This window comes from Rahnella sp. ChDrAdgB13 (genome assembly GCF_017655185.1).
GTDB classification, from domain to species: Bacteria; Pseudomonadota; Gammaproteobacteria; order Enterobacterales; family Enterobacteriaceae; genus Rahnella; species Rahnella contaminans.
In genome coordinates this window covers 1-57,671 of sequence record NZ_JAEMGT010000030.1, presented here as the reverse complement: position 1 = coordinate 57,671, position 57,671 = coordinate 1, and the positions used below count along the sequence as shown (strand labels likewise).

At 54.6% G+C, this 57,671-nt stretch carries 47 protein-coding genes and 1 pseudogene (1 of these 48 running past the window's edge); 30 read left to right on the top strand and 18 right to left on the bottom strand.

Annotation, left to right across the window (positions count from 1 at the left end; genetic code table 11):
- The 3 genes in view from J8X26_RS10105 to J8X26_RS10095 are tightly spaced (at most 36 nt apart) and all read left to right on the top strand, a layout consistent with a single transcriptional unit that may run on beyond the window.
- Positions 1-274, top strand: the 3' end of a protein-coding gene (locus J8X26_RS10105; protein ID WP_208950824.1) for a cytochrome ubiquinol oxidase subunit I. 1,145 nt of this gene lie to the left of the window's left edge; 274 of the gene's 1,419 nt are visible here — the last part of the coding sequence; its start codon lies off the left edge, out of view; its stop codon occupies positions 272-274.
- Positions 275-276: 2 nt separating this feature from the next.
- Entirely contained in the window at positions 277-1,284 is a 1,008-nt protein-coding gene (gene cydB, locus J8X26_RS10100) for a cytochrome d ubiquinol oxidase subunit II (RefSeq protein WP_208950823.1), read from the top strand.
- A 36-nt stretch (positions 1,285-1,320) separates the two neighbouring features.
- Positions 1,321-1,467: a DUF2474 domain-containing protein gene (locus tag J8X26_RS10095; protein ID WP_152326361.1), complete on the top strand. Its 147-nt coding sequence runs from the start codon at positions 1,321-1,323 to the stop codon at positions 1,465-1,467.
- An 83-nt stretch (positions 1,468-1,550) separates the two neighbouring features.
- Here J8X26_RS10095 and J8X26_RS10090 read toward each other — a convergent pair whose 3' ends face one another.
- Positions 1,551-2,462: a cation diffusion facilitator family transporter gene (locus J8X26_RS10090; protein WP_152326058.1), complete on the bottom strand. Its 912-nt coding sequence runs from the start codon at positions 2,460-2,462 to the stop codon at positions 1,551-1,553.
- Positions 2,463-2,725: 263 nt separating this feature from the next.
- Between J8X26_RS10090 and J8X26_RS10085 the strand changes: the two genes are divergently transcribed.
- Genes J8X26_RS10085 through J8X26_RS10075 form a run of 3 tightly spaced genes read left to right on the top strand, consistent with a single transcriptional unit; the run spans position 2,726 to position 7,072 of the window.
- A complete protein-coding gene (locus J8X26_RS10085) occupies positions 2,726-3,916 on the top strand; it encodes an HlyD family secretion protein (RefSeq protein WP_208950822.1) in 1,191 nt (396 codons plus the stop codon).
- Positions 3,913-5,481: a DHA2 family efflux MFS transporter permease subunit gene (locus J8X26_RS10080; RefSeq protein ID WP_165057298.1), complete on the top strand. Its 1,569-nt coding sequence runs from the start codon at positions 3,913-3,915 to the stop codon at positions 5,479-5,481. The genes J8X26_RS10085 and J8X26_RS10080 overlap by 4 nt, the downstream gene beginning before the upstream one ends.
- On the top strand, positions 5,465-7,072 hold the full coding sequence (locus J8X26_RS10075; RefSeq protein ID WP_152326055.1) for an efflux transporter outer membrane subunit: 1,608 nt from the start codon (positions 5,465-5,467) through the stop codon (positions 7,070-7,072). Before J8X26_RS10080 ends, J8X26_RS10075 begins: the two co-directional genes overlap by 17 nt.
- 7 nt (positions 7,073-7,079) lie before the next feature.
- On the opposite strand, the gene J8X26_RS10070 is transcribed toward J8X26_RS10075, so the two are convergent.
- Positions 7,080-8,021, bottom strand: coding sequence for an AraC family transcriptional regulator (locus J8X26_RS10070; RefSeq protein WP_244370471.1), 942 nt, complete (start codon positions 8,019-8,021; stop codon positions 7,080-7,082).
- Between the two features lie 159 nt (positions 8,022-8,180).
- Here J8X26_RS10070 and J8X26_RS10065 point away from each other — a divergent pair, with 159 nt between their 5' ends.
- The 7 genes from J8X26_RS10065 to J8X26_RS10035 all read left to right on the top strand — a co-directional run bounded on the left by J8X26_RS10065 (position 8,181) and on the right by J8X26_RS10035 (position 16,834).
- The gene (locus tag J8X26_RS10065) at positions 8,181-9,014 is read left to right on the top strand and encodes an oxidoreductase (RefSeq protein ID WP_208950821.1); all 834 of its coding nucleotides are present in this window, start codon (positions 8,181-8,183) and stop codon (positions 9,012-9,014) included.
- A 120-nt stretch (positions 9,015-9,134) separates the two neighbouring features.
- Positions 9,135-10,142, top strand: coding sequence for a magnesium/cobalt transporter CorA (corA, locus tag J8X26_RS10060; protein ID WP_152326052.1), 1,008 nt, complete (start codon positions 9,135-9,137; stop codon positions 10,140-10,142).
- A 175-nt stretch (positions 10,143-10,317) separates the two neighbouring features.
- Entirely contained in the window at positions 10,318-10,737 is a 420-nt protein-coding gene (locus tag J8X26_RS10055; RefSeq protein WP_208950820.1) for a hypothetical protein, read from the top strand.
- A 175-nt stretch (positions 10,738-10,912) separates the two neighbouring features.
- Complete coding sequence (locus J8X26_RS10050) at positions 10,913-11,170, top strand: copper-binding protein (protein ID WP_244370469.1); 258 nt, start codon at positions 10,913-10,915, stop codon at positions 11,168-11,170.
- A gap of 14 nt (positions 11,171-11,184) precedes the next feature.
- A complete protein-coding gene (locus tag J8X26_RS10045) occupies positions 11,185-12,438 on the top strand; it encodes a TolC family protein (RefSeq protein ID WP_152326050.1) in 1,254 nt (417 codons plus the stop codon).
- Positions 12,438-13,688, top strand: a complete 1,251-nt coding sequence (locus tag J8X26_RS10040) for an efflux RND transporter periplasmic adaptor subunit (protein ID WP_208950818.1) — start codon at positions 12,438-12,440, stop codon at positions 13,686-13,688. Before J8X26_RS10045 ends, J8X26_RS10040 begins: the two co-directional genes overlap by 1 nt.
- A complete protein-coding gene (locus tag J8X26_RS10035) occupies positions 13,685-16,834 on the top strand; it encodes an efflux RND transporter permease subunit (RefSeq protein ID WP_208950817.1) in 3,150 nt (1,049 codons plus the stop codon). The genes J8X26_RS10040 and J8X26_RS10035 overlap by 4 nt, the downstream gene beginning before the upstream one ends.
- Positions 16,835-17,434: 600 nt before the next feature.
- On the opposite strand, the gene J8X26_RS10030 is transcribed toward J8X26_RS10035, so the two are convergent.
- From J8X26_RS10030 to J8X26_RS10020, 3 genes are all read right to left on the bottom strand, one after another.
- Positions 17,435-19,861, bottom strand: a complete 2,427-nt coding sequence (locus J8X26_RS10030; protein ID WP_208950816.1) for a DUF3772 domain-containing protein — start codon at positions 19,859-19,861, stop codon at positions 17,435-17,437.
- Positions 19,862-20,027: 166 nt separating this feature from the next.
- Positions 20,028-20,846, bottom strand: coding sequence for a hypothetical protein (locus J8X26_RS10025; protein WP_208950815.1), 819 nt, complete (start codon positions 20,844-20,846; stop codon positions 20,028-20,030).
- Between the two features lie 22 nt (positions 20,847-20,868).
- Complete coding sequence (locus J8X26_RS10020; protein WP_152326045.1) at positions 20,869-22,527, bottom strand: multidrug ABC transporter permease/ATP-binding protein; 1,659 nt, start codon at positions 22,525-22,527, stop codon at positions 20,869-20,871.
- Positions 22,528-22,699: 172 nt separating this feature from the next.
- Here J8X26_RS10020 and J8X26_RS10015 point away from each other — a divergent pair, with 172 nt between their 5' ends.
- Positions 22,700-23,986 (top strand): DUF445 domain-containing protein, encoded by a 1,287-nt coding sequence (locus J8X26_RS10015; RefSeq protein WP_152326044.1) that lies wholly within the window; start codon positions 22,700-22,702, stop codon positions 23,984-23,986.
- 57 nt (positions 23,987-24,043) lie between these two features.
- Here J8X26_RS10015 and J8X26_RS10010 read toward each other — a convergent pair whose 3' ends face one another.
- Positions 24,044-25,141: a glycerol dehydrogenase gene (locus J8X26_RS10010; protein ID WP_165057278.1), complete on the bottom strand. Its 1,098-nt coding sequence runs from the start codon at positions 25,139-25,141 to the stop codon at positions 24,044-24,046.
- A 382-nt stretch (positions 25,142-25,523) separates the two neighbouring features.
- Here J8X26_RS10010 and J8X26_RS10005 point away from each other — a divergent pair, with 382 nt between their 5' ends.
- Positions 25,524-25,706, top strand: coding sequence for a hypothetical protein (locus J8X26_RS10005; protein WP_152326042.1), 183 nt, complete (start codon positions 25,524-25,526; stop codon positions 25,704-25,706).
- Between the two features lie 281 nt (positions 25,707-25,987).
- Here the strand turns inward: J8X26_RS10005 and J8X26_RS10000 are convergent, their stop codons facing one another.
- Positions 25,988-27,646, bottom strand: a complete 1,659-nt coding sequence (locus tag J8X26_RS10000) for a glucan biosynthesis protein D (protein ID WP_152326041.1) — start codon at positions 27,644-27,646, stop codon at positions 25,988-25,990.
- 397 nt (positions 27,647-28,043) lie between these two features.
- On the opposite strand from J8X26_RS10000, the gene J8X26_RS09995 reads away from it, so the two are divergent.
- The gene (locus J8X26_RS09995; RefSeq protein ID WP_208950814.1) at positions 28,044-29,426 is read left to right on the top strand and encodes a CoA transferase; all 1,383 of its coding nucleotides are present in this window, start codon (positions 28,044-28,046) and stop codon (positions 29,424-29,426) included.
- Positions 29,427-29,535: 109 nt separating this feature from the next.
- Positions 29,536-30,968: pseudogene (locus J8X26_RS09990) on the top strand (aspartate aminotransferase family protein).
- A 16-nt stretch (positions 30,969-30,984) separates the two neighbouring features.
- On the opposite strand, the gene J8X26_RS09985 reads toward J8X26_RS09990, so the two are convergent.
- Positions 30,985-31,836 (bottom strand): AraC family transcriptional regulator, encoded by an 852-nt coding sequence (locus J8X26_RS09985; RefSeq protein ID WP_208950813.1) that lies wholly within the window; start codon positions 31,834-31,836, stop codon positions 30,985-30,987.
- Positions 31,837-32,101: 265 nt separating this feature from the next.
- Here J8X26_RS09985 and J8X26_RS09980 point away from each other — a divergent pair, with 265 nt between their 5' ends.
- The 5 genes from J8X26_RS09980 to J8X26_RS09960 all read left to right on the top strand — a co-directional run bounded on the left by J8X26_RS09980 (position 32,102) and on the right by J8X26_RS09960 (position 39,443).
- Positions 32,102-33,940, top strand: a complete 1,839-nt coding sequence (locus J8X26_RS09980) for a DUF2264 domain-containing protein (protein ID WP_208950812.1) — start codon at positions 32,102-32,104, stop codon at positions 33,938-33,940.
- Between the two features lie 52 nt (positions 33,941-33,992).
- Positions 33,993-35,279: an oligosaccharide MFS transporter gene (locus J8X26_RS09975; RefSeq protein WP_208950811.1), complete on the top strand. Its 1,287-nt coding sequence runs from the start codon at positions 33,993-33,995 to the stop codon at positions 35,277-35,279.
- 22 nt (positions 35,280-35,301) lie between these two features.
- Positions 35,302-36,492: a glycoside hydrolase family 88 protein gene (locus J8X26_RS09970; protein ID WP_208950810.1), complete on the top strand. Its 1,191-nt coding sequence runs from the start codon at positions 35,302-35,304 to the stop codon at positions 36,490-36,492.
- Positions 36,493-36,882: 390 nt separating this feature from the next.
- Positions 36,883-37,497, top strand: coding sequence for a transcriptional regulator RcsA (rcsA, locus tag J8X26_RS09965; protein ID WP_152326035.1), 615 nt, complete (start codon positions 36,883-36,885; stop codon positions 37,495-37,497).
- A 245-nt stretch (positions 37,498-37,742) separates the two neighbouring features.
- Positions 37,743-39,443 carry a methyl-accepting chemotaxis protein gene (locus J8X26_RS09960; RefSeq protein WP_208950809.1) on the top strand — a complete coding sequence of 567 codons (1,701 nt, stop codon included), beginning with the start codon at positions 37,743-37,745 and terminating at the stop codon, positions 39,441-39,443.
- 96 nt (positions 39,444-39,539) lie between these two features.
- Here J8X26_RS09960 and dsrB read toward each other — a convergent pair whose 3' ends face one another.
- The 6 genes from dsrB to J8X26_RS09930 form a co-directional block, all read right to left on the bottom strand.
- On the bottom strand, positions 39,540-39,737 hold the full coding sequence (gene dsrB, locus J8X26_RS09955; protein ID WP_015697634.1) for a protein DsrB: 198 nt from the start codon (positions 39,735-39,737) through the stop codon (positions 39,540-39,542).
- Positions 39,738-40,172: 435 nt separating this feature from the next.
- Positions 40,173-40,382, bottom strand: coding sequence for a transcription antiterminator/RNA stability regulator CspE (gene cspE / locus J8X26_RS09950; protein ID WP_013575246.1), 210 nt, complete (start codon positions 40,380-40,382; stop codon positions 40,173-40,175).
- Positions 40,383-40,680: 298 nt separating this feature from the next.
- On the bottom strand, positions 40,681-41,469 hold the full coding sequence (locus J8X26_RS09945; RefSeq protein WP_374101277.1) for an ion transporter: 789 nt from the start codon (positions 41,467-41,469) through the stop codon (positions 40,681-40,683).
- A gap of 238 nt (positions 41,470-41,707) precedes the next feature.
- The gene (locus tag J8X26_RS09940) at positions 41,708-42,046 is read right to left on the bottom strand and encodes a hypothetical protein (RefSeq protein ID WP_152326032.1); all 339 of its coding nucleotides are present in this window, start codon (positions 42,044-42,046) and stop codon (positions 41,708-41,710) included.
- A 165-nt stretch (positions 42,047-42,211) separates the two neighbouring features.
- Positions 42,212-43,273 (bottom strand): NAD(P)-dependent alcohol dehydrogenase, encoded by a 1,062-nt coding sequence (locus J8X26_RS09935; protein ID WP_152326031.1) that lies wholly within the window; start codon positions 43,271-43,273, stop codon positions 42,212-42,214.
- Positions 43,274-43,497: 224 nt separating this feature from the next.
- Positions 43,498-44,508, bottom strand: coding sequence for an AI-2E family transporter (locus tag J8X26_RS09930; protein WP_152326030.1), 1,011 nt, complete (start codon positions 44,506-44,508; stop codon positions 43,498-43,500).
- Positions 44,509-44,691: 183 nt separating this feature from the next.
- Between J8X26_RS09930 and J8X26_RS09925 the strand changes: the two genes are divergently transcribed.
- The 4 genes from J8X26_RS09925 to J8X26_RS09910 all read left to right on the top strand — a co-directional run bounded on the left by J8X26_RS09925 (position 44,692) and on the right by J8X26_RS09910 (position 48,378).
- Positions 44,692-45,351 carry an epoxyqueuosine reductase QueH gene (locus J8X26_RS09925; protein WP_152326029.1) on the top strand — a complete coding sequence of 220 codons (660 nt, stop codon included), beginning with the start codon at positions 44,692-44,694 and terminating at the stop codon, positions 45,349-45,351.
- 361 nt (positions 45,352-45,712) lie between these two features.
- Positions 45,713-46,402, top strand: coding sequence for a DUF969 domain-containing protein (locus J8X26_RS09920; protein WP_208950807.1), 690 nt, complete (start codon positions 45,713-45,715; stop codon positions 46,400-46,402).
- The gene (locus tag J8X26_RS09915) at positions 46,399-47,349 is read left to right on the top strand and encodes a DUF979 domain-containing protein (protein WP_208950806.1); all 951 of its coding nucleotides are present in this window, start codon (positions 46,399-46,401) and stop codon (positions 47,347-47,349) included. Before J8X26_RS09920 ends, J8X26_RS09915 begins: the two co-directional genes overlap by 4 nt.
- A 12-nt stretch (positions 47,350-47,361) precedes the next feature.
- Positions 47,362-48,378, top strand: a complete 1,017-nt coding sequence (locus tag J8X26_RS09910; RefSeq protein WP_208950805.1) for a DUF2891 domain-containing protein — start codon at positions 47,362-47,364, stop codon at positions 48,376-48,378.
- An 18-nt stretch (positions 48,379-48,396) separates the two neighbouring features.
- Here the strand turns inward: J8X26_RS09910 and lpxA are convergent, their stop codons facing one another.
- The gene (lpxA, locus tag J8X26_RS09905; RefSeq protein WP_235937306.1) at positions 48,397-49,185 is read right to left on the bottom strand and encodes an acyl-ACP--UDP-N-acetylglucosamine O-acyltransferase; all 789 of its coding nucleotides are present in this window, start codon (positions 49,183-49,185) and stop codon (positions 48,397-48,399) included.
- Between the two features lie 373 nt (positions 49,186-49,558).
- Between lpxA and J8X26_RS09900 the strand changes: the two genes are divergently transcribed.
- Positions 49,559-51,193, top strand: a complete 1,635-nt coding sequence (locus J8X26_RS09900; RefSeq protein ID WP_208950804.1) for a phosphoethanolamine transferase — start codon at positions 49,559-49,561, stop codon at positions 51,191-51,193.
- Positions 51,194-51,226: 33 nt separating this feature from the next.
- On the opposite strand, the gene J8X26_RS09895 is transcribed toward J8X26_RS09900, so the two are convergent.
- Positions 51,227-52,123, bottom strand: a complete 897-nt coding sequence (locus J8X26_RS09895) for a LysR family transcriptional regulator (protein WP_208950803.1) — start codon at positions 52,121-52,123, stop codon at positions 51,227-51,229.
- Positions 52,124-52,283: 160 nt separating this feature from the next.
- Here J8X26_RS09895 and J8X26_RS09890 point away from each other — a divergent pair, with 160 nt between their 5' ends.
- The gene (locus tag J8X26_RS09890) at positions 52,284-52,790 is read left to right on the top strand and encodes a phenolic acid decarboxylase (protein WP_152326023.1); all 507 of its coding nucleotides are present in this window, start codon (positions 52,284-52,286) and stop codon (positions 52,788-52,790) included.
- 76 nt (positions 52,791-52,866) lie between these two features.
- Here the strand turns inward: J8X26_RS09890 and J8X26_RS09885 are convergent, their stop codons facing one another.
- Both J8X26_RS09885 and aqpZ read right to left on the bottom strand, forming a co-directional pair.
- Positions 52,867-53,880 carry an alpha/beta fold hydrolase gene (locus tag J8X26_RS09885; protein ID WP_208950802.1) on the bottom strand — a complete coding sequence of 338 codons (1,014 nt, stop codon included), beginning with the start codon at positions 53,878-53,880 and terminating at the stop codon, positions 52,867-52,869.
- Positions 53,881-53,985: 105 nt separating this feature from the next.
- Complete coding sequence (aqpZ, locus tag J8X26_RS09880; protein ID WP_208950801.1) at positions 53,986-54,681, bottom strand: aquaporin Z; 696 nt, start codon at positions 54,679-54,681, stop codon at positions 53,986-53,988.
- Between the two features lie 271 nt (positions 54,682-54,952).
- Between aqpZ and J8X26_RS09875 the strand changes: the two genes are divergently transcribed.
- Positions 54,953-56,476 (top strand): EAL domain-containing protein, encoded by a 1,524-nt coding sequence (locus J8X26_RS09875; protein WP_208950800.1) that lies wholly within the window; start codon positions 54,953-54,955, stop codon positions 56,474-56,476.
- A 208-nt stretch (positions 56,477-56,684) separates the two neighbouring features.
- Positions 56,685-57,461, top strand: a complete 777-nt coding sequence (gene mtfA, locus J8X26_RS09870; protein ID WP_152326358.1) for a DgsA anti-repressor MtfA — start codon at positions 56,685-56,687, stop codon at positions 57,459-57,461.
- Positions 57,462-57,671 lie beyond the last annotated feature (210 nt).

The following is a 57,671-nucleotide window of genomic DNA, read 5'->3' as shown; positions in this document are numbered from 1 at the left end:
TGGCCGCCAGCCGTGGGTGGTTTATGGTCTGCTGCGCACGAAAGACGCCGTTTCCAGCCACGGCGAGATGCAGATGAGCATCAGCCTGCTGCTGTTCGTGGTGATTTATTCCTCGGTGTTTGGCGTCGGTTATCTCTACATGATGAAGCTTATCCGCAAAGGGCCGCAGCCGCATGAGGGTCAGAGTCAGGATCACGGCGGACCGGGGCAACATCGCACACCGGCGCGTCCGCTGTCGGCTATTAAAGAACCGCTGAACGACGAAGGAGTCTGAAAATGGGTATCGAACTTCCGCTGATTTGGTTTTTGATCATCGTCTTTGGCGTGATGATGTACGTGGTGATGGACGGCTTTGATCTGGGCATCGGCCTGTTGTTCCCGCTGGTGAAAGCAGAGCATGAGCGCGATGTGATGATGAACACCGTGGCGCCTGTCTGGGACGGTAACGAAACCTGGCTGGTACTCGGCGGTGCGGCGCTGTTTGGCGCGTTTCCTCTGGCGTATTCCGTGGTGCTCGACGCGCTGACTATTCCGCTCACATTAATGCTGTTCGGCCTGATTTTCCGCGGCGTGGCCTTTGAATTTCGCTTCAAAGCCAGTGCGGCAAAGCGCCACGTCTGGGACAAATCGTTTATCGCCGGTTCAGTGCTGGCAACGTTTTGTCAGGGCGTGGTGCTCGGCGCGGTCGTCGGCGGCATTCCGGTGGCTAACCGCGCCTATGCTGGTGGCGCGCTGGACTGGCTGACGCCGTTCAATCTGTTCTGCGGCTTCGGGCTGGTCGTGACCTACGCCCTGCTCGGCTGTACGTGGCTGATTATGAAAACCGAAGGTCGCTTGCAGGAAAGCATGCACCGCTGCGCAAAACCGCTGCTTTTCACCTTTCTGACCGTGCTGGTGATCATCAGTGTCTGGACGCCGCTGACGCACGCCGCCATCGCCACGCGCTGGTTCAGTGTGCCGAATCTGTTCTGGTTCCTGCCGGTTCCGGTGCTGGTGTTACTGGTGGCGTTCTGGATGTTGCGCGCGGTAAACCGTCAGGCACACCACTCGCCGTTCCTGCTGACGCTGGTGCTGATTTTCCTCGGATATACCGGCCTTGGGATCAGCATCTGGCCGAACATTATTCCCCCGTCCGTCTCCCTCTGGGAGGCGTCCGCTCCGCCGCAAAGTCAGGGATTCATGCTGGTCGGCGCGCTGTTTATTATCCCGATTATTCTGGTTTATACCTTCTGGAGCTATTACGTGTTCAGAGGGAAAGTAACGCCGGAACAGGGCTATCACTGAGATGCGGAGGAGTAAATGAAGAAGCTCATCAGGGAAATGGATGATGAAACCGTTATCCGTCAGCCTTTCTGGAAACGCGTCGGCTGGATGGCGACTATCTGGCTGGGCAGCGTACTGGCGCTGTTTGTTGTCGCCTCGGTGTTTAAATTGCTGATGGCCGCGGCGGGAATGCGCACGCACTGATTTATTGACGTTTATTAACACCAAACAAAAAACCTCCGTCAAATTTGGCGGAGGTTTTCTTTATTGCAGATAACGACAGCCAGTCAGCGCAGCAGGTTATCGAGACGATCGTCGTCGATGCCGTCCGGCTCAAGGTGCGCCGTCACATCGGCAAACTTGAACAATTTGCCCACCGCCATTTCGGCCGCGTCGCCGATATCGTGCCCGATATCCACGCTCAGGTTGCCGTCAACTTCCACATGGAACTCCACAAAAACGCGGTCGCCGCCGTTACGGGTGCGGATATCATGCACGCCTTTTACGCCGGTCACGCTCAGCACAGCTTCTTTGACGCGTTTACGGTCATCGGCGCTCAGCTCCCGGTCCAGCAACTGCGTCAGCGCATCCGCCGCCATGCCGCGTGCATTCCAGATCATATAGAAAGAAATCAGCAATGCGCCGATGGAGTCAGAACGCGTCCAGCCAAAATAGCGTTCGAAAATCAGCGCCAGCAGCACGGCGATATTCACCGCAACGTCGGTGATGTAATGCGCGCGATCAGCGGCAATCGCCGTGGAACCGGTGCGCTTCACCACGTACGTTTGCATCAGCACCAGGCCGGTCGCCGCCACACAGCTGATGATAATGACCCAGATCCCCAGCCCGAGTTGCGCCAGCGGCGCCGGGTTAATAATGCGTCCGATGGATTCCCCGCCGAGCACCAGCCCGGCCGCACCCAGCAACAACGCCTGAACAAAAGCGGCGACGGCTTCGGCTTTGCCGTGCCCGTAACGGTGCCCTTTGTCGGCAGGACGCAGCGCGTAACGCACGCCAATTAACGTCACCATGGACGCCAGCACATCGACCAGCCCGTCTGCTGCCGACGTCAGCAAAGCAATAGAGCCCGTCGCCACCCACGCCCAGACTTTGATGCACACCAGCACCAGCGCCACGCAGACAGAAACCAGAGAAGCGATACGCGTCAGCCCTTTATAGGAAGGGGCCGGGCGACTCATGAATGGCTCCGGACAAGCCGGTTTTTTTGAGAATTATTCACAGGAATTCCTGAAGCAGAGGATCAACTAAATTTGATAAATACAAATACCAGTCCGGCATTATAACCCATTTTCATTTTTTAAGACCTTCCCTATGGTTTGGATCTTCGTGCCCTGACTAAGGTTTATTGACCTATATTTACTTGCATTTACATCAATACAATCTAGCTTAAAACAAGATTTCTTTGTTCCGGCGCGCGGTCGCCGATAACCAGAAGAGCACTATGACAAACTATAACAATGCAAAACCTTCCGCGTCAGATGACGCACGTTCCGAACAGTCAGAACTCGACTCCAGCCAGGTGAAATCAGGAGAAGGCCACACTCAGGACAATAAATCTTCCCATAACGACGCCGGAGAACCGGACGAGAAACGCAAAGGCCCCGGCAAAAAGCCGCTGATTATTCTCGGTATTGTTGTAGTTGTCATGCTGGTCGTGGCGCTGGTCTGGTGGCTGATGACTAAAGATCAGATCAGCACCGACGATGCCTTTACCGAAGGCGACGCCGTGACCATCGCGCCGAAAATCGCCGGTTATGTCACTAATCTGGCGGTGAAAGATAACCAGTTTGTACATAAAGGCGATCTGCTGGTCGAAATCGATCCCCGTGATGCCACCGCGCAGCGCGATGCCGCGCAGGCGCAGCTTGGGCTGGCGGTTGCCCAACTGCATCAGGCGCAGGTTCAGTATGATCTGGCGAAAGTGCAGTATCCCGCGCAGCTGGCGCAGGCAAAGGCTCAGCAGACGCGTGCGGAAGCCAACTTACTTAACGCTACGGCAGATTTCCGTCGTCAGCGTGGTGTCGATCCGCGGGCGACCACGCAACAGAATATCGATACGTCCAACGCGCAGGTGCGTTCAGCCGCCGCAGACCTGGAAAATGCCAAAGCGCAGGTGCAGGTCGCCGCGCAGGTTCAGCTGAATATTCGTCAGGCCGAAACCAACGTTGAAGCCCGTCAGCAACAGGTTGAACAGGCCAAAGCGCAGCTCGAAAACGCCACACTGAATCTCTCGTATGCGCAGGTTCGCGCACCGTTCGACGGCTACGTCACCAAACGTAATGTGCAGCTCGGTACGCTGGTGCAGGCCGGTTCGTCGCTGTTCTCGGTGGTGTCGAAAGAGATCTGGATCGCCGCCAACTATAAAGAATCGCAGCTTGAGCGCATGCGTCCGGGCAATAAAGTTGAAATCACCGTTGATGCGTTCCCGGATATCAAACTTCATGGTCACGTCGACAGTATTCAGCAAGGCACCGGCTCGCGCTTCTCGGCCTTCCCGGCCGAAAATGCCACCGGTAACTATGTGAAAATTGTGCAGCGCGTTCCGGTCAAAATCGTCATCGACAGCGGCCTGGATGAAAATCATCATCTGCCGCTCGGCCTGTCTGTTGAACCGACGGTGACCGTCGAATGAATGAAGATCGCAGCTACTGGAAACCCAAGGCCAATCCGTGGGCAGTTGCCGCCGTCGTAACCATTGCGGTGTTCATGGAAATCCTGGACACCACCATCGTTAACGTGGCGCTGCCGCACGTCGCCGGTTCGCTGTCCTCCAGTTATGACGAATCGACCTGGGTTTTAACGTCATATCTGGTGGCCAACGGCATTGTGTTGCCGATTTCCGCGTTCCTCAGCCGCGTGATGGGCCGCAAAACCTACTTTCTGATCTGTATCGCGATGTTTACCGTTTGCTCTTTCCTGTGCGGTATCGCCACTGAGCTGTGGCAGATGATTTTGTTCCGCGTGTTGCAGGGGTTCTTCGGCGGCGGTTTACAGCCGATCCAGCAATCGGTGCTGCTGGATTATTTCAAGCCGGAAGATCGCGGCAAGGCGTTTGGCCTTTCATCGATTGCCATCATCGTGGCCCCGGTTGTCGGGCCGACGCTCGGCGGTTACATCACCGATAATTTCAGCTGGCGCTGGGTGTTTCTCATCAACATTCCGGTGGGGATTATCGCCCTGCTGGCGATTTATCAGTTGCTGGAAGATCCGCCGTGGGAGCGTAAAGCCAAAGGCAAACTCAGTATTGATTACATCGGTATCGGGCTGATTGCGCTCGGGCTGGGCTGTTTGCAGGTCATGATGGACCGCGGTGAGGACGACGACTGGTTTAAATCCGGCTTCATCGTCACCTTTGCGGTGCTGGCGGCAACCGGCATTGTCGGCGCGATTTACTGGCTGCTTTATGCCAAAAAACCGGTGGTCGATCTGCGCTGTATGAAGGATAAAAACTTCGCGGTCGCCGGTTTACTGATGGCCGGTATGGCGATGATTTTGTACGGCAGTTCGGTGGTGATTCCGCAGCTGGCGCAACAGCAGTTAGGCTATACCGCCACGCTCTCCGGGCTGGTGATGTCGCCCGGCGCGGTGCTGATTGTGTTGTCGATCCCGCTGGTGCTGAAACTGATGCCGATTGTGCAGACGCGTTACATCATTGCTTTCGGCTTCTTCCTGCTCGCCGCGTCGTTTATCTATTCTGCCACGCTGACGCCGGACGTCGATTTCACAACGCTGGTGATGTACCGCAGCGCGCAGTCGATCGGGCTGGGCTTCCTGTTTGTGCCGCTGACGACCATCGCGTTCATCACTATTCCGCAGCGGATGAACGCCGACGCCGCCGCGCTGTTTACCATGTTCCGTAACGTCGCAGGCTCGATCGGGATTTCGCTGGCAACGGCCGGTGTGACCGAACGAACGCAGGCACACAGCGCACACATGGCGCACAACATGTCGCCGCTGAATGAACAGTTTAATCAGGCCGTCAGCAAAAGTGCCGCCGCGATCCGCGATTTCGCCCACGTCGCCGGCGACCCGATGCAGCTCGCCACCGTGAAGATGTATCAGGAAATGATCTCGCAATCGCGCATCCTGGCTTACATCGATGTGTTCGGCTATTGCGCCATCGTCGCTGTTATTTTGATCCCATTTTGTTTCCTGCTTTCGCCGGTTAAGAGCGAAGGTAATGCCGGAGCACATTAAGTTGAATACGACCCGGAAGTTAAATAAGACCACGCTGTTTACCGTTTCGGCTCTCACGCTGGCGCTGGCGGGCTGCTCAGTGGGCCCTGATTACCAGAAACCGAACCCGGTCACGCCGGGCGCTTATAACGACATGACGAAGCCGAAAGACGCCGACGGCGCCTCTATCGCCCTGCCGTCAGAGCCGAATCCGTTATGGTGGAAAGCGTTTAACGACCCGCAGCTCGACAGCCTGATCACCCGTGCGATTGCCGGGAATATCTCCCTGCAACAGGCGGTGCTGCGCATTGCCGGTGCCCGCGAACAGGTCAAACAGGCAGAAGGCGCCTGGCTGCCGTCGGTTCAGGGCAGCGCGAAAGCCACGCGTCAGCAGCTTGGCCTGAAGGGCATTCTGGATTCCAGCGGGGCTTCACAGCAGCTGAACGATCTCAGCCCGGAAGCGTCCAGCGCCATTGATACGGCGACACGCCCGGTCAATCTGTATCAGGGAAGTTTCGATGCCAGCTGGGAGCTGGATCTATTTGGCGGCACGCGGCGTCAGGTTGAGGCCGCGAATGCGCAGACGCAGTCTTCCGTCGAACAGCGTAACGATGCGCTGGTGTCGCTGGAAGCCGAAGTCGCCCGCACGTATCTGCAACTCCGCGGTGCGCAAAGCGTGACGGCGGCGATTCAGACGCAAATCGATGTGGCGCAGCAGACGCTGGATCTCACGCAAAACCGCCAGAAGAACGGCCTTTCGCCACAGCTGGATGTCGAAAATGCCCGCGCACAGCTGGGTTCATTGCGCGCCCAGTTGCCGCAGTATCAGGCGCAGGAGCGTCAGGCGATGAACGGGCTGGCGGTTCTGCTCGGCCAGACGCCGGGCTCGCTGGATGCCGAACTGACCGCACCAAAACCGATGCCTGCCCTGCCCGCCGCCGTCCCGGTTGGCGTCCCGTCGCAGCTGGCGCGTCGTCGCCCGGACGTGCGCAAAGCCGAAGCCGATCTTCACGCGGCGACGGCCAATATCGGCGTCTCCGTCGCGCAGATGTTCCCGAGTATTTCCCTCACCGGTCAGTTCGGGATGCGTAACACTGACGTCAGTTATCTCGACAACTGGAGCAGCCATTTCTACTCCTTTGGCCCGCAGGTCACGCTGCCGATCTTCCAGGGCGGACGTCTGGTTTCCAGCGTGCATCTTTCCCGTGCGCAGCAGGCCAATGCCGCGCTGAATTATCGCCAGACGGTGCTGACCGCGCTTCAGGACGTCGATAATGCGCTGGTGAATTACCGCACGGATCAGGATCAGGTGAACGGATTAGACCAGACGACCGAAGCGTTACAGACGGCGTTTGATCTCGCCAGCGACAGTTACCGTCAGGGACTTTCGACGTTCATCAACGTGCTCGACGCCCAGCGCCAGCTCGCGCAGGCGCATCAGCAATCCGCCGAAGCGAAGGTGAAAACCAGCACCGATCTGGTGTCACTGTACAAAGCCCTCGGCGGCGGCTGGGAGCCCTACCAGAACGTCGATTTACCGACCTACACCGTGTTTGGTCCGGCGGCAACGACGGATGTGAAAGTCAAAACGACGTCGGGGATAACGCCGTAAAGGCGGTTTAATGTGACGAGATAAAATCCGAAGGCGTGACCGGGGCAGGTAAAGAAAAATTCTGCCTCATTCGCTCAACTTCGTTTACCGGCGTCAGCCCGAATAAACGTTTAAATTCGCGGCTGAACTGAGAAACGCTTTCGTAACCCACCTGCACACCCGCTGCTGAAGCCGTCAGATTATTGCGTAACATCAGTAATCTGGCCTGATGCAGACGGGTGGATTTCAGATACTGTATCGGCGACGTATCGGTAATGCTTTTGAAATGACTGTGGAAAGTCGGCAGGCTCATTCCCGCCTCTTTCGCCAGCGCATTCACATCCAGATGCGTAGCGTATTCTGTATGCAACTTTCGCAGCGCCTTCATCACTTTGCCGAACTGCCCCTGCATCCTCAGCGCACTGCGCAGCGCGCCGCCCTGCACACCGGTCATCACGCGATAATACAGTTCACGCAGCATCGCTTTTCCCAGAATTTCTGCATCCTGCGGGCACGCCATTATCTGTAAAAAACGCAATACGGACGCGCGCATAGCTTCATCCATCGGGCTGGACACCATACTTTTTGGCGATTCCACCGGCTGATACGGATATGCTTCCAGCTGCAACAAAATATCTGCCGCCAGGCTGAAATCGAGCCGCATGTAAATCGCCAGCATCGGCTCATCTTCACTGGCATCGGTTTCCATGGTAAACGGCACGGGCACCGCAACCATCAGATAATGCTGCGCATCATACAAATAGACATCATTCCCGAGAAATCCCCGTTTTCTTCCCTGCACCACAATCACAATTCCCGGCTCATATAAAACCGGCGTGCGCATCAGCGGGCGGTTCGAACGCAGAAAACGCACGTCGGGCAGAGACGTGAGATTGTAGCCCTCCCGCGGCGTCAGCTTATCGAGAAGCGCAACCATCTGACACGTGGTTGCGGATAATGGGATTGTCATGTTTCCCCCGGAGGTGAACAGAAAAGTCACAACAGTGTGGCAGCGGGCGATATTCCCGTCCAGACGTCTCATAGGATCAGGCAAACATTCGAGAGGATCCGGGCTACGGATTTAACGCCCTGCGCCCTACTCTGGTTTCCCGTTACTGAGGAGCATTTTATGAGCCATTCAAAACTCTTTTTTATTACCGGCGTCAGCAGCGGCTTTGGCCGTGCGCTGGCAGAAGAAGCGCTGAAAGCCGGTCACCGTGTCGCTGGGACTTTGCGTAACCAGCAGGCCAAAGAAGAATTCGACGCGATTGCCCCCGGGCGAAGCTTTGGACATATCCACGACGTGACTGATTTTGCCGGCATTTCGGCGCTGGCGGAGGCCATTGAAAGCGAAACCGGCCCTGTCGATATCCTCGTCAATAATGCCGGATACGGACATGAAGGAATTATGGAAGAATCGCCGCTCAGCGAGGCGTTACACCAGTTTGACGTTAACGTGTTTGGCGCGGTGGCCGTAATCAAAGCGTTTCTGCCTTACTTTCGTGCCCGCCGCCGCGGCCATATTCTCAATATCACGTCCATGGGCGGCTTTATTACGATGCCGGGGATCAGCTATTACTGCGGCAGTAAGTTTGCATTACAGGGGATTTCCGAGACGCTGACCAAAGAGCTGAAACCTTTTAATATTGCCGTCACCGCCATTCAGCCGGGATCTTTTCGTACCGACTGGGCGGGACGTTCAATGGTGCGTTCACCTCGAAGCATTCCGGATTATGACGACACTTTCGGCCCGATCCGCGACACACGTGAAAAACGCAGCGGCCATCAGCCCGGCGATCCGCTGAAAGCCGCTGCGGCCATTTTGTCGCTGATTGACAGCCCCGCGCCACCGGCCTCATTGCTGCTGGGCAGCGATGCTGTCACGTATGTGAGGGAAAAACTGCTACAGATGAATGCGGATATTGATGCGTGGGAAACGCTCAGTCGCTCAACCGATGGCTGAAAAACCTTTTTCAGAATTCCCGATAAACGCATTTCCATCAGACTGCGCTATTCTGTTCAGACATTGAAAACAATCCTGCCTGCGGGCGGGATTTTCGTCTGAATAACAATCGGGTAAAAAATGAACGACATTTCTAACGAAGATAAAAAACCCAGCTGCGATTCAGTAATCAACAGCGTTGCCTACCGTGACGGCAAGCGGTTGCAGGATGTCACCGTCGAAGACATCAGCGAAGTGCTGAAAGAGCCGGACACCTTTGTGTGGCTCGGTTTGTGGCAGCCGGAAGATGCGTACATGCGCAGTATTCAGGAGGAATTCGGGCTGCATGACCTGGCGATTGAAGATGCGCTGACCGCCCATCAGCGGCCGAAAATCGAGCAGTACGGCGAGTCGCTGTTTATTGTCACGCACACCGCACAAAAGGTGAATGAAACGATCGAGTACGGCGAAACGCATCTGTTTCTCGGCAAAAATTTCCTGATCACCATCCGCCACGGCGCGTCGTCAAGCTACAAACAAATCCGCAAACACGCCGAAGAACGCCCGGACATGATGAGCAAGGGACCGGCTTACGCGCTGTATTGCGTGCTCGATTCCATCGTTGATAACTATCTGGAAATTCTGCACCGCTACACCGAAGAGTTCGACGCCATCGAAAAGCTGATGTTCCAGAACACGTTTAACCAGCAAGCCGTGCAGCAGGTGTATAAACTGCGCCGCGATCTGCTCTCGCTGCGCAACGCCGCCGTGCCGATGGAGGATATCTGTAACCAGCTCAGCCACCATTATGAAGAACTGATGCCGAAAAGCCTGCGTGCCTATGTGCGTGACGTGCAGGATCACGCGAATCAGGTGATCCGTACCACTGACGATATGCGCGAAATGCTCTCGAACGCCATGCACGTGAATCTGGCGCTGGTGTCGGTGCATCAGAATGAAGTGGTGCAACGTCTCGCGGGCTGGGGGGCAATTCTGGCGATCCCGACCGTGGTATTCAGCCTGTACGGCATGAACTTTAAAAACATGCCGGAGCTGGACGACTGGTGGGGATATCCGGTCACGCTGGGTGTCACGATCGCCGGTTGTGCATGGTTATACTGGAAACTCAAAAAATCGGGCTGGCTCTGATATTATCACCTGAAGCCACACGTTAATTAACATGCGAATAACAGAAGCCGCTGTTATTCGCTCTCTTTAATTATCCTGACAAATTTACCGCAGACTTATTCTATTTCTCCTTCCCTCTGCGTGTTATTTCCTTATATACTCGTTCGCATCTTTCCTTTACGGAAATAACCTTAATATGTCAGTGCGTTCCGCGATTTCACAGTTTATGCATTTACTGCGCTTGCCCGGCAAGCGGATCAGTGCGTTGCTGTTCGCCTTGTGCTGGCTGCTGTTGAATTCTCAGCTGGCCCTCGCCAGCCATCAGTGCGACATGCGCCCGCCGGTAGAAAACACCACGATGTCGCACAATGAATATATGCAAATGCCTGATTCACCTGAGCATATGCAAAGTCAGTCAGTGCTGTGTGAAAAGCACTGCGTACCGGAAAGAACCCAGACAGACAACGGAAATGTGCCCATTTTAGCGCTTCCGGTTGTCCCGGCACTCGCCGTCATTACCCTCGATGCCAGCGTGGCGGTCACCACCGCCGACTGGGTGGCTCCACAAGTCACAGCCCCCCCTGCTGAAGTTCAGTTCTGCCGATACCGGGAATAGCCCCTGCTGTCAGAGGATGCATCTCCTTGCATCTGAATAATCTTATTTATCTGCCGTAATAACGGCGTTTATCTGATATGACAGTATTGGAGTTATTACCATGCGTACAATTTTAAATAGTTTTGTCTTTAGTCTTTTCTTTATTTCCGCTTATTCCTTTGCAGAAACGATGCAAATGGATGGCCACACTATGGCGATGGAAAACGTTCAGACCTATGAATCTGAAGGTGTGATCACGCAATGGGAATCCGACCGCGTGGGAATTTCTCATCACGCCATTCCTGCCCTTAAATGGCCCGCCATGACCATGAATTTCCGGTTACCACCGGAAATCGCCGCGAACTCCCTGCCCGCCGGTACGCCGGTGGCGTTCAGCTTTGTCAAAACGGACACGGCTTATCAGTTGCAGACACTGACACCGCTGAAACGCTAACCGGGAGAAACACCATGTTGAATTTACCGCGTCACCCTTGGGTGACGTGGCACTGGCTGCTGGCTTTTATGCCGGTCAGCGCCTTTGCCACTCCCGTTTCTCTTCCGCAGGCGCTGGTGGCCGCGCAGGGATATTCGGCTGAGCTTTCTGCCAGCCGCCATCAGATTAACGCGCTGGAAAACCGGGCGGATTCCGCCATGCAATTGCCGGATCCGAAGCTGAAATTCGGGATTGAAAACCTGCCCGTCGGCGGCAGTAACGACCAGCGTTTCACCCGCGAAGGCATGACCATGGAGCGGATTGGCATCATGCAGGATTACGTGAGCAGCAGTAAGCGCGAGCGTAAGGCCGGTACATTGCGCGCCGAATCCCGGCAGGCGGCGGCGAACGGCCAGAGCATTCGTGCTCAGCTACAGCGCGATACAGCGCAGGCCTGGATGGAACTGGCCATTGGCAATGAAACCGTAAAGCAGCTGAAGGCGCTGGTGGATGAAAGTCAGCGGCAAATTGGCGTGCAGCGCGGCGGCGTCAGCAGTGGCAGCGCCTTGCCTGCGTCGGTGCTCGACGCACGTCTGACGCTCCTCAGCATGCAGGACAAACTCACCGAAGCCGGACGCGACGTGCAGCTGGCACGCACCCGGCTGAGCCAGCTGACCGGCATCGATCAGCCCGAAATTCTCGGTGCCATTCCGCCGGTCAGCGAACTGCCCGCCGAAGCCACGCAGGCCGACAGCATCAGCCAGCATCCTGAAATTCTCCAGGCGCGGCGCGAGGCGGAAGTGGCGCAGGCAAAATCGTCAGAATCAGCGATTGCCGCACTGCCGGATATCGGCGTTGAAGTCTATTACGGTCGCCGCGCCGACAATTATGACGACCTCGCGGGCGTGATGGTCACCGTTGATTTGCCGCTGTTTACCGCATCACGTCAGGACAAAGATCACGCCGCCGATCAGTCGATGGCTATGGAAAGTAATGACCGGCTGGCGCAGCTCATCCGCACGCATCAGACGCAACTGACCACGCTGCTCGCGCAATATCAGGCGGCCAATACCCTGTGGCAGCGGCAGAAAAATGATGTTGTTCCGCTGCAACAACAACGCGTCAGCGTGATTCAGGCGCAATACCGCGCCGGAAAAAGCAGCCTGAATGACGTACTGGAAGCCCGCCGCAGCCTGCTCGACAGCCAGATTACCCAGCGGAATGCCGAACTGGACGTCGCCCGCTATTGGGTCGCCCTGCGCTATCTGGCACCTCAGGAGAAAAACTGATGACTACCGTTAAAACTTACGGCCTGCTGGCGCTTTGCGTCGTGGCCGCGCTGGCCGTGGGTTACCAGGCCGGACGTTATAATCCACCTGCTGAATCAAAAACGGCGACTGCGCCTGCCGGACGAAAAGTGTTGTACTGGTACGACCCGATGACGCCGGATCAGCGTTTTGATAAACCGGGCAAATCGCCGTTTATGGATATGGATCTGATGCCCCGTTACGCCGACGAAGTGGCCGACGACGGCGGCGTTACGGTCAGCGCCCGTCAGCAGCAGAATCTCGGAATGCGCAGCGCGAAAGTTGAGCGCCGCGTCATTTCCTCCCCGCTGAATGTTTACGGCACGGTCACAGCCGACGAACGCAGCCTGCGCACGGTGGCAGCCCGCGCAGGCGGTCTGGTGGAAAAACTCTACGTTGCCGCCAGCCAGCAACAGGTGAAAAAAGGTCAGAAACTGGCGACGTTGTGGATCCCCGACTGGACCGCCGCGCAGCAGGAATATCTGGCGGTGCGTCAGCTCGGTGACCGCAGCCTGAGCGCCGCCGCCCGCCAGCGTCTGGCACTGCAATTTATGCCGGAGGATATTCTCAGACGTATCGATAAAACCGGCCAGCCACAGACGCGCATTGACGTCGTGGCACCGGAAGACGGTTATCTCAGCCAGCTGAGTGTGCGCGAAGGCGCGCAGGTGGCCGCCGCGCAGCCGTTGTTTGAGCTGACCAGCCTGAAACAGGTGTGGATTGTGATGGATTATCCGCCGTCCGCCGCCGGGCAGGTTCAGGTCGGCAGCCGGGTCAGCGGCAACAGCGACAGCCAGCCGGGCGACGTATTTCGCGGCGTGGTCAGTGAATTACTGCCCGACGCCGACGCCGTCAACCGCACGCTGAAAGCCCGCGTGGTGATTGATAATCCGCAGCAAAAGCTGCGCCCCGGCATGTATCTCACCCTGACGCTGAATGCACCGGCACAAACGCCGGTGCTTGCAATCCCGCAGGAAGCGCTGATTCAGACCGGCACCCGCAATACCGTGTTGCTCGACGACGGCAACGGGCATTTCACGCCGCAGACGGTCACCGCAGGGGCAACGCGCGACGGCTGGACGCAAATCCTTTCCGGCCTCAGCGAAGGTCAATCTGTCGTGACCTCCGGCCAGTTCCTGATTGATTCAGAAGCCAGCCTGCGCAGCGCGCTCCCCGCCGCTGCCGGTGCTGAAACCACACCAGACGCCCATCAGCACGGGAGCCATTTATGATTGCCACCGTGATCCGCTGGTCGCTGCGCAACCGGCTTCTGGTGCTGCTCGCCGCCCTGATGATGGCGGGCTGGGGCATCTGGTCTTTACAAAAAGCTCCGCTCGACGCCCTGCCGGATCTCTCCGACGTACAGGTGATCGTGCGCGTCAGTTATCCGGGCAAAGCACCGCAAATCATTGAAGATCAGGTGACGTATCCGCTGACCACCACTTTGCTGTCGGTGCCCGGCGCGAAAACTGTGCGCGGCTTTTCGATGTTCGGCGATGCCTACGTTTATGTGCTGTTTGATGACGGCACTGAGCCGTACTGGGCGCGCTCCCGCGTACTGGAATACCTCAGCCAGGTGCAGTCCTCGCTGCCACCGGGTGCAAAAGCATCGCTGGGGCCAGATGCTACCGGCGTCGGCTGGATTTATGAATACGCGCTGGTCGATAAAACCGGTCAACACAGCCTGGAACAGCTGCGGGCGTTACAGGACTGGACGTTGCGTTACGACCTCAAAACGGTGCCCAACGTTTCTGAAGTTGCCAGCATCGGCGGCATGGTGCGACAGTATCAGGTGGTCGCCGACCCGCAGCGGATGCGCGCACGCGGCGTGACGCATCAGCAACTGGTCAGCGCCCTGCAAAGCGCTAATCAGGAAAGCAGCGGATCGCTTCTGGAAATGGGCGAAGCCGAATATATGGTGCGCACCTCCGGTTACCTGAAAAGTCTGGGCGATTTCAACAACGTGGTCGTGGCCGTTAACAGCGGAATTCCTGTGCTGCTTTCTGACGTCGCGACCGTGCGCACCGGCCCGGAACTGCGGCGCGGCGTAGCGGAACTCAACGGTGAAGGCGAAGTGGCGGGCGGCGTTATCGTCATGCGCTCGGGCAAAAATGCGCTGGAAACCCTGAAAGCGGTAAAAGTTCGCCTGAACGCCCTGGCCCGCACGCTGCCCGCCGGTGTGGAAATCGTGCCGGTGTATGACCGCCAGCCGCTGATCGAACACGCCGTCGAAACGCTGTCGCACAAACTGGTGGAAGAGTTCATCGTCGTGGCGGTGGTCTGCGCACTGTTTCTGTTCCACTTCCGCTCGGCGCTGGTGGCGATCATTACGCTGCCTCTCGGCATTCTCGGCGCGTTTATCGTCATGCATTATCAGGGCGTCAGCGCCAATATTATGTCGCTCGGCGGCATTGCGATTGCCATCGGTGCGATGGTGGACGCCGCAATCGTAATGATTGAAAACATGCACAAAGTGCTCGAACAATGGCGGCATGATCACCCCGGCCTGAAGCCGACATCCGCGGATTACTGGCAGGTTTCTGAACGGGCTGCCATCGAAGTCGGGCCTGCACTGTTTTGCAGTTTGCTGATCATCACGCTGTCGTTTATTCCGGTGTTTTCGCTCGAAGCGCAGGAAGGCCGGATGTTCTCGCCGCTGGCGTTTACCAAAACCTACGCCATGGCCGTTTCCGCCGGCCTTGGGATCACGCTGGTACCGGTGCTGATGGGCTATTTTATTCGCGGCAAAATCCCGGATGAAAATGCCAGCCCGATCAACCGCTGGCTCATCAGCGCTTACCAGCCGGTGCTTTCTGCGGTGCTGAAACGCCCGAAAACCACGCTGGTATGCAGCGGCCTGTTTTTGCTGGTATCGCTTTATCCGCTGTCAAAACTGGGCAGTGAATTTATGCCGCCGCTCGACGAAGGCGATTTGCTGTATATGCCGTCCACGCTGCCGGGGATTTCCGCCCGCGAAGCGTCGAGATTATTACAGCAAACCGACCGGCTGATCAAAACCGTGCCGGAAGTCGCCAGCGTGTTTGGCAAGGCCGGACGCGCCGACAGCGCCACCGACCCCGCGCCGCTGACCATGATTGAAACCACGATCCGCTTCAAACCGCGCGACCAGTGGCGGCCTGGCATGACGCCCGACAAACTGGTGACGGAGCTGGATAACGCGGTGAAATTACCGGGCATTGCCAACGTCTGGGTACCACCCATTCGCAACCGGCTGGACATGCTGGCGACCGGCATTAAAAGCCCGGTGGGAATTAAGGTGAACGGTAATAATATCGCGCAAATTGAGCAGGTGACGCAGCAAATCGAGCATATCGTGAAGCAGGTTCCCGGCGTGACGTCGGCGCTGGCCGAGCGTCTCGAGGGCGGACGCTACGTGGACATCGACATCAACCGGCGTGAAGCTGCGCGTTACGGTGTCACGGTTGCCGAATTGCAGTCACTGGTTTCAACGCTGGTCGGGGGCGAAAATATCGGTGAAACGCTGGAAGGCCGCGAACGGTATCCGATCAACCTGCGTTATCCGCGTGAACTGCGTGACAACGTGCAGGCGCTGCGTGATCTGCCGGTGCTGACCGCGTCCGGCGCCCAGGTGCCACTGTCAGCGCTGGCTTCGGTCAATGTCACCGACGGGCCGCCGATGCTGAAAAGTGAAAACGCGCGCTTGTCAGACTGGATTTATGTCGATTTGCGCGGACGTGACCTGAAATCTGCGGTGGAAGATATGCAGCAGGCGGTGAATCAGCAGGTGAAATTACCGGAAGGCGTCACCGTCAGCTGGTCGGGACAATTTGAGTATCTGGAACGTGCGACGGCAAAGCTGAAAATCGTCCTGCCGGTCACGCTTCTCATCATTTTTGTCCTGCTCTATGTCACCTTCAGCAGCGTGCGCGATGCGGCACTGATCATGGCGACGCTGCCGTTTGCGCTGACCGGCGGGATCTGGCTGCTGTATCTGCTTAATTACAATCTCTCCGTCGCCGCCGCCGTCGGCTTTATCGCGCTGGCCGGCGTCGCCGCTGAGTTCGGCGTAATTATGGTGCTGTATCTGAATCAGGCCGTGCAGCGCCAGCAAAAATCCGGCCAGTCGCTGACCGAGGAAGAACTCTGTGACGCTATCCACCACGGCGCGGTTCTGCGCGTCCGGCCAAAAGCCATGACAGTTGCGACGATTATGGCGGGATTACTGCCGATTATGTGGGGCGGCGGCACCGGTTCAGAGGTCATGCAACGTATCGCTGCGCCGATGATTGGGGGGATGCTGAGCGCACCCTTGCTGTCGATGCTGGTGATCCCGGCGGTGTATTTGCTGTTGCATCGGAGGAGACGTGGGAAAACTTCGGTTTCTCACTTGCAGTGAGGTGCTAATAGCGGATCGGGAAAATTTCGGTTTTTCATGTGCAGTGCTCACCTGACGCACTGCGCCGAAACCGCCCAAAGGAGGAAAGTGCTTTTCCTCCTTTGGATTCCTCCTCGCTTTTTTACTTCGCGCTTCGCCCGCTGGCCATGTTTCAGTTACCTCTGTGACAGGCTGGAAATCTTGCCGCTGCGCGGTGCCTTCATTTCTGGATTGCAGCCTCAGGCCTGCAACCTCTCATTCAGCAAGCTTTCTGAAACGCCCGCAGGATCTTAAATTCAAAAAAACGATGATTTTAGTCTTTTAGAAAAGTTGATTGGCGTGCTCAAAATTCAGCTGAACGGAGCGGCTTCGAGACCTATGGCTCGAAGACCGAGAGAAGGCAGTGCGAAGCACCTGGATTTGCGCCAATCACCAATGTGCCGGAACATGTCCATCGTCCCGGCGATAGCGCGCAGTGAGGAAGCGTGGGAGTCCAGAGGGCGCGCGCTTACGCGTCCTCTGGGCCAGTTTGGGCGGCGAGCCCAAGGTGTTGAATTTGAATTCGAATTCGAATTTGAAGTTGAAGTTAAAACGGCAAGTGGGACCGTAATCCCACCCCGGTCACTCCTCTAACGGAGCAGCCCTCTCCGCCGGTTTTTCCAAAATCATCGTCTGAGTCTGACTGAGACTGATCCCCGCTGCACGCAGCATTTTGAGGATTTCATACAACAAATCACTCCGCGTCCCGCTCACAATGCGCGGGCTGCTCACGTAGCCGGTCACGCTCAGGATGATGCCGGTCGGTCCCAGTTCTTTAAAGCTGACGGACGCCGCAGGCGTATCGAGGATTTGTTCGTGCGCGTTGTAAGCGTCGAGCAGCAAACTGCGTACCTGTTCCGGGTCGATGTCGAGCGGGAATGTCAGCGCGATGGTCGCCACGCCCTGCGCGTTACCCATAGTGGCGTTACGCACGTTCTGAGAAATCAGCTGGGAGTTCGGCACAATCACGGTGGATTTATCGCTGAGCTGGATTTCAGTCGCACGGACGTTGATCCGGCGGATATCCCCTTCCACGCCGCTGATGCTGATTAAGTCGCCTACCTTCACCGGACGCTCGGTCAGCAGGATCAGGCCGGAGATAAAGTTCTTCACAATCTCCTGCAAGCCAAAACCGATACCGACCGACAAGGCGCTCACGATCCACGCCAGTTTGTTCCATTCGATACCCAGTGACGACAGCGTCAGCAGGATGATCAGTACGTAACCGACGTTGGTAAACAGCGTCACCAGAGAGGCGCGCATCCCGCGATCCATCATGGTTTTCGGCAGGAAATCATTATCCAGCCAGCGACGTGCGGAACGCAGGACGTACCAGCCGATCACCAGACACAGCACCGCGTTTACCGCGTGCGCCGGAATAATGTTGACCCCTTCGAGACCTTTACCGCCCCAGATATCGACAATTTTCGCCAGCAATTCCAGCGGTGTCGTGGAGCCGAACGTCCCGTTGAGCAGTGCAACGGCGGCAAACAACAGCAGCGCAGTTTTCCCGATGGCCGAGAACAGCGTGGCCGCCAGCGACAGATGGCGGTCATTGACGCTCAGGGTGCTTTTGATGATTTTGCCGCTGTGCGTACCCGGCGCGAACAGGCTTTCGAAGAAATCCACCACGAAGTGGATCAGCAGATACAGGCAGCTCAGCACCAGCCCGATCCACAGCAGTTCGAAGGTGACGAAACGCGCCAGCGGGATATAACCAATCAGCAGCGCGAGCATGATAACGACAGCAGTAATGCTGATCACCAGATGGATCAACCCGGCCAGTGTGGAGCGGGCCTCGGTTTGCTCGCCGTCGGCTTTCATTTTGCGACGCATTCTGTTGACGCGAACCGGCGCAATCAGGCAGTTCAGCGCCACCAGTAACGCAGCCAGACCGTTACCGAATAACGTTGCGGCAACGCTGGCACCGACCAGGTTATTCAGTTGCTCGATAATGCCGAACAGGAAAATAAAGGTCGCCAGCAGCACCGGAAACGAGGCCAGCGTTTTGGCCAGCGGATCGGCAATGCCCGGCAAGCGCCAGGACGGATGGTTGTTCGACAGCAGCGCAATCCCCAGCCCGGCAATCAGCGCGGAGAAGTACGTCAGCTCGACCAGCTGTTCGGCGAACTCATTCACCCACGCGGAGGTATCCGGCAGACGGGTAAAGATGTAGCCGATGAGCTGAACGCTGAAACCCAGCGTGAGGGTGGTGCTCAGCGTGGTGAAACAGGCGAGGAAACTGCGGCGGAAGCGGCCCTGCGGCAACCAGCGCGGCAGGATCCAGTTAATCGGTTTATCCAGCACGCGGCGGCCGAAAATGCCCAGTACCAGTGCCAGCAGGAGATAAATGCCCGAGCCGGCGCGCCATTCCGGGCTCCACGCCTGCGTCCAGGCATCGCTCACCTGCGAGCCAAAATCGCTGAAGCGTGCAGAATCGTCATCGTTAGGCTTGAACAACGGTGCCCAGAAATTCCCGCCCAGAATGCTGCCGGTGTTCAGGGCAATCTGGGTTTTCAGCGCGTCACGGCGCAGCCCGGAAATCTGTGAAGACAGGTTCCGCGCGCCCACGCCAATGGCTTTGGTCTGTTCAATCTGCGTGGTGAGAAGGGTTTTGCTGTTGTTGAGTTTATTACGCTGGCTGATCACCTGAGGCGTTTCGGTCAGCGTACCTGGCGCAGGCGCGGGGCCAAGGACATCGAGCTGTGCCTGAACCTGCGTCAGATCGGGCGCGAGCGCCGCCGCCAGTTTATCGGCGTCTTCGGCCAGTGCCTGCGCGGCATCGGTCAGGCCGGTGAATTTTTTATCTGTTTTCGCCGAAGAGACCTGCTGTTTCAGCTGATCCAGACGTTTTTGCAACGCCGGCAGCGCGGTGCTGGCGTTAATTTTGACCGGCTGTTCGGCGGCAGATTGACCGGTGCTGTCATCGGCCTGACTCAGCGCAGGCGTTAACAGCAGACATGACAACAATGCCAGTAACAAAAACGGCACTCTAAACATTTTTTGCATAGAAGGATGGTTCCGGGAGCTCGTTATTTTTTACGAAACAAAAGTGTTTTAGATGAACGGCGTAAGAATACCCTTTCCTGTTAAGAAGAATAGTAGGGATTGTCTGTTTATGTTGCCGTCAGGCCGCGCCGGGCTGCACGTTCAGACGCGCAGCCCGGCGGGAAATTCAGGGTTTCGCACCCAGCATCTGTCGCAAGATTGCCGCCGAGTCTGCCGGTTGCAGTGCAAGAATACCGGAATACAGGCTGATGGAAATCTCGCAAACTTTCTCGCGATCGACGTCCGGCTGGGTCAGGTCGCTGAACATCTGCAACTGCTCGCCGTACATGTTGCCCAGCGCCTCACGCACCGGTGCCATCATGGCGATCACGCGTTCAGTGCTGACCGCTGCGGGTTGTTCAGTCTGCCCGCTGCCGGTCGCCAGAAGCAGGTCATTCATGGTATTGAGATCTTTTTGGAACAGCTCCGGCGGCAGAACCTGCGCGGTATTAATACCACCGCTGACCTGCGGATACAGGAACTTAAAGCAGCTGCCGTCCTTGCGCGCCTGCAAGGTTTGCATCTCTTCCAGATTCACCTGCATCGCCTCGTTCACGTTGGCATCCGGCGCATGGCTGATGCGCTGTGTCAGCAACACGGAGACCATCGGTTTCACCGTATTAATGGCGTCCTGCTGCGATTTACCTTCCTTGCGAAGCTTGAGAATATTGCTGCGAATCTGCGCATAGAGCGCCGGTTCCTGCGCTTTTATCGTGGTGTAAAGCGGCAGTTCAGCCAGCGCCTGATCGACCTTTTGCTCTTCACTGTTGCTGACAAGATGCGGCTTTACGACCGCGCTCCACAGCAGATTGCCACCGATAAACAGCACCAGAAACACGATCACCGCAGGCACACGGCTCAGCACGCCTTTTTTATGCAGCAGGCCGATCAGTAAGCCTGTTACGACGGCACTGACGCCCCACACCACCCCTTCAGTCCAGTTCATTCCTGTTCCTTTTTATAAACGGTTAAAGACCGATTTGTGCGACCGCATCACGGCTGGCGTCGGCGCGCTCCTGCCCGTGCAGTTCTTTCAGTTTGCCCTGACGCATTTCCAGCAAACGATCGGCGTGTTCAAAATAGTGGTCATCGTGGCTGATTGCCAGCACGGTTTTGCCCATATCGCGCAATTGTGGCAGCAGTTCGCGGTAGAACGTCCGGCGGAATTGCGGATCCTGATCTGCCGCCCATTCGTCGAGCAGCAGGAAGTCGCGCCCTTCGGCCGCCGCCAGCAGTAAGGCCACGCGTTTTCGCTGCCCGGCGGAAAGCTGAAGGTTGGTCACTTCGTTACCGGTGAACTGAAGTTTTTCTTTCATGTTCAGGCGTTGCAGCCAGTCTTCCACCAGCAGCGGATCCGGCTGTTTGCCCTCCGGGCCGATAAGCTGGCCGAACAGGTGGAAATCGGTAAAGACCGCCGAGAAAAGCTGGCGATACTGTTCGGCGTTTTCCGCCGTGACCGGCACACCGTCCAGCAGGATTTGCCCGGAGCGCGGCTGATACAGCCCGGTCAGCAGCATCGCCAGGGTGGATTTTCCGCTGCCGTTACCGCCAATCAGGAAGACCAGCTCGCCACGGGAAATCCGGAGGTTCAGCGGCCCGATCCCAAAACCCGCCCCTTCTTCTTTTCCGGCATAGCTGAACGTCAGGTCACGCAACTCCAGCGTCTGCCAGTTTTTCGCAGCAACCGCAGGCGTGAATGCGTCATGGTGTTCGGCCAGTTTCAGCGCTTTCAGTTTGCCAAAAGCCACCTGAGCGCTGAGCAGCGTCGGCAATGCGCCCACGGCCTGCAACATCGGCGTACGCAGAAACAGCAGCGTCAGCGAATAGGTCGCAGCGACGTCCGTATTCGACCAGCCGAGCGTGTTCGCCATGAAAAACACCAGGCCAATCGCGCCCAGCATCATAATATTCGACCAGTTCACGGCGCTGAGATGGAAGGTATCGGCGCGGATAATATGATGGCGGTATTCTTCGGCGTCCTTGCGGTAGACGTCGTCAAACAGATGGCGTGCACGTTCGCGGTTCAGCGCCAGCTCTTTGCGCCCTTCAATCACTTTCTGGTAATCCGTTTGCAGCTTGTCTTCGGCATCACGCACTTTCGCCAGATGGCGGTAAACGTGTGAGACCAGTTTGAAACCACCGAAAATGGTGATCAGCAGCCAGATAACGGTGACCAGCAGCATTTCCGGGGAAAGCCAGGCCAGATAGCCCGCACAGCCGATGGTCAGAATGATACCCTGCACCAGTTCCGGTAAACGCACGAAGGCCAGCGTGATATTGCGGATGTCGCTGCCGAGGCTGGCGAGCAGTTGCGCATTACCGATTTGCTCGATGCGTTCGATGTCCGTATCCAGAATACGTTTGATGAATTGCCCGCGCAGGCGGTAGATAAAGTGGTGCCCGAGCACGGTGAGCGCCAGCTGAGAGCCGAGGGTAACAGCCATCAGCAGCAGTAATAATCCGAGAAACTGCGGCAAAACCATCAGGGAACCCTGCGTAGTTTCAATCAATTTAAGATTGATGAACGCGATCAGGCCGATGCCCAGTACGGCGCTGAGCAGACTCAGCGCCATTACGCCTAAAAACGGCCAGCGATATTGTTTAAATACAACGCGTAACAACTCCATGAATTGGTCTCATTCTGAATGCAGGGGAATAATGCTGCACGCAGTTTAATGACACACCTTGTCATATCAAGAACAATTCTCATTTTAGGCGCGGTTCCGGCTTCATTCCGAAATAAAAGCCGCAGACAAGAAAAAAGCTGACAGCCTGCCTGACGCTTCCTAAACTGAGCTAATGGATAAAGAACAAGAACTTCGCCGAAGTAAACGTAACGCGCTCGGGCTGCTGCTGATTGCCGCCGCCCTGTTTGTCATCACCCTTTTCCTGCCGCCTAACTTCTGGGTTTCCGGCCTGAAAGCCATTTCCGAAGCCGCGATGGTCGGCGCAATGGCGGACTGGTTCGCCGTGGTGGCCCTGTTTCGCCGCGTGCCGGTGCCGTTTGTGGCGTCACACACGGCCATTATTCCCAGGAACAAAGACAAAATTGCCGACAATCTGGCGGTGTTTGTGCAGGAAAAATTCCTTGCGCCCGCGACGCTCATCAATCTTATCCGCCAGCACGATCCGGCGCGGATGCTCACGGACTGGCTGAACGCACCGGACAACGCACAGCGTTTCGCGAAATACGCGGTGAAGATGATCCGCGGTTTTCTCGATGTCACGGACGATCAGCGCATCGCGCAACTTATCCGCCGCGCGCTTTACCGCGTCATTGATAAAATTGACCTGTCCGCGTCGGTTGCCACACTGCTGGAAAGTCTGACCAAAGGCGGCCGCCATCAGCAACTGCTGGATCAGGCGATGGATCAGCTGGAAATCCTGCTGGCAAAAGACAGCACGCGGCAGTTTATTTCCGCGCAAATTGTCGGCTGGATGAAACGCGAACATCCGCTGACCGCCAAACTTCTGCCCACCGGCTGGCTGGGGCGAAACGGTGCCGATCTGGTGTCGAACGCGGTGAATTCGGTGCTCGATGATATGGGCAATGACAAAACCCATGCTTTCCGCAAAGGCTTCGACCGTTCGGTACAGAACTTTATCTGGAAGCTGCAAAACGACCCGGAAACCGCGCAGAAAGCCGAAGAGATTAAGCAGTATCTGAAAGATGACGAGAAGCTGAATGTTTACGTGTTGCAGTTGTGGGGCGACATGCGTAACTGGCTGAAAGAAGATCTGGAAAGCGAAGATTCGCGGGTATTTGCGAAAGTCACTGAATCCGGCCAGTGGCTGGGAAATGCACTGGCGCAGGACGAGAAATTGCGCAGTTCGCTGAATCAGCAAATGGAAACCATCGCAGAGAAAATGGCACCGGACTTCGCGCAATTCCTGACGCGTCACATCAGCGACACGGTAAAAGGCTGGGATCCGCGGGATATGTCGCGGCAAATCGAGCTCAATATCGGGAAGGATTTACAGTTTATCCGCATCAACGGCACGCTGGTCGGTGCGTTTATCGGGCTGGCGTTGTATCTGCTGTCGCAGCTGCCGGTGGCAATCCCGTGGGTGATGGCGCGGATTTAGGGGCAAAATCAGCGCGTAAAAAAGGCCGGATAACCGGCCTTTTTGCTTTGCGTAACCTTATTTCACGGTTTTACTGAACGCGTCCACGGCCAGAATCGCATTCGCGACATCTTCGGCAGACAAGTTGCGGTTCAGGTTGCCGAGGGTATCGCCCTCGCCGCCTGCCAGCGCACCGATTTTCACCAGACTGGCGAACGATTCGTTTTCCAGATGCATCTCTTTAAGCGTGGTCGGCATTTTGATGGAACGGTAGAAACGCACATACCGCGCGATTTCTTCGTCCGGACGCTGCTCAAGCACCATCTGTGTCAGCGTGCCATACGCCACCTTTTCACCGTGCGTCAGGTGATGAATATCACCGGAAATCGCCGTGAAGCCGTTATGGATGGCGTGCGCACCTGCCAGACCGGCGTTTTCAAAACCGAGACCGGAAAGCAGCGTGTTGGCTTCCACGACGGCTTCCACGGCCGGTGTCACCAGTTTCTGCTCAACCGCCGTGTACGCGCTGTAACCGTACGTCAGCAGCGTTTTCTCACAGGCTTCGGCAATCGCCATACCGGCAATTGTCGGGTCACCGCCGACCATCGATTGCGAATGAGAACGCAGCACCGCCTGCGCTTCCACAAAGGTCGCCAGACCGTCGGCAATGCCGGAAGCAAACAGACGAACCGGTGCCTGTGCGCAAACGTGGGTATCGACCAGCACCAGATCCGGGTTTTTGTGGTAGAAACGGTAGGATTCAAAAACGCCGTTGTCAGAATAAATCACCGACAGCGCACTGCACGGCGCATCCGTAGACGCCACGGTCGGCACAATTACCACATTCTGTTTCAGTTCATCGGCAATGGCTTTGACGGTATCGAGCGTTTTACCCCCGCCCAGACCGACCACGACGTGTGTTCCGGCCTTACGGGCAATTTCCGCCAGACGGGTAATCTCGCTGGCAGAGGCTTCACCGTTAAAACGTTCGAAATGGAATTCAACCTGGGCTTTTTTAAGCGACGCTTTCACGCGATCGCCGATAATTCCCCAAACGACATCATCAGCTATCAGAAATGATTTTCCGCCTAACGCAGGCAGATAATCACCCAACTCATCCAGAACACCGCTGCCCTGAACGTATTTTCCTGGCGAAGAGAAGATAAATTTACTCATGATAAAAACCTCTTTTCGTTGATAATGATCCGTGGATAACTTCCCTGAGGGTACCCCAGCAGGTTGTAAAGCCCAACCCTTTTAATTCACATTAACAGCATGACTCGCAAAGAAATTTTATCTTTCATAAGGTTGAACCTTTCTCCACGCAAAGTAGCCATCCGATGAATTAATCACCAGAAATGACTATTCAGATAGGCAATCAAAAACCCCTTACTAAGTTAGGTTTTAACTATTGAATGCATAAACAACACCAACTTTCACTTATCAATCTTTTCCGTAGAATGCATTGCATTGGCAGCACGTCGTAAGCAGTGGTTATAAGCCAGCTCGCTGTTCGCCATCCCGTTAATATTTTTTTGATTAATAAGGAACTGACAGCATGTATAACTTCCAACGTTACAACGCCAAAGAACTGGCCCTTGCCTACATGAGCGGCAAATCACACGATTTCTCGCCACAAGAATTCTTACAACAGTTGAAAGAGATCGAGAGATCCTTCGACGCGGCGCTGAAAAATCCTCAGCAACAACCGCAAAACGGAATGCTGGTGAAGGCGTTTTGATTGCCATCTTGGCCTTCAGCAGTTGAGTACCGTGCGTTACCCTTGCTTTACCCTTTGAAGTATTTTGCAAGTTCCTGTGTCTGGTTCACCTGCAAATGACAGATAAACAGAAAAGTAAGAAAGCAAAAGCCCCGACGAATCGGGGCTTTTTGTTTTTTGATCTTTCGATCCTCAAAATCCTTCAAGTGGCAGGCAGGCTGCAAGCGAGTGAGCTGATATACGTCAGTGATTCGGGTGAACGACGGCAGCCGGCACCCCTGCGGCCTGAATGATGAAGAAGATTATTTCGTCATCTGACGGTCATCGATATATTTGCGTTTATCCGGCGCTGGCGGGAAATACTGATACAGCCAGGTTTCCGACAACGCTTTCTGGCCGGAACGCAGGAACATGCGCAGTTCAACCGGCGCGACGGAATCGCTGTCCGGATACCAGTCGAACAGGATCCGGTAACCGTCGAACGGTTGCACATACAAAATTTCGATGTTTTTGATCTTACCCGCCGAGACGTTAATCACCGGCTCGATGCCTTTATCGGCAAAGGCTTTCAGCTCGCCGCCGACAAAATCAATGGCGAAACGACGCGCCCAGACTTGCGGATAATTCTCGCCCGGTGCCCAGCCTTCAGGGAAACCGCCCATACCGGTGCGGGTCGCCAGTACGTTAGCCATCGGGCTGCGGTGCGGTGGCTCGCCACTCCAGTAAAGTTTGTAGCTGAAATTGAATTCAGAACCGGCCTTCACCGGGGTTTCCGGCTGCCAGAAGCAAACGACGTTATCGAGCGTTTCGCCGGTGGTCGGGATTTCCATCAGATTGACGGCCCCTTTCCCCCAGTTACCGACCGGTTCCACCCACAGGCTCGGTCGTTTGTTATACCAGCCAATCACGTCCTGATAATTATTGAACTCATGGTCGAGCTGCAACAGGCCAAATCCTTTCGGATTGTTATCGCTGTAGGCGTTAAATTGCAGACGCTGCGGGTTATTCAGCGGACGGCAAATCCATTCGCCGGTGCCAGTCCACATTTGCAGGCGGTCAGAGTCGTGGATCTGCGGATGAATCGTGTCGCAGCGCCCACGTTCGTTGGTGCCACAGCTGAACATGCTGGTCATCGGAGAGATACCCAGCTGTTTGATGTCCTCACGGGCATGGAGGTGGTTTTCGATTTCCATCACGACGCGGGTCGGTTCGCAGTGGATCACGAATTTATAGGCACCGGTAATGCTCATGCCGTCCAGCAGCGCATACACAGTAAAGGTGGTATCGCCGGGTTTCGGCGTATCAAACCAGAAAGCGGTGAAATCCGGGAACTCTTCCGGCTGGTCGGTGAAGGTATCCACCGCCACGCCGCGCGCGGACAGGCCGTACTGATAAGTGTCGTCTACCGCACGGAAGTAGCTGGCACCCAGGAATGACACCACGTCGCGGCGCGTCAGTTCCGGGGCTTTGTTGACTTTGAAACCGGCGAACCCGAGATTCGAGAAGCCTTCCAGCTGTTTGGTATCAACACCGGCGTCGTGATAATTGAACAACTCCGGGCGGAAATGAATTTCGCGCGCAAGATGTTTCACCGGATCGACAGAGTACATGCGCACACGGCGGCGGAACCCCATGCCGACGTGGAATAATTCGACGTCAAGCTGGCGGTCCGGCAGGCCATTCCACAGGGAATGCGCATGATCGTACTGAATGGCGTTGTAAGCCTGCGGCGTCAGTTCAGCCAGCGTTTTAGGCAAAGGTTGCGGTGCGCCACCATAGGGTTTATCCGCGAGATCTTTCGCCATTTTCTTCAGCGCATTGAAATCAAACGGCAATTCGCCGCCGTCTGCCACATTCGCCTCTGCCGCTTCTGCGGAACGGGTGAACAGTGTGGACATAGCCGGCACACCACACCAGGCGGCGAATGCCATTGATGCTTTAATAAATGCTCTTCGTTCCATGCCAGAATCGTTTCCTGTACTGGGCAAAAATCTGGGGACTACGTCACAAAAACGCAGTCCCCGCGTATTCAAAATTTTCGACCCCAAGGCTAACGTAAAATTCACAAGCCGAGTACCAGAAATTGAAAGCATTCAGCTAATATTTTACTTGAAAAAGTCAACGCATATGACTGCGCTCATTCCCCGCGTGACAGGGGCTGAGAGGTTTTTTGGAAAGAAGGGATTTCGCGGTAATGGTTCCCCTGATGGCGTGGCTAACGCTGAGCGGACTTTAGGAGCATTCTGTTACCAGTAAGTTGCACAACACTGCGTGACAGTGTCACTCATCGATTTCCTACATTGCCTCAGAGATGTTATAAATTTGTAAAGCTTAGATTCCTCACACCGGAGTTAACGCATGTCAGATGATCCTATCCAGCAGAAAGCACGGGCACTTTTCGTTCAGCTCACCGGCGGGATTTCACTTCCCTGCCCGCTTCATATTGAGGGTGCAGGGAATTTGCCTTCCTATTATCCGGTCACACCGCTAATCACCGCGTCAGTGGCGTTAGCCGGAATGACTTTGTCGCGATTACTGGCGATAAAACATGGCGAGTATGAAACGGTTACCGTCAACCGGCGGCTGGCGTCGCTTTGGTGCAAAACGAGTATTAAACCAGAAGGTTGGGAAATCCCGCCGGCTTGGGACAGTCTGGCAGGCGACTACGCCACGGCCGATGGCTGGATCCGTCTGCATACCAATGCACCTGCGCACAGGAAAGTGGTGGAATCTCTGTTTGGAAAAGCGGTAAGTCGCGAAATTCTTGCACAGCAGGTGATGACCTGGAAAAAGGCAGAACTGGAGCAGGCGGTGGTACAGGCGGGGGGATGCGCCGCGCAGATGCTCAGACCGGATGAGTGGCAGCAGCATATGCAGGGTAAATCCCTGCACAATGAGCCGTTATTTCAACGCGCATTGACGTCGCCAGCAGCAATACCTCAATGGGCATTATCTCGCGAAAAGCCGCTGGCTGGCATAAGAATTCTCGACCTGACACGGATTATTGCCGGGCCCGTCGCCACGCGTTTTCTGGCCGGACTGGGCGCCGATGTGCTGCGTATCGATCCTTACGGCTGGGATGAAACCAGTCAGGAAGCCGATGTCACGTCGGGGAAACACTGTGCGCGGCTGAACCTGCATAACCCTCAGGACAGGCATCGTTTCGAGGAATTATTGCGTGATGCAGATGTGGTCGTGCACGGCTATCGTGCCGGTGCGCTGCATAAACTCGGCTATGGCAGCGAGCAGCGTCGTGCCATAGCGCCGGGCCTGGTGGATGTTTGCCTCAATGCCTACGGGTGGAGCGGTCCCTGGCGCGAGCGGCGCGGTTTCGACAGTCTGGTGCAGATGAGTTGCGGTATTGCCCAACAGGGAATGGCACTTTCAGGCAGCAACAAACCGGTGCCGCTGCCGGTACAGGCGCTCGATCACTCCACCGGATATCTGATGGCAGCAGCGGTGTTGCAAGGTTTAGCACAGCGTGTGGAAACCGGTCAGGGCAGCGAAACCCGTCTGTCACTGGCACGTACTGCCTCAGAACTTATGGCCGGTGGTACATCCGCGCCCCAACACGAACCGCTGATTGGATCCGCAGAACAAACAGACTTCTCAGCACAAGCGGAAATCACAGTCTGGGGAAATGCCCGGCGTTTACTTGCGCCCGTCTGGCTGGAAAACACGACAATGCACTGGCATTTACCGGCGTCGCCGCTCGGTTCAGGTGCAGCCAGCTGGCAGTAAGACCCGCAGGAAAAATGAATTTAGAAATGAAAATATGTCAGTTTGTTGCTTGTGACTGATCAGGTAAGTTAATCAACCTTTACAATCTTTTGAGCGATAACGGAATTCTATGCACCCACTGCTTCAGCACGATCTGGATACCCTGCCTGAAATCCTGCGTCAGGCCTGCGACACGGCGGTTTCTTTCCTCGAAACGCTGCCGGAGCGTTCCACCTGCCCGCCCGCCAGCGCGCAAAATCTGCAAGATGAAGACGACCGGTTGCCGGAAAGTGGCATCGGTGCGCAGGCCGCGCTGACGCATTTCTGGAACCGGTACGCCAGCGGAATGTCTGCCAGTGCGGGCCCGCGTTATTTCGGTTTTGTGACCGGCGGCGGCACGCCCGCAGCACTGGCCGCTGACTGGCTGGTCAGCACGGTGGATCAGAATGCGCAACTGAATTTCGACACCATTGCTCCGGCCATTGAACTGGCAACCGTTGCACAACTGAAACAACTGTTCGGTCTTCCGGAGTCGCTGTGCGGTACGTTTGTCAGTGGCGCGACGATGGCAAACTTTGTCAGCATGGCGATTGCCCGTCAGTGGCTCGGCGAACAGCGGGGAATTGATGTCGCACAGCAGGGTTTGGCTGCGCTCGGCCCGGTGCGGGTGCTTTCTGCTTCCGCACATTCCAGCAGTGTGAAAGCCCTGAGTATGCTGGGTCTGGGTCGCGATGCGCTGGTTAGCGTCGCAACATTACCGGGCACCGAAGCTATCGATCCCGCTGCACTGGAGCAAATACTGTTAAGCGCCCCTTCGGTGCCGACGATGGTGCTCGCCAGCGCAGGGACGGTAAACACCGTGGCGTTTGATGATTTGCCTGCGCTGCTGAAATTGCGTGAAAAATACGATTTCTGGCTGCATGTGGATGCCGCATTTGGCGGCGTGGCGGCGTGGCGGCGGCATCAAAGCGTTATGCGCCGCTGCTTGCAGGCTGGGAGCAGGCCGATTCAGTGACCATTGATGCGCATAAATGGCTGAACGTTCCCTATGACAGCGCGCTTCAGTTCACGCAGCAAAAGCACCTGGCTCTTCAGGTTCAGGTGTTCCAGAATCATTCGCCCTATCTGGCGCTGCCTGCTGTCCGCCCTGACAATTATCTGCATCTGACACCCGAAAACTCACGGCGTTTTCGTGCGCTGCCGGTCTGGATGGCGCTGAAAGCCTATGGTCGTGACGGTCTGGCAGAAGTCGTGGATCGTAATGTCGCGCTGGCCAGACTGCTCGGTGAGCAGCTGACAAACACGCCCGGATTTACCCTGCTCGCACCCGTGAATCTGAATGTGGTGTGCTTCGCGCTGGATACGACTGACAGTACACCGCGGGCCCTTGAGCAGCGTAATCAGTTTCTGAAATTACTGGATAATGCGGGCGTGGTACGCTGTACCGCCACGTCACTTAATGGAAAGCCTGGCATGCGCGCTGCGCTGGTAAACTGGATGACCCGTGAATCGGATATTCGTCTGGCACTGGATTCCCTGAAAGCCTGCCGCGCAGAGGTTTGAGGCGTTCCTGACCGTCTTATGACAAGAGTGAAAATGCCGCCTTGCGATATTGCAGCGGCGTTTTTCCGATCATTTTCTTGAACCGGGTGATGAAATACGGTGCATCTGAAAAGCCGCATTGCAGCCCGATCGCTTCGACCGAACGGTCGGTTGAGCGCAGCAGTTCACAGGCACGTTTTACCCGCCGCGTGGCCAGATAATCCTGAATCGAGCCGCCCGTTTCCTGTCCGAAGACCCGCGACAGATAACTTTCTGAAAGCCCCAGTGCAGCCGAAAGATCGGCCATCGCAAACTTCTGCACGTAATTTTCTTCGATCCACTGCATGACTTTGGAGGCCGTTGTCCGGCTGATAGTTTTCGGCTGCCCGTCTTCCTCGGGCATAAACACCATCAGTTGCAGGATAAGCATGGCGATTTCTTCCCACTGATCCGCCTGCGGTTCCGGCAATTGATTAAACTTTTCCAGAATGAGTTCGATATGGCTGGCGTGGGCGCTCAGGTCAAAAATATGCGCAGCACGGTCAGCATCCCACAAACTGGCAAATCGCCGGCGACGCTGCGGGAAAGATTGCAGACAGCCGTCCAGCAACTGATGATCGAGATGAATGGTCGTACGCAGATAGGCATTTTTCTCATCGGCTTCGACAAACACTTTGTGCAATTTAAAAGGCGGGAAGACAAACATCCGGCCTGGCCGCAGCGTGTATTGCTGGTTATCGACAATCACAATGCCATAGCCCTGACTGACAAAAAGTAATTCCAGACACTGATGCCAGTGAAAATAATTGGCACTGCCGCGGTTCATCCGGTTAAACGAAACCTGACGTTCGTTAAGGGCAATACGTTCGAGATAATCTGATGCCGGCATTATGGCGGGTTCCTCTTAGTGTATTTCCGCGTCTTTTTCATCCAGGACAACAAAACACAATTTTCAGTCAGCTTTTTATAATTTAAGCCGTTTTACCGCCAATTTAATAATCACAATTTCAAAAATCACCGCATTCTGTGAAGCAGGTAACAATCAGAGATCGCCAGTTCTCTATATTTCATTCGCAACACAAAGAACTGAAATAATATTTCAAATTAATAAACCCTTATTTTCTGGTACCCATCACGTCACCGGGAGTCCCTTTATGACGCTGAAAAAAATAAATACCGGCAATCCGCTGCGTACCCGCGGCGATGTACAACACCTGCTAAACGATCTGCTGGCCGCCGTTTCGCCCTACACCGAAGAAGGCAAAAGTGGAATCGACCTCGGCAATACCACCACGCATTACGGTAAAGAGATTGCCAAAATGGAAGCACTTTCACGCATGCTGTGGGGGATTTTCCCGCTGCTGGCCGGTGGCGGTGAATGCCCGGATTTGCCGTTTTACATTAATGCGATCCGGTTCGGTACCGATCCGCAGCATCCGCAATACTGGGGAGAAATCCGCGATTTCGACCAGCGTTGCGTAGAAATGGCGGCGTTTGGCGTCGGGCTGGCCCTGATGGATAAGCGCCTGCTGGCCCATTTCTCTGCGCTGGAACAGCAAAATCTGGCTGACTGGCTGAATCAGGGACGCGACGCCGTTATTCCTAATAACAACTGGAATTTCTTCCCGATCATGGTGCAGATGGGCTTCAGGCAGGCCGGAATGCCGTGGGATAAATCCGCCGTGGCTGCACGTTTTGCGCTGATGGAAACCTATTACCTCGGCGACGGCTGGTATTCCGACGGACCGGGACGCCCGCGTGATTACTATATTTCGATGGCCTTTCATTATTACGGTCTGATTTACGCACAGAATATGGCCGACGTGGATGCCCCGCGCGCCGCCATGCTCAGGGAACGCGCACGGCAATTTGCGCAGGATTTCATCACGATGTTTTCCGCCAGCGGTGCCGCCGTGCCGTTTGGCCGCAGCCTGACTTATCGGTTTGCCGAAGCCGCTTTCTGGAGCGCTGCCGCCTACAGCAAACTGGACGTGTTCACACCGGGCATCGTGAAAGGGGTGATTTTGCGCCATCTGCGGCACTGGCTGAAAGAGCCTATTTTTGACCGTGACGGCGTGCTGAGCATTGGCTATCACACGCCAAATCTGGTGATGGCCGAAGACTATAACGCGCCGGGTTCCCCCTACTGGGCCTGCAAACTGTTTCTGGTACTGGCCTTGCCGCAGGACGATGCATTCTGGCAGGCAGAAGAAGCGCCGCTGCCCGACATTCCGGACACACACTGTATTGCGCACGCCAGCCAGATCCTGACGCGTGACGCACAGGGCCAGCACGTGGTGATGCTCACGTCCGGGCAAATCGAACTGAATAATTTCGTTAATACCGAAGCCAAATACACCAAGTTCGCCTACTCCAGCCAGTTTGGTTTCACCCTCGACCGTGGCCGCTACGGGCTGAATCACGCCGGTTGTGATTCGATGCTGATGTTCTCGGAAGACGACGGTTATTACCGCGGACGCCGCGACTGCGCAGAAACACACATCACAGAATCGATGATTTATTCCCGCTGGCTGCCGTGGCACGACGTCACGGTGTGCACCTGGCTGATCCCCTGCGGCGACTGGCATCTGCGCGTTCACCATATCGAAAACCGGCGGCCACTGACCTCGGCGGAAGGCGGTTTCGCGGTGATTCAGGAACCGGCAACGCGCACAGAGATGACAGCGGACCAACGTGCCGTCACCGTCAGCGCACGCAACGGCGTCAGCCGGATTGTGTGTCTCGACGAGGCCACACCGCGCGACGCCGCCACCGTTATCACTCCGCCGAACAGCAGCATTATGTTTGCCGAAACAGCCTCCGTTCCGGTGCTGACCGGCGCACTTCCCGCCGGTTCACACTGGCTGATCACCGCCGTTTGTGCCTCCGCCACACAGGATATCTACGCGCAAGGTGTACCGGAAGTGATCCGCGAGGGGCAGCAATTACGCTGGCACTATCAGGGGCACAGCGGGCAAATCACGCTGCGTTAAGAGCCACCGCGCTATACCGTCAGGGCTGCCAGTTCAGTCTTCAGGAGTCATTATGAAAGCGATAAAAACCGCCAGTAAACCGGCGTATTACAAAATGAGTGGCTTTTTATTTCTCTACTTCTTCACCTGGTCTTCCAGCTTCGGTCTATACGCCTTGTGGCTCGGTCAGAAAGCCGGGCTGGACAGCGTCACCATCGGCACGGTCTTCGCGGTCAACGGCGTGTTCGCGGTGATCATGAAACCGGTCTACGGCTACATCATGGATAAGATCGGCATGAGCAAATCCCTGCTCTATTTTGTTGTGCTGATCTCCGCCCTGATGGCGCCCTTCTTTATCTTCGTGTATCAGCCGCTGCTCGACAGCCATCTGATGACCGGGATTATCGTCGGCGCGCTGTATCTGAGCCTGGGCTGGTACGCCGGTGTGGCGGCGTCGGAATCCTACGCCGACCGCTTCAGCCGCCTGTATCACATGGAATTCGGCCAGGTACGTATGTGGGGCTCACTTGGCTGGGCGCTGGCTGCGTCGTTTTCCGGCGTGCTGTTTAATTTGTCCCCGACCTGGAATTTTGGCCTGAGCAGCGCGACATCGCTCGTGATGCTGGCGGTGCTGCTGTCACTGAAAATTGGTGATGAAGAACTCAAAGACAACGATGTGATTTCCCAGCAAAAAATCATGTTCAGCGATGTGATTTTACTGCTTAAAAACCGCAAGTTCTGGATGTTCTCGCTGTATGTCGCCGGTGTCGCGTGGATGATGTTTGTCGCCGAACAGCAGTTCTCGCGCTACTTCGTCACCTTCTTCGATACCAAAGAGCAAGGCAACGCGTGGTACGGCTATCTGAGCACCGTGCAGTCCGGTCTTGAGTTTCTGATGATGATGGTGATCCCGTTACTGGTGAACTATTTCGGTGCCAAAAAGAGCCTGCTGCTGGTCGGCGGACTTGTCGGGCTGCGCCTGCTTGCGTCCGGGCTGACCAGCGATCCGCTGCTGATTTCCATTATCAAACCCTTCTACGGGCTGGAAATCGCGCTGCTGCTGGTGTCGGTGTTCAAATACATCGCAGAGCATTTCAGCAAACGCGTGAACGCCACCATGTACCTGCTCGGCTACCAGGCAATGATTTACGTCGGTTCCATCGTCGTCGCCCCGCCTGCAGGATATTTCTACGACCGCATCGGATTTGAACACACTTATCTGTTTATGGGCGGTATTGCGCTGTGCTTTACGCTGATCTCCGCCTTTACGTTATCCGCCTGCCAGAGCCTGCGTAACGGCTCACCGGCCCCCGCTGAAACACTTGAAAACAGCCCTGAACTGGCACCGTTAAAACGCTGAACACGTTAAAAAGGAAGAACTGATGACACTGAACATCGCTAATGAAAAGTTACGCCCTGTAGAACTTAACCAGCTGGACCGGATTGCTTTCGCGCAAAAAATGGAGCGCGCCCGCGAGACTGTGCTGAGCAAAATCTCGCGCAATCTGGATAAATTCGGCGATAAATTCCCGGCGGAAAACTGCGAGAAAGGTCATTATCCGCTGACCGGCAATGTGGAATGGACCACCAGTTTCTGGACCGGACAGCTGTGGCTGGCGTGGGAAATGACCGGCGATGACCGTTATCGTGCAGCGGCCGAAAAACAGGTGACCTCTTTCGGCAACCGTATCGCCAACCGGATTGATACCGCGACGCACGATCTCGGTTTTCTTTACAGCCTCTCGTGCGTGAGCGCCTTTAAGCTGACCGGTAACCGTCAGGCGCGCGGTTTTGCGCTGCTGGCCGCCGAAGCGCTGATGGAGCGTTTCAACACAAGAGCCAAAATCATTCAGGCCTGGGGAGATTTGAACGATCCGGAACAGGCCGGGCGCATGATTATTGACTGCAATATGAATCTGCCGCTGCTGTACTGGGCCAGTGAACAAACCGGCGAACCACGCTTTGCCGAGGCCGCGCGGGCGCATGCGGAACAGGCGGCGAAGTATATCGTTCGCCCGGATGCCTCGACGTATCACACGTTTTACATGGACACGGTGAACGGCGAGCCGCGTTTCGGCAATACACATCAGGGTTATTCCGACGATTCCTGCTGGTCGCGCGGTCAGGCGTGGGGGATTTACGGATTCCTGCTCAGCTACCGTTACACCGGCGATGCGGAGCAGGTCGAGCTGTCACGCCGTCTCGCGCATTACTTCCTCAATCGCTTACCGGAAGACGATGTGTGTCACTGGGATCTGGCGTTGCTCGGCACCGATGCGGTGCGTGACAGTTCGGCGGCGGCGATTGCGGTTTGCGGATTGCTGGAACTGGCCATCGCCCTGCCCGCCACCGACGATAAACGCGCTCATTATGAAGAGATGGCGCTGCGCATCATGGATTCGCTGACCGGGCGTTATCTGGCGGGGAATCAGGAAGATTGTGACGGATTGCTTAAGCATTCTGTCTATCATATGGGCAGCAGAAAAGGCGTGGATGAATGTTGCAGCTGGGGAGATTACTTTTACGTTGAGGCGCTGACACGCCTGACGCAGTGCTGGCAATCCTACTGGTGAGTTTTCAGACGCAGTGTTTACACGCTGCGTCTGGTTTTGTTGCCATTTTTCATTCGTGAATTATTTTAAAGGATAATGTGCCTCATCATTTTACTGCGAACAGTTCCCTCGTGTTACGGTAACACCCCTGTAAACAAACACTTCTTGTATGTCATTACATCCATTAGGAATAGTCTTAATTTACGTTAAAATTTTGATCAGTATCAAAATCAAACGTGACATAAATCAAATTAATCTAAACGCATCTCCCCGTTAGTCCTCAAAAAATAAGGCTTCCACACTGACGTTTTTCATGCAAAAAGTAGATTCAGCACGCTGTATGAAAAATTTGTGCTGACCCTATCGCGTCCAATCATTATGCAGAACAAGGACGTCCTATGAGGACTTACTATGCAAACGATAATCTTGGATCCATGCCGGTATACCCGACTCGGCCTGCAACAATTTCTCACCAGCGAACGGGAGATCACTGACGTTGATCGCTTCGATCAGCTTCAGGCGGGATGTGCAAAACTCAATCCCTCCGTGGTATTCATTAATGAGGATTGCATGTCTTCGCATCCGGACAGCAAAGAACGGCTGGGTGCACTGATCGCCGAATACCCTGATACGTTGTTTTTTATCTTTATGTCACGCACGCGTATTCATTTTGAAGAATATATTTTCGTTCGTAAGAACGTCATTATCACCTCGAAATCCATTAAGGCGGAAACGCTCAAACAGCTGTTAAATCACCCGTCACTGCCTCAGGCGCAAAACCCGGCCAGCTGTGCCGTGCTGGATATCCGGCCGGTCATGCTCAGCCGCTCTGAATCCGCAATGTTGAAAATGTGGATGTCAGGCGACGGGACCATTGAAATATCCGATAAACTACAAATCAAAACCAAAACGGTGTCTTCATACAAAGGAAATATTAAAAGGAAGATTAAATCACCGAACAAACACATTATTTATCACGTCGTCCGTTTGTGCGACCAGCTCAATAACGGCATCTACGCGATTTGATATTCCCACCTCTGGTTTTCGCTACAGGCTGAGCGCGCGCTTCGCCTGTAGCGCCCCACATAAACCCTAAAATGCGATCCAGCTCTCATATATAAATTGAATCCCTGCGGCGAAATGCCGATGTCCTTTATATGGCGTTTTCTTTTCGTCACGGCCGGACTTGCCCCGCTGGCAATGCCTTTATCGCTGTTTATCACCGCCGGGAACAGGCGGTATGCAGGATCAATTGAGCGGAACAAAATAAAATGGATACTCCTACATTCTCTACAACGCGCACCTCTTTTATCAGTAATATCCGGCTTATCACCCTGATTAGTCTGATTCTCACCGGGATCCTCTTTCTGTTCGCCCTGTCCATCGGGTCATCCAGTTTCTTTTTAAAACAGAGTAATGCAGCGCTGGCGAATGCCACGCAGGAATTGCAAATCCGTCTGGCGCTGTCGAACAGTTCTAATCATTTACGCACCGCAAGACTGTTGCTGATTCAGGCGGCGGCGGCGGCGCGGATCGGCGATCAGGACGTCTTCAAACAAAACCTGACGGATGCGGCCAGCCGGATTAAACAATCGCAGTCGAGTTTTGACAGTTATATCAACCGCCCGAATAAAACAGACAAAGATCTGGCGCTGGATGAACCACTGAAAAAAGCCTACACCGCCTATCTGACCAAAGGCATGGCGCCGATGCTGGAATCCGCGCAGCAGGCGCATTTCGAAGAAGTAATTTCACAGGAAGCGGAAACCGTACGCGGGCTGGATCTGGCCAACAACGTTCCGCTGCTGGCGGCGATTGCGTACCGCACCGAAACGGCTAATGCGATTAATGACAAGGCGCAGCGCAATGCGGTACTCGGCTATATGCTGATGAGCGGAGGGTTTGTGATTGCGCTGGTGCTGACGTTCATCACTTATCTGGTGATGCGCAAAGTCATTATCAATCCGCTGAACCGTCTGGTGACGCGTATTCAGAAAATCTCTGAAGGCGATCTGACCCAACCGGCAGAAAGCTATGGCCGCAATGAAATTGGCGTGCTGAGCAGTAATGTCGAGCAGATGCAAAGCTCGCTGTCTTCAACGGTCAGAACCGTGCGCGAAGGCGCGGTGTCGATTTATCAGGGTTCTACGGAAATTGCGTCGGGAAATACCGACCTTTCTTCCCGTACCGAACAGCAGGCCGCCGCGCTGGAAGAAACCGCTGCCAGCATGGAACAACTGACCGCAACGGTAAAACAGAACTCCGAGAACGCCCATCACGCCAGCAAACTGGCCGCGGATGCCTCGAACAAAGCGCAGAAAGGCGGCGATATTGTGGCAGACGTGGTGACGACTATGGATAAAATTTCGCGCAGCTCGTCTAAAATCGCTGAAATTACCAACGTCATCAACAGCATTGCGTTCCAGACCAACATTCTGGCGCTTAACGCCGCCGTCGAAGCCGCCCGTGCGGGCGAACAGGGCCGCGGATTTGCCGTCGTCGCCAGCGAAGTGCGCAATCTCGCGCAGCGCAGCGCACAGGCCGCCAAAGAAATCGAAGTGCTGATTGAAGAATCGGTAGATTACGTCGGTGAAGGCTGCATTCTGGTGGGCGACGCCGGGGATATGATGTCAGAAATCGTGACAGCCGTTAGCCATGTGACAGATATTATGGGCGAAATTGCATCGGCGTCTGATGAACAAAGCCGCGGGATCAGCCAGGTAAGCCAGGCAGTTTCAGAAATGGACGGCGTGACCCAGCAGAACGCCTCGCTGGTGCAGGAAGCCTCGGCTGCCGCGGCCTCACTGGAAGAACAGGCCGCACGTCTGACGCAGGCTGTTGCGGTGTTCCGCCTCGACGCGCATGCACAAAATTCTTCTGCAAAGCGCCAGCCACCCACGCGCGCACTCACATCCCCTTCTGCCCGCGCGTCTAAAAATGTGAACGAAGAGCCAAACTGGGAAACGTTCTGATGTGTTATCACGCCGGTTAACCCGGTTTGAAGACAAAAAATACCGGTACATTGACTACCGGTATTTTTTTATTCAGGATTTGTGCGGGTATGCGGTTTACTCAGAACCTTCACGCGGTTCAACGAACGTGCCGTCTTTGGTATCGCCTTCATTGAAGAACCATATCCCTGCCGGATAATCTTCCAGCGACACCAGATACATGACGCCTTCGTAAAATTCCTCTACGGCTAACACTTTACCTTCACGACGCGGGCCGCCGTCGGTTTTCACTGTCACAAGATCATTAACTTTCATCAGGTTATCCCATGGTTTTCAATTATCTTTATTGTAGTACAGACCGCCCCACAAAGGCACCGCGCAAGCTGAAAGTCGGGCTGAAAATCAGAAAATGACCCTGCGTTACTAATTTGCATTTTCTTAACATTTTAATGCCAGAATCCTGACTTTCACTTCTTTTATACTGCCTGCGTGCTCACCCCCGAGGGAGTACATAATGAATGTCATAAGAAATATTTTTGCCCGCCTCTATGCGGGCATTTTTTTGCCTGCCATTCAGGGAATTTTATCGAGATGGGGATGATGCGGGGAGTTATGGCGGGCTTCAGAACGGATATTCACAAACTATAGCTATTCACAAACAACCTTTCACAAACAACAGACGTAAAAAAACCCGCGCATGCGGGTTTTTGTCATCTTTGCAATTATCGCTGAAACAGCGAGAAAGCAAGATTAGATAGCGGTAACGTTAGCCGCAGACGGACCTTTAGCACCGTTCTCGATAGTGAACTGTACGTTCTGGCCTTCAGCCAGGGTCTTGAAACCTTGATCCTGGATAGCGGAGAAGTGTACGAACACATCTTTGCTGCCGTCAGCAGGAGTGATGAAGCCAAAGCCTTTAGACTCGTTAAACCACTTAACCTGACCTTTCATCATTGACATAGGAATTACCTTTTAAAAATAAATTTCGCCACCATGGGCATGTTATAGCCGGATTTCAGTCGTTACTTATGGAGGCACTAAGAAGGAAATTCGTCAGAGCAGGGTTATCATGGATAACGCTTTAAATTGGAACAACTTTACTCAGGATGTCGTGCATAAATAGGTCTGTACCACAGGCCGGTATGTATTTACTCATGACTGCCCTTTAATAGCAACTCTTTTTAATGCAATGCGCGAGTAAAGTCCGAAATTAGCCAGTTTATGTACCATGTAGTACAATTTGCGTACAATTAACGGGCTATTTTTCAATAGGTTGAGAAGTTTCCGAGGACAGAACCGCGCCACAGTGCGCACAAAATTTCGCGTCAATTTCATGGCCGGAATGCAGACAAGTCTGACAAGAACGGGCGGCACGCCCTTTATCCAACTCTTGTGACATATAAGCCGTTAAAATCCCGGTCGGCACGGCAATAATGGAATAGCCCAGCAGGATGAGTACAGACGCCAGCATTCTGCCGATCGCCGTATGCGGCGTAATATCGCCATATCCCACCGTGGTCAGCGTCACTACCGCCCAGTAAACGGACGCGCCGAGCGAGGTAAATCCGTCCTTCCCGCCTTCTGCGGCAAACATCAGCCCGCCAAATAAACACAAGATGATCGCCACAAAGCCAAAAAAGATGCCCAGTTTGCGTTTCGCCCGCATCAGGCTGCGCCACAAAATCCCGGCGTCGCTCATATACCGCAGCAGTTTCAGCACCCGCAGAACGCGTAGAATCCTCAGCAACCGTATCAGCACAATCAGATCCGTGGCAGTGCCAAAGGACGGGATCAGCCAGATGATGTACATCGGCAAGATGGTCAGCAGATCGATAATGCCGAAAAAGCTCAGCGGATAACGCGTTTTGCGCGGGGATGAAAACACCCGCAGTAGGTATTCCACGGTAAACAGCGCAGTAAAGGCCGCTTCGGCCAGACCGAACCGCCAGAGAATATCCGGCGTATCGGGGAATAAATCGGTGGCGCTGGATTCGAAGAACAGAATAAGCACGCTGAGCAGCGACGCCACAATCCAGAACGTCTCCATCCGGCGGCCACTGCGTGTGCGGTGCTCAAATAAAAGCGCGTAACATCTGCGCCGTGGGGAAGCCAGAAAACGAAAGTCCTGTGACATAGTCAGCACCCGCAATAAAGATATCCTGAAGAATAAACGCTTTTTGCTGCGCCGCCTATCGCAGCTGACGCCAAAAAAACGCCGGTCACACAATGTCTTGTAAGACGTGGTGTGACCGGCGTTTGTTGAAACGTGATGTGCTGGTGGAATATTAATCCATCAGCTCAGAGACAGCATTGCGGACGTAAGCCGTAATCTGCGCGACGTCTTCGGCGTCAGCGCTGCCGCCGCCAATGGACCGCACCGTGCTCTCCAGATGGCCGATATCCTGCTCAACTTTCTTCGCAATCTGCACTTTAACAATGGTGTCGACTGAAGAGATAAAAGCCCGCATCACGGCTTTCAGGGCGAAAATTTCACCGAAAGAGTCGTACGCAGGTTTGTCAGCAGCTGTTGGTTGAGCTGCCCGTGGTGGCAAGTTTTTCAGCCTGTCCACATGTTCAATCATCAGATCCATGTCTCTGATGAGTTCATCAAAACTCTTAGCCACTGGTTTTCCTTCGCCCGGCGAAAGGCAGCAGGATACCACCGCGCTTACAAGCCGAGAAGCCACAGAAATGCGTAAAGAGTAAATTTCGTCACAATGCGCCCGCCCTGCCGTTCACAATGAACACCGGGAAAGGCGCATCAGGTCGCTATTTAATCAGATGGCTGATTATCCGGCGTTTTTCAGTGAGGCCATGTCGACAACAAAGCGGTATTTCACGTCGCTTTTCAGCATACGTTCGTAAGCGCCATTGATGTCCTGCATGTCGATCATTTCAACATCACAAGAAATGTCGTGTTCAGCACAGAAATCCAGCATTTCCTGAGTTTCTGCAATGCCGCCGATCAGAGATCCGGCAACCGTTTTGCGGCCCATGACCAGTTTACCGCTGTGCAGCGCTGGTTCGATTGGCTCAATCAGGCCAACCAGAATATGCGTACCGTCACGTTTCAGCGTATCCAGATACGGGTTCAGGTCATGTGGATTCGGCACGGTATCAAGAATGAAGTCAAAGTGGCTTTTCACCGCAGCCATTTGTTCTTCATCGGTAGACAGCACAACGTGGTCTGCGCCCAGACGGTACGCTTCCTGCTCTTTACCTTTAGAACGCGTGAACAGGGTGACATCTGCGCCCAGCGCTTTGGCAAATTTCAGCCCCATGTGGCCCAGACCGCCCAGACCAACGACCGCGACTTTGTGGCCTTTACCGACTTTCCAGTGCATCAGCGGAGAGTACGTGGTGATACCGGCGCACAGCAGCGGTGCGGCAGATTTGATGTCCAGTTTTTCAGAAACACGCAGAACGAATTTTTCTGAAACAACGATTTGTTCGGAATAACCGCCGTAGGTCATCATGTTGTCATGACGATCATGGCTGTTATAGGTCATGGTCGCGCCTTCTTCACAGTACTGTTCCAGGCTTTCCGCGCAGGATTCACAGTGCTGACAAGAATCGACCATACAGCCTACACCGACGGTATCACCCACTTTGAAGCCGGTAACTTTCGCACCAACCTGCTTCACGCGGCCGATAATTTCGTGCCCCGGAACCATCGGATAAATGCTTTGATGCCATTCATTACGGGCCTGATGGATATCTGAGTGGCAAACGCCGCAATACAGAATGTCGACAACAACGTCGGTATCACGCGGGTCACGGCGAACAAAATTATGAGGCGCAAGAGGCGCATCCGCTGAAAGTGCAGCGAAACCACGAACGTTAAGAGTCATTTTTTTCTCCTGATAGGCTAACGGAATACAGCATGCCAGCAGAAACTGGCATCGCGAAAGTATGCCCCTTTACGATGACAGACGGGTATAACGATTCTCGCCATTACTTGCCTGAATCTGTTTTTTTCAGGATTTTTGGCGAATGGGAGAGAATGTTGCAATGAGATGACAAAGAAAGGATAAACCGTGACACCGTGAGAGTACGGCGCCACGTTAGCGCAAACTCAGATCAGGCCCGCGTCTTTCAGTTCGCTTTTCAGATACGCGTAATAGATAGGTGCAGCGACCACACCGGGAATGCCAAATGCGGCTTCGAACACCAGCATCGCCAGCAACACTTCCCAGGATTTCGCCTTGATACGGCCGCCGACAATCCGCGCATTCAGGAAGTATTCCACTTTATGAATAATGATGAGATACGCCAGCACCAGCGCACCGACCCACAGTGACAGCGAAAGCCCGACGATAAAAATCAGCGTATTCGAAATCAGGTTCCCCACCACCGGCAGCAGACCACAGACAAACGTCACGACGACCAGCGTTTTCGCCAGCGGAAGATGAATACCGAACAGCGGCAAAATCCCGAACAGGAAAATGGCGGAAAGCACGGTATTAATCAGGGAAATCTGGAACTGCGCAAACACCACATTTCGGAAAGCGTCACTCAGTAAACGTACGCGCTGAAGCAGCTCTTTTTTCAGCGGCGCGTGGTGCTCGCCCTGCGTGTGATGCTGAAGTGAAATAATCGCGCCAAGGATCATCCCGATGAGCATAGTAACGAAAACGTGCGCGGCGTTTTTACCGAAGGTCTGGATCATCACGATATGTTCACGCAGCCATTGCAGGAAACTGCGCTGCAACTCTTCGATATTGGCCGGAAGGTAATGCAGGAGTACCGGCGACAAGCGGCTTTGCGCATCCGTCAGCAGCCGCGACACCATCGCGTTAAACGCCACCGGATTCTTCATATCCTCCATCAGGAAATCGGCCAGTCCGGCAACGGCAATAGTCAGGAAACTCACCACCACCGTGCTGATAAACGCCACCACCACCCAGCGCGCCCTTTCGCCGCTGATGATTTTCTGAAAATAAGGCGTCAGTCCGTTGACCAGTTCATACACCAAAAAACCGGCAATAAAACATGCCAGTAAATGAAGAGGAAGAACCAACAAGAGCCCGCCCATCACAATGAATACACTGAGCCAGCGAATCTGATTCGATCTCACTATTTGCATTGCCTGCATCCTTAATCCTTTGAGTACCGGTCATAACCCTGATGAATCACATCATAGCACCGAACGGCAGAGCACAATCCGCCACAAACTTAAACAGTTAACTAATTTTTGACAGTCCCGCAGGATCTTCTATTATCCCCGATGAACATTACATAAAGAAAATCTTAGAATCTGGTGAACAGTATGTCTGAATTACTCCGTGAAAAACTCGAACTTCCCAAAGGTCACGATAAGTTATTGCTGCACTCCTGCTGTGCGCCGTGTTCGGGAGAAGTGATGGAAGCCATTCAGGCGTCGGGGATCGACTACACGATTTTCTTCTACAATCCAAATATTCACCCGCAAAAAGAATATCTGCTGCGCAAAGAAGAAAATATGCGGTTTGCAGAGCAGCACGGCATTCCGTTTATCGATGCCGATTACGACACGGATAATTGGTTTGCGCGCGCAAAAGGCATGGAAAATGAACCTGAACGCGGCGTGCGCTGCACAATGTGTTTCGATATGCGTTTTGAACGCACGGCGTTGTACGCCTGGGAACATGGCTTTAGCGCAATGACCAGTTGTCTGGGTATTTCACGCTGGAAGGACATGAAACAAATTACCGGCAGCGGCGAGCGCGCCGTCGCGCCTTATCCGGGCATGGTTTACTGGGATTACAACTGGCGTAAAAAAGGCGGTTCCTCGCGCATGATTGAAATCAGCAAACGTGAACGTTTTTACCAGCAGGAATATTGCGGCTGCGTTTACTCTTTGCGCGACAGCAACTTACACCGAAAATCCCAGGGGCGCGGGCTGATCAAACTCGGCGTCAAATATTACGGTGACGAAGACGACGAATAAACCCGGTTTATTCCTCCTCCTGCTTACCCGCTTTCTGTCGTTTGTTTTCATTATACCCGGCCAAATTGCCGGGTTAATTATTCTGATGTTCCCCGCCACGCCCCGTCAGATTCTCCGGAAATAAATCACACGCCAGTGGTTTATTTTGTCCGATAACAAGGCCTCTGAATAATAGAATAATTTCCTATGACGCCCTTTTGCTTTGCATCTTGCGTTCACAGTTAACGCTTGTTACTTTCCGCCTCACGCATTTTTATGCTAATTAGCACTAACTTATTACACGCAGTAATTACCTGCGTATTTTTAACGCCGATATTCACCAAAAAAATAAAGCAAACACAACATTATTGAGGGACAAATCATGTGGGTTTTAATTGGCATTCCGATCGTCGTGCTGGGTTTTGCGCTGCGGTTCAATCCATTATTAGTGGTCACCGTGGCGGGTATTTCCACCGGCCTGGCGGGCGGTATGCAAACCGTCGAGATTATCAGTGCTTTCGGAAAAGCGTTCACCGATAACCGCTACATGGGCCTGATCTGGCTGACATTGCCGGTCATCGCCCTGCTCGAACGCAGCGGGCTGAAAGAACAGGCCAGACACCTGATTTCCAAAGTGCATGCGGCGACCACCGGCCGCGTGCTGATGTTGTACTTTTTCCTGCGCCAGATGACCGCCGCGCTGGGGCTGAACTCTCTGGGCGGACACGCGCAGATGGTACGTCCGCTGATTGCGCCGATGGCCGAAGCCGCCGCTACCACCAAATACGGCGATTTGCCTAACGACGTGCGTCAAAAGATCCGCGCGCACGCTGCCGCTGCTGACAACGTCGCGGTGTTTTTTGGCGAGGATATCTTTATTGCCGTGCAGTCCATCCTGCTGATTAAAGGTTTTCTGGAGCAGTACGGCATTAACGTCGAACCCCTGCACCTTTCCGTGTGGGCGATCCCAACCGCCATTGCGGCGCTGATTATCCACTTTATCCGGCTCTGGCTGCTCGACCGCTCGCTGGCAAAACGCTTTGATACCCAACACGGGAGTACCGCGAAATGATCACTTTGCAAACCGTGTACATCCTTGCCGGGCTGATGTTCTGCGCTTACGCCTTCTTTAACCTGCGCGATAAAAGCAATGCACGCCGTTATGTCAACGCGCTGTTCTGGGGCGTTTACGGCATCACTTTCCTGTTTGGCGGCGAGTTACCGCATTTCGTCACCGGCTGCATGGCCATTTTGCTGGCGGTCATTGCCGGAACTGGCAAGCTCGGCAAAGGTAAATCTGACAGCGAACAGCCACAGCTGGTGGAAAAACGCGAAGCCGGTGCGAAGCGTTTCGGCAATAAGCTGTTTGTCCCTGCCCTGCTCATTCCGATTGTGACGCTGATTGGCACGCTGACGCTGAAATACACGCCGCTGGTGGAAGCCAAAAATGTCACGCTGATTTCGCTGGTGATCGGCACGCTGGTGGCGTTTATCGTCGCGCTGGTGATGCTGCGTGATTCGCCGGTAAAAGCCATTAAAGCGGGCGGTCAGACGATGGATACCGTCGGCTGGGCAGCCATTCTGCCGCAGATGCTGGCCGCACTCGGCGCGCTGTTTGCGCTGGCAGGCGTCGGTGGCGTGGTGTCGGAGCTGGTCAAAAATATTATTCCGCTCGGTTCACCGCTGGCGATTGTAGTGGCGTATACCTTCGGCATGGCGTTGTTCACGATGATTATGGGCAACGGCTTTGCGGCATTCCCGGTGATGACTGCCGGTATCGGCCTGCCGCTTATCGTCAATCAGCTCGGCGGCAATCCGGCCATTATGGGCGCCATCGGCATGTTGTCCGGCTTCTGCGGTACGCTGATGACGCCGATGGCGGCCAACTTCAATATCGTGCCTGCGGCGTTGCTCGAATTGCAGGATAAAAACGGCGTGATCAAGGTGCAGTGGAAAACCGGCGTGTTACTGCTGCTGGTTAACACCGCGTTCATGTACCTGTTTGTGTTCCGCTTCTGATAAGGAAATGAGATGACGATGACAACTTCACTGACGCCGGAAATGGCGTCGCGCTTTGCCTCGCTGGCGCTGAATCATTTGACGCGTGAGTTTCCGAATAAACTGATGCACGCCATGAGCAGCGCCGCCGATGCGCAGACGCCACGCCAGCTGCACCCGATTTTTTACGGCAGCTACGACTGGCATTCCTGCGTCCACGGCTACTGGCTGTTATTACGTTTGCTGGATCGCTTCCCGGATTTACCGGAAGCCGGTGCGATTATTGCCGTGGTCAGCGCGCATTTCACCGACGAGAACGTAGCCGGCGAGATGGACTATCTGCGCCAGCCGCAGCACGCCGGATTTGAACGGCCTTACGGCTGGGCCTGGTTCCTGGCGCTGACGCAGCAGTTGAACGAAATGGCGTTGCCGCAGGCGGCGCAGTGGGCAAAAACGCTGGCACCGATGAGCCGGTTCTTTGAGAAAAGTTTTGCGAATTTCCTGCCGAAAGCCACCTATCCGCTGCGCGTCGGCAGCCACTTCAATACGGCCTTTGCGCTGTCACTGACACTCGGTTACGCCCGCTGCGTGAAGCATCACAAACTGGCGGAACTGATTGAAGAAACGGCGCTGCGCTGGCATCTGGAAGATGTCCATTGTCAGGCGTGGGAACCGGGCGGCGATGAGTTTCTTTCGCCGTCGCTGATGGAAGCAGAACTGATGCGCCGCGTGCTACCGGGCGATGCGTTTGTAACATGGTTCGGGCGGTTCCTGCCGGACTTAGCGCACAGCCAGCCTGAGACGCTGTTCACACCGGCCACGGTCACCGACCGCAGCGACGGGAAAATCGGCCATCTTGACGGGCTGAACCTCAGCCGCGCCTGGTGCCAGCGTTCCCTTGCAGCGGCATTACCGGCAGGCGATCCGCGTGCGGCGCTGCTGCGTCAGACCGCAGAAGCGCATCTTCACAGCGCGCTGGATCACCTTGACAGCACCTATATGGGTGAGCACTGGCTGGCGACGTTTGCGCTTTTGGCACTCGAAGCCTGACGCCTTCATTTCACCCGTTCAGCGAATAATACCGCGCGCTGAACGGGTGAAAAATTCATTAAAATGGCGCAATAAAGGATATTCCTGACTGAGCCGTTCAATCTCCTGCTTCACCCCGTCGACCGCCGCCTGCTGGTGATACAGCAAATCGTACAAATGCCTGATCACCTTCTGCTGCATCACATCGCTGCCGAGATATGCTGCCGCCTGTTCATGAATGCCCTGCGGCACGGCGCGGTTGCCAGCGGCCAGCACGTAAGGCGGCACATCCTGCACCACGCAAGTACTTTGCAAAAGGCGTGCGCCCGCGCCAACAATACAGAACTGATGCACGGCGCACATGGCGTCGATCCGTGCTTCGTCGCCCAACGTGACGTGCCCCGCCAACCCGCTGTTTTCGCCGATAAACGTGTCGTTACCCACCTGGCAGTCATGCCCGATATGCACACCGCCGTCGAAAATATTCCGGTTACCAATCCGCGTGAACCCGCCGCCCTGCGCGGTGCCGCGGTGGATCGTTGCGTGACGGTCAATCCGGTTGTCGTCGCCGATTTCCAGCCCGGCGGCTTCCCCGGCATATTTCAGATCCTGACTGACTTCCCCGATTGAAGATTCCATTCCTATCATGTTGTTACGCCCGATGCGGGTGTTGCCGTTAATCACGACGTGGGAGGCAATGTGCGTCCCTTCACCGATGTGAACACCGGCGGAAATAAAGCAGAAAGGCCCGATAACCACCTGCGGGCCGATAACGACACCGGGTTCAATGATACTGCTGGCCGCAATGGAGGCCGAAGATGAAATCAACGCGTACATCCTTCTGATAGCTGAGGCGCTACCAGTAGTGAATTAAGCCTGTCGGGATTAATCAGGGAGGGAAGTCAAAATGAGCGGAGGAAACGCACCCAGAAAGGTTTAAACGAAGCGGTTATTTTTTCGCCACACACTTCGCCATGCCGCACAGCATAAGGGTTTCAGGCCGCTAACCCAGCCTGTTATATTTTATTTATTTTCTGAACCTTTTCTATAAATGTAAACGGTAAGGAAAGGATCAGTATTTTGTTACAGCAGCATTAAGGCTTTCTTAAGCTTGCAGTTATATGATTCGCGCAAAATCATTTCTGCACGTTATGTTTCCATCACATTAACGCCCGCGACCTCAGCATGTTGGGAGTTTTCATTGCGCTATATATTGCCGAAGATCAGCTATTTCAAGCTGACTTTACTGTTGACACTGTATTTTACTTTTGTCGTTAATCTGCCGATTTTATTGCACTTTTACCGCATTCTTCATGCGTTGCCTGCCTGCAATCTTTTGTTCGCGCTGACCATTCCGGTGGTGCTTTTTGCCGCGCTGAACTTTGTGTTCACGCCATTCACTTTCCGCCCGCTGCTTAAGCCTTTCTTTATCATTGTGCTGCCGGTCAGTGCGCTGGCCAGTTTCGCGATGATGACCTATCAGGTGGTGTTTGACCGCGGCATGATCGAAAACATTCTTGACACCCAGTCTGCGGAAGCGACGTCTTACCTGAATTTGAAAGTGGTGCTGTGGTTTGTCTTCACCGGCATCCTGCCCGCGATCCTGCTGTTTTTAACCCCCGTCACCTATGAAAAAACCGTGCTGCGCCGTCTGGGTGTACGTCTGGTGTCGATGGTGATTTCCCTGCTGGTGGTCGCGTCCATAGCCGGTGTGTTCTACAAAGATTACGCTTCCGTGGGCCGTAACAACCGCACGCTGAATCTGGAAATCGTGCCGACGAATTACCTGTACAGCGCCTTCCAGTACATGAATCACCGTTATTTCACGCCAAAAGTGCCGTTCCAGACGCTGGGTAACGACGCCAAACTGGTGCAGCAGCCGGGGCAGAAACCCAATCTGGTCTTCCTGGTCGTGGGTGAAACCGCGCGTGCGCAAAATCAGTCGTCGAACGGTTACGCCAAACCGACCAATCAGTACACGCAGGCAATCCCTGATGTGGTGTATTTCAACAAAATGACGTCCTGCGGGACGGCGACGGCGATTTCCGTTCCGTGCATGTTCTCGAATATGAAACGCACCCACTACGACGCCAACCGTGCGCGTAACAGCGAAGGATTGCTGGATATTCTGCATAAATCCGGGGTTTCTGTTTTCTGGAAAGACAACGACGAAGGCTGTAAAGGCGTGTGTGACCGCGTGCCGAACGTCATTATCGACACGAAAAAAGACGGCAAATATTGCGATGGCGATACCTGTTACGACATGGCGCTGATGCAAAATATCGACGACGACATCCGTCCGGACGGTAAAAATACGCTGATTGCGCTGCACCTGATTGGCAGCCACGGCCCGACGTATTACAAACGCTATCCGCCGGAATTCCGCAAATTCATGCCCGATTGCGAGCGCAGCGATATCGAAAACTGTTCGCAGGAACAGCTGGTGAATACCTACGATAACACCCTGCTGTATACCGATTATCTGGTATCTCAGGTGATTGAAAAGGCGAAGCAGTATCAGGATAAATACAACGTGGCGGTGATTTATCTTTCCGATCACGGTGAATCGCTGGGTGAAAACGGCCTGTATCTGCATGGTACGCCATACAGCGTGGCACCAGCCCAGCAGACGCATGTTCCGATGCTTTTCTGGCTGTCTGACGGCTACACCAAAGCGCAGGGCATCGATCTGCAATGCCTGAAGGCCAATGCGGCGAAAGACGAGGTGTCGCAGGATAATCTGTTCCACACCGTGCTCAGTGTCATGAATGTGCAGACTACGGAACGTGACCCGCAGCTGGATATTCTTGCAGCCTGCAAAGCCCCGCACGCCTGACCTTCGTTTTAACCTGAGGGTTTGCTGCCTGCTTCAGGGCAGCAAACCACATTCCGCCACAATGCTTTTTGCCAGCGCGCTGACAGTCTGATCAAACCGCTCCGACTCATTATCCAGCATCATATACAGCGCCGTTTGCCGCACCGTTCTGGCCGATAACGCCAGACGACTCAGTTGCCCGCTATCCAGCGCACTTTGCACACTTTCCAGCGGCAGCCAGCCGTATCCGACTCCCACCGCAATCGCCTCCATCGCTGCGCCAACGGTGGTAAATGTCCAGTTAGCAATCGTCCCGGAAGCGTGATTATCGGTGCGCGGCATAGGCCGGTCCGCGACGCTGATCAGCGGGAAGCGCGCCAGATCCTGCGCCGTCAGAGGAACGGGAAGTTGTAGCATCGCATGATCGCTTTTCGCTACCGGCACAAAATCGACATCCAGCAAAAAGCGCCCGTGGATTGCATTCTCCGGCGCCAGAGTGGTGATGTACAAATCCGCCGACCGCTCGTTAAGCTGTTCAATGCTTTCACCGCGCAGGATCTCCGTCAGATGGACGCGCGTATCGGGAAAAAGCTGCTGGAACACTTTCAGCGCACGAAACAGGCGATTTTTCGGAAACACGCTGTCCACCACCAGACTGAGTTCCGTGCGTACGCCGCCTTTCAAACCGGCGGCGCGATGCTCCAGTTGCAAAAACGCGGTGATCAGCGGGCTGGCCTGAACCAGCAACGCGCGCCCCTGTTCGGTCAGCACTGCCTTACGTCCGTGGATTTCCAGCAACGACAGCCCGAGGCGTTCCTGCAAACCACTCAGTGCGTAACTGACCGATGACTGGCTGCGGTTAAGCACCTGCGCCGCCTGAGCATAACTGCCCTGCTCGATAACCGTTTGTAAAACCACCCATTGTTCCAGCGTTGTACGCGGAAGTGCCATAAAGTTTTCCTTGCCGAATGCGTTTTTCAGCACATAACCGTTCTGATTTTCAGATGATTTACATCGAAAATCAGCGTTTTTATATCTGATTTGTGAAGTGTAATCTTCTTCTCAACGAAACGAAACGTTTCATCCCAACAATGACTTAAGGAGAATTACGATGAGCAGCTTTGATAAACATGACCTGAGCGGTTTTGTGGGCAAACACGTTGTTTACACTTACGACAACGGCTGGAACTACGAAATTTATGTGAAAAACGCCGAAACGCTGGATTACCGTATTCACAGCGGCCTGGTCGGCAACCGTTGGGTGAAAGACCAGCGCGCTTATATCGTCCGCGTGGCGTCCGACGTCTACAAAATTTCATGGACTGAACCGACCGGCACCGACGTCAGCCTGATTGTGAATCTGGCCGACAACGTGTTCCACGGCACCATCTTCTTCCCGCGCTGGATCATGAACAATCCGGAAAAAACCGTCTGCTTCCAGAACGACCATATTCCGCTGATGAATTCTTACCGCGATGCTGGCCCGGCGTATCCGACCGAAGTGATCGACGAATTCGCCACCATCACTTTTGTACGTGACTGCGGCGCGGATAACGATACTGTCATCGATTGTGCCGCCAGTGAACTACCGGCCAACTTCCCGGATAACCTGCGTTAATTCATGTCATTAACACAATAAAAAAGCCGCAGCGCGTGATGTGCTGCGGCTTTTCTTTCTGCTGAGTTTCTTTAAATCAGCGCGCCAGCGTTTTCAGCAACGCGGCGTTGAATTTCTCCGGTTCTTCCATCTGCGGCGCGTGCCCTAATCCGGCAAATTCAATCAGCTTCGCGTGTGGGATCAGCTTCGCAGCCTGTTTACCCAGCACTTTGTAATTGCCGATTTTCGCTTTCACCGCAGGCGGCGCGATATCACTGCCAATCGCCGTGGTATCGGACGTCCCGATCATTAAGGTTGTCGGAACGCGGATATTTTTAAATTCGTAAAACACCGGCTGCGTGAAAATCATGTCGTAAATCAGCGCCGAGTTCCACGCCACCAGTTTATGCCCCGGCCCGTTATTCAACCCTGCCAGCATATCAACCCAGCGGTCATATTCCGGCTTCCACTTATTCACATAATAGGTTTTCAGCTCGTACTGTTTAATGCTGTCGCCCGAGGTTTTCAGCTCGCGGTCATACCACTGATCGACCGTGCGGTAAGGCACGCCTTTGGCTTTCCAGTCTTCCAGGCCGATCGGGTTAACCAGCACCAGTTTTGACACTTCCGGCGCAAACATCAGGCTGTATCGGGTCGCCAGCATCCCGCCGGTGGAATGCCCGACAATTACCGCTTTCTTAATATTGAGGCTTTTCAGCAGGTCATGCGTATTGTTCGCCAGCTGCTGGAAACTGTACTGATAATGCCCCGGCTTGGTGGAGGAACAAAACCCAATCTGATCGGGCGCAATCACGCGGTAACCTTTCACCGCCAGCGCGCGGATGGTATCGCCCCAGGTCGCGGCGCAGAAATTCTTGCCATGCATCAGCACCACCGTCTGGCCATTTTTATGCCCGGTCGGCGCAACGTCGAGATAGCCCATTTGCAACGGCGCACCCTGCGAGGTAAAGGAATATTGTTTGATCGGATAAGGGTAATCAAACCCCTGTAATTGCGGACCGTAGGAAGGCGCATCGGCCGCAAAAGCGGGCGCGGTGACACAAAGGGATAAAGCAGCAGTGCAAAAGAGCAATTTCAAACGGGAAAACATCGTTCAGTCCTATTGTCGTTTATCGGACAGGCGGCTTAAAGCCTTATGCTACAAACTTTAAGCCGCCAGTAAAACCCGATAAAACCGAAACAGCACGAACTGGTTTTAGTCTTTAGAGGCCAGAATACAGCGGTAAATCAGGCCGCCGATCACACCGCCCACAATGGGCATCAGCCAGAACATCCACAGCTGATCCAACGCCCAGGTTCCCTGGAAAATCGCCACTGCGGTACTGCGCGCCGGGTTAACAGAGGTATTGGTCACCGGAATGCTGATCAGGTGAATGAGCGTCAGCGCAAGACCAATCGCGACCGGAGCAAAGCCCGCCGGTGCGCGTTTGTCGGTTGCGCCCTGGATAACGATCAGAAAGATAGCCGTCAGAACGCCTTCCGCCACCATCGCCGCCGCGAGACTGTAGCCGTCCGGTGAGTGTTCGCCGTAGCCGTTGGAAGCAAAACCGCTGGTCGTTGCGTCAAAACCAGAATGGCCGCTGGCGATAACGTATAACACCGCCGCTGCTGCAATCCCGCCAATCACCTGCGCGATGATGTAAGGCATCACGTCGCGGCCAGGAACGCGTCCGCCCGCGAATAATCCGAGCGTGACCGCCGGGTTAAAATGACCGCCGGAAATATGGCCGACGGCGAAAGCCATGGTCAGAACGGTCAGACCGAATGCCAGCGCCACGCCTGCAAAGCCAATCCCCAGGCCGGGAAAGCCCGCCGCGAAAATCGCACTACCACACCCACCAAATACCAAAACAAATGTGCCGATAAACTCGGCAGATAATTTTCTGAACATGACAAGACCCCTGTTAGAATAATCTGATAACTTCACCTTTAACCATACTAAATAGCTTAATGTAAGGTGATCGGCGGGATAATACTCTTGGCAATTCGGAAAGACACTAATATTTGGAAACAGTGAAGCGTTCATGATTTACATCAAATGCAGGTTAATTATCAGGGCGGCAAATATCTTAAAAGTGTGGTGTCACAGAGGATTGAGTCTTTATAGGTTATTATTAACCTAACGAAACTTCTCTCTGTGGCGCTCACTGGTGGAACTCCCTTTGGCCTTAAACTGGTTAAACCGACCGTATATCCGGATTTGCCTTTCCGTTCTGGCATTTTTCATTGTGGCTGCACTGGGTGTACTGGCCATTTCCTGGCAAACCTCACAGGGATTACGCCGCGATACCGCCGCCAGTCTGGCGCAATCTGTCCGCCTTGTGGACATGACGCTCAACAACGCCTCGACCGCTGCCGATTCCGTCCAGCATCTGGTCGGTCATGACTGCGATCAGGACGTCATTCAGGCCTTACGCTGGGAAGTCGCACGCGTGCCGAACGTCAGAACCGTCAACCTTTATCGCGGCGATACCATTTATTGCACCTCGCTGTTTGGTAAAAAGATCGACTACGTTTCCACCAACAAATACGCAGGCGAAACCTTACTCCTCATGAGCGGTAATCCTGTCACACCGGGCCATCCGCTGATTGCTTATCGTCGCGATATTAAGGGCAACGGCATACTGATTGGCGTGGATGGCTATTTCCTGCATAACATCCTTGAATTGCTCAGCACGCATGCTTACCTGATTCTGCAGGTCGGCGATCAGTGGATGGACAGCAAGGGCAAAATTCATCAGGGTGAAGGCTGGCCGGATGGAACTAAAATGGCGCTGGCGTCGGCGCGTTATCCCTACAACATGCGGCTGGTGATCCGTAACAGTGACCAGTGGCGATATGTGTATGATTACGCGGCTGTCAGCCTGGTGTTGTTCCCGTTAGTCAGCATTTTCATCGCGTTGATGACCTACATGTTGCTTGGCCGCGTGGGTAGCCCGATCTCCACGCTGAAAGATGCGCTGGCGAAAAAGCAGTTTGTTCCGTTCCTGCAACCGGTGGTGGACGGCACAAATCACCGGCTTACCGGCGGCGAAGTGCTGATGCGCTGGCAGCATCCGCAATCGGGCCTGATCCCGCCGTATCAGTTCATTCCATTAGCCGAAGAGAGCGGGCTGATTGTGCCGATGACCCGCCTGATGATGGCGCAGGTGCGCGATCAGTTTGGGCCGATTGCCGCGCAACTGCCGGATGATTTCCATTTCGGTTTCAACATCTGCGCCGGACATTTCAAAGACCTGACGCTGATCGAAGACTGCAAAGCGTTCCTGCATGCGTTCAAAGATAAACCGATCCGCCTGGTGCTGGAGCTGACCGAACGCGAGCTGATTGAATCGAGTGAAATCACCCACAGTCTGTTCAGTGCGCTGCGCAGAATGGGCGTGCTGATTGCCATGGACGATTTTGGTACAGGCCACTCCAGCCTGACGTACCTGCAAAAATTCCACATCGATATCCTCAAAATCGACCAGAGCTTTATTGGCCGCATCGGTACGGACGCGCTGGCCGGGCATATCGTGGATAACGTAATTGATCTGGCGAAGCGTTTGCAGTTGATTATTGTGGCGGAAGGCATCGAGACTCAGGAGCAGATCGACTATCTGACGCCCTTCCATCTCGACTACTTTCAGGGTTATTTTTTCGGAAAGCCGGTGCCGGCAACAGAATTTGTGGAAAAATGGCTGTAACGATAACAGCCTTATATTCTGCGACTAGAATAATAACGTGAGCTACGTCTTATAAGATGCGTGCGCTTTTTGCTAAAAATCCGCCGATGTGTAACATCCACACAGACTCAGCCCGGCAGAGCGGCTAACTTGTTGAAGTTACATGTATTGACGTAGTCAGTCAGTAAACTCTGCTGAAAATTCGAATGATCACTTTGCGAGCAAGATGATGATTAAGTGGCCGTGGAAAGCGAATGACCTGAAAATTGAAAAATCGGACGCGTGGAATGACGCTCTGAATATCCCGCTATTATCTTCCCTAAACGAGGAGGAGAAACAGCGGCTAATTCAGGTCGCCAGTCAGCTGCTGACGCAAAAGCGGCTGGTTCCGTTGCAGGGCGTCGAACTGACAGAACAGATGCAGGCGCGCATCGCCTTACTGTTTGCCCTTCCGGTGATGGAACTGGGCGCATCGTGGCTCGATGGTTTTCATGAGATTCTGCTTTACCCTTCCCCTTTCGTCGTCGATTCCCCGTGGCAGGATGAAAACGGGCTGGTTCACGCCGGTTCACAAATCCACGCCGGACAAAGCTGGGATCAGGGTCCGATTGTGCTGAACTGGCAGGACATCGAAGATTCGTTCGACAACTCCGGTTTCAATCTGGTGATCCACGAAGCGGCGCATAAGCTCGATATGCGCAACGGCGGCGAAGTCAGCGGGATCCCGCCAATCCCGCTGCGGGAAGTGGTCGCGTGGGAACATGATTTGCAGGCCGCCATGCAAAATCTGCAAGATGAGATCGACACCGTCGGCGAAGAAGCCGCCAGCATGGATGCCTACGCCGCGACCGATCCGGCAGAATGCTTTGCGGTATTATCGGAATACTTTTTTAGTGCGCCAGAACTGCTTTCAGAACGTTTTCCGCTGGTATACGGTCATTTTGCCCGTTTTTATCAGCAGGACCCGCTGGCAAGGCAACTTCGCGGCCAGCGCTGCGATTGTTAACACGCGTGATACACGGCGATTTTCAGTGGAAAAGTCCTGTTTTATCGCCGCATTGATTAGTTGCTGAGCAGTCGGAAGGTTTTCGTGATTTTAGCGTTGACACTCCGCGCCCCTCTGGATAACATGCGCCCCGTTCACACGATTCCTCTGTAGTTCAGTCGGTAGAACGGCGGACTGTTAATCCGTATGTCACTGGTTCGAGTCCAGTCA

What these genes read in the sequence shown, in the direction of transcription:
- cydB (WP_208950823.1), top strand. Translation starts at nt 277, where the DNA reads ATGGGTATCGAACTTCCGCTGATTTGGTTTTTGATCATCGTCTTTGGC.
- J8X26_RS10095 (WP_152326361.1), top strand. Translation starts at nt 1,321, where the DNA reads ATGGATGATGAAACCGTTATCCGTCAGCCTTTCTGGAAACGCGTCGGC.
- J8X26_RS10090 (WP_152326058.1), bottom strand. Translation starts at nt 2,462, where the DNA reads ATGAGTCGCCCGGCCCCTTCCTATAAAGGGCTGACGCGTATCGCTTCT.
- J8X26_RS10085 (WP_208950822.1), top strand. Translation starts at nt 2,726, where the DNA reads ATGACAAACTATAACAATGCAAAACCTTCCGCGTCAGATGACGCACGT.
- J8X26_RS10080 (WP_165057298.1), top strand. Translation starts at nt 3,913, where the DNA reads ATGAATGAAGATCGCAGCTACTGGAAACCCAAGGCCAATCCGTGGGCA.
- J8X26_RS10075 (WP_152326055.1), top strand. Translation starts at nt 5,465, where the DNA reads ATGCCGGAGCACATTAAGTTGAATACGACCCGGAAGTTAAATAAGACC.
- J8X26_RS10070 (WP_244370471.1), bottom strand. Translation starts at nt 8,021, where the DNA reads ATGACAATCCCATTATCCGCAACCACGTGTCAGATGGTTGCGCTTCTC.
- J8X26_RS10065 (WP_208950821.1), top strand. Translation starts at nt 8,181, where the DNA reads ATGAGCCATTCAAAACTCTTTTTTATTACCGGCGTCAGCAGCGGCTTT.
- corA (WP_152326052.1), top strand. Translation starts at nt 9,135, where the DNA reads ATGAACGACATTTCTAACGAAGATAAAAAACCCAGCTGCGATTCAGTA.
- J8X26_RS10055 (WP_208950820.1), top strand. Translation starts at nt 10,318, where the DNA reads ATGTCAGTGCGTTCCGCGATTTCACAGTTTATGCATTTACTGCGCTTG.
- J8X26_RS10050 (WP_244370469.1), top strand. Translation starts at nt 10,913, where the DNA reads ATGGATGGCCACACTATGGCGATGGAAAACGTTCAGACCTATGAATCT.
- J8X26_RS10045 (WP_152326050.1), top strand. Translation starts at nt 11,185, where the DNA reads ATGTTGAATTTACCGCGTCACCCTTGGGTGACGTGGCACTGGCTGCTG.
- J8X26_RS10040 (WP_208950818.1), top strand. Translation starts at nt 12,438, where the DNA reads ATGACTACCGTTAAAACTTACGGCCTGCTGGCGCTTTGCGTCGTGGCC.
- J8X26_RS10035 (WP_208950817.1), top strand. Translation starts at nt 13,685, where the DNA reads ATGATTGCCACCGTGATCCGCTGGTCGCTGCGCAACCGGCTTCTGGTG.
- J8X26_RS10030 (WP_208950816.1), bottom strand. Translation starts at nt 19,861, where the DNA reads ATGCAAAAAATGTTTAGAGTGCCGTTTTTGTTACTGGCATTGTTGTCA.
- J8X26_RS10025 (WP_208950815.1), bottom strand. Translation starts at nt 20,846, where the DNA reads ATGAACTGGACTGAAGGGGTGGTGTGGGGCGTCAGTGCCGTCGTAACA.
- J8X26_RS10020 (WP_152326045.1), bottom strand. Translation starts at nt 22,527, where the DNA reads ATGGAGTTGTTACGCGTTGTATTTAAACAATATCGCTGGCCGTTTTTA.
- J8X26_RS10015 (WP_152326044.1), top strand. Translation starts at nt 22,700, where the DNA reads ATGGATAAAGAACAAGAACTTCGCCGAAGTAAACGTAACGCGCTCGGG.
- J8X26_RS10010 (WP_165057278.1), bottom strand. Translation starts at nt 25,141, where the DNA reads ATGAGTAAATTTATCTTCTCTTCGCCAGGAAAATACGTTCAGGGCAGC.
- J8X26_RS10005 (WP_152326042.1), top strand. Translation starts at nt 25,524, where the DNA reads ATGTATAACTTCCAACGTTACAACGCCAAAGAACTGGCCCTTGCCTAC.
- J8X26_RS10000 (WP_152326041.1), bottom strand. Translation starts at nt 27,646, where the DNA reads ATGGAACGAAGAGCATTTATTAAAGCATCAATGGCATTCGCCGCCTGG.
- J8X26_RS09995 (WP_208950814.1), top strand. Translation starts at nt 28,044, where the DNA reads ATGTCAGATGATCCTATCCAGCAGAAAGCACGGGCACTTTTCGTTCAG.
- J8X26_RS09985 (WP_208950813.1), bottom strand. Translation starts at nt 31,836, where the DNA reads ATGCCGGCATCAGATTATCTCGAACGTATTGCCCTTAACGAACGTCAG.
- J8X26_RS09980 (WP_208950812.1), top strand. Translation starts at nt 32,102, where the DNA reads ATGACGCTGAAAAAAATAAATACCGGCAATCCGCTGCGTACCCGCGGC.
- J8X26_RS09975 (WP_208950811.1), top strand. Translation starts at nt 33,993, where the DNA reads ATGAAAGCGATAAAAACCGCCAGTAAACCGGCGTATTACAAAATGAGT.
- J8X26_RS09970 (WP_208950810.1), top strand. Translation starts at nt 35,302, where the DNA reads ATGACACTGAACATCGCTAATGAAAAGTTACGCCCTGTAGAACTTAAC.
- rcsA (WP_152326035.1), top strand. Translation starts at nt 36,883, where the DNA reads ATGCAAACGATAATCTTGGATCCATGCCGGTATACCCGACTCGGCCTG.
- J8X26_RS09960 (WP_208950809.1), top strand. Translation starts at nt 37,743, where the DNA reads ATGGATACTCCTACATTCTCTACAACGCGCACCTCTTTTATCAGTAAT.
- dsrB (WP_015697634.1), bottom strand. Translation starts at nt 39,737, where the DNA reads ATGAAAGTTAATGATCTTGTGACAGTGAAAACCGACGGCGGCCCGCGT.
- cspE (WP_013575246.1), bottom strand. Translation starts at nt 40,382, where the DNA reads ATGTCAATGATGAAAGGTCAGGTTAAGTGGTTTAACGAGTCTAAAGGC.
- J8X26_RS09945 (WP_374101277.1), bottom strand. Translation starts at nt 41,469, where the DNA reads ATGGAGACGTTCTGGATTGTGGCGTCGCTGCTCAGCGTGCTTATTCTG.
- J8X26_RS09935 (WP_152326031.1), bottom strand. Translation starts at nt 43,273, where the DNA reads ATGACTCTTAACGTTCGTGGTTTCGCTGCACTTTCAGCGGATGCGCCT.
- J8X26_RS09930 (WP_152326030.1), bottom strand. Translation starts at nt 44,508, where the DNA reads ATGCAAATAGTGAGATCGAATCAGATTCGCTGGCTCAGTGTATTCATT.
- J8X26_RS09925 (WP_152326029.1), top strand. Translation starts at nt 44,692, where the DNA reads ATGTCTGAATTACTCCGTGAAAAACTCGAACTTCCCAAAGGTCACGAT.
- J8X26_RS09920 (WP_208950807.1), top strand. Translation starts at nt 45,713, where the DNA reads ATGTGGGTTTTAATTGGCATTCCGATCGTCGTGCTGGGTTTTGCGCTG.
- J8X26_RS09915 (WP_208950806.1), top strand. Translation starts at nt 46,399, where the DNA reads ATGATCACTTTGCAAACCGTGTACATCCTTGCCGGGCTGATGTTCTGC.
- J8X26_RS09910 (WP_208950805.1), top strand. Translation starts at nt 47,362, where the DNA reads ATGACGATGACAACTTCACTGACGCCGGAAATGGCGTCGCGCTTTGCC.
- J8X26_RS09895 (WP_208950803.1), bottom strand. Translation starts at nt 52,123, where the DNA reads ATGGCACTTCCGCGTACAACGCTGGAACAATGGGTGGTTTTACAAACG.
- J8X26_RS09890 (WP_152326023.1), top strand. Translation starts at nt 52,284, where the DNA reads ATGAGCAGCTTTGATAAACATGACCTGAGCGGTTTTGTGGGCAAACAC.
- J8X26_RS09885 (WP_208950802.1), bottom strand. Translation starts at nt 53,880, where the DNA reads ATGTTTTCCCGTTTGAAATTGCTCTTTTGCACTGCTGCTTTATCCCTT.
- aqpZ (WP_208950801.1), bottom strand. Translation starts at nt 54,681, where the DNA reads ATGTTCAGAAAATTATCTGCCGAGTTTATCGGCACATTTGTTTTGGTA.
- mtfA (WP_152326358.1), top strand. Translation starts at nt 56,685, where the DNA reads ATGATTAAGTGGCCGTGGAAAGCGAATGACCTGAAAATTGAAAAATCG.